This window comes from Saccharopolyspora sp. ID03-671 (assembly GCF_045278815.1).
GTDB classification, from domain to species: Bacteria; Actinomycetota; Actinomycetes; order Mycobacteriales; family Pseudonocardiaceae; genus Saccharopolyspora; species Saccharopolyspora ipomoeae.
Genome location: NZ_CP134054.1, coordinates 1,082,646 through 1,139,994, shown reverse-complemented (window position 1 = coordinate 1,139,994; position 57,349 = coordinate 1,082,646). Strand labels below are relative to the sequence as shown.

The 57,349-nt window shown below is 69.3% G+C and carries 54 protein-coding genes, 3 pseudogenes, 1 CRISPR repeat array and 1 riboswitch (2 of these 59 only partly in view); of the genes and pseudogenes, 37 read left to right on the top strand and 20 right to left on the bottom strand.

Features of this window, described 5'->3' with window-relative positions; genetic code table 11:
* From REH65_RS05375 to REH65_RS05340, 8 genes are all read left to right on the top strand, one after another.
* Positions 1-961: the 3' portion of a tryptophan dimethylallyltransferase family protein gene (locus REH65_RS05375; protein ID WP_406691522.1), read on the top strand. The gene continues 134 nt to the left of window position 1, outside the view; 961 of the gene's 1,095 nt are visible here — the last part of the coding sequence; its start codon lies off the left edge, out of view; the stop codon is at positions 959-961.
* A 67-nt stretch (positions 962-1,028) separates the two neighbouring features.
* On the top strand, positions 1,029-2,321 hold the full coding sequence (locus tag REH65_RS05370) for an aspartate aminotransferase family protein (RefSeq protein WP_406691521.1): 1,293 nt from the start codon (positions 1,029-1,031) through the stop codon (positions 2,319-2,321).
* Between the two features lie 103 nt (positions 2,322-2,424).
* On the top strand, positions 2,425-2,859 hold the full coding sequence (locus tag REH65_RS05365) for a lipopolysaccharide assembly LapA domain-containing protein (protein WP_406691520.1): 435 nt from the start codon (positions 2,425-2,427) through the stop codon (positions 2,857-2,859).
* 335 nt (positions 2,860-3,194) lie between these two features.
* Positions 3,195-4,706, top strand: coding sequence for a sodium:solute symporter family protein (locus REH65_RS05360; protein ID WP_406691519.1), 1,512 nt, complete (start codon positions 3,195-3,197; stop codon positions 4,704-4,706).
* Between the two features lie 314 nt (positions 4,707-5,020).
* Positions 5,021-7,456 (top strand): nitrate- and nitrite sensing domain-containing protein, encoded by a 2,436-nt coding sequence (locus tag REH65_RS05355; protein WP_406691518.1) that lies wholly within the window; start codon positions 5,021-5,023, stop codon positions 7,454-7,456.
* A gap of 37 nt (positions 7,457-7,493) precedes the next feature.
* Positions 7,494-7,910: a roadblock/LC7 domain-containing protein gene (locus tag REH65_RS05350; protein ID WP_093421907.1), complete on the top strand. Its 417-nt coding sequence runs from the start codon at positions 7,494-7,496 to the stop codon at positions 7,908-7,910.
* 2 nt (positions 7,911-7,912) lie between these two features.
* Complete coding sequence (locus REH65_RS05345; protein WP_406691517.1) at positions 7,913-8,278, top strand: DUF742 domain-containing protein; 366 nt, start codon at positions 7,913-7,915, stop codon at positions 8,276-8,278.
* Between the two features lie 88 nt (positions 8,279-8,366).
* Positions 8,367-8,915: a GTP-binding protein gene (locus tag REH65_RS05340; protein WP_406693091.1), complete on the top strand. Its 549-nt coding sequence runs from the start codon at positions 8,367-8,369 to the stop codon at positions 8,913-8,915.
* Positions 8,916-8,957: 42 nt separating this feature from the next.
* Here the strand turns inward: REH65_RS05340 and REH65_RS05335 are convergent, their stop codons facing one another.
* The 7 genes and pseudogenes from REH65_RS05335 to REH65_RS05305 all read right to left on the bottom strand — a co-directional run bounded on the left by REH65_RS05335 (position 8,958) and on the right by REH65_RS05305 (position 17,490).
* Positions 8,958-10,331: a tryptophanase gene (locus REH65_RS05335; protein ID WP_406691516.1), complete on the bottom strand. Its 1,374-nt coding sequence runs from the start codon at positions 10,329-10,331 to the stop codon at positions 8,958-8,960.
* A 19-nt stretch (positions 10,332-10,350) separates the two neighbouring features.
* Positions 10,351-11,307 (bottom strand): tryptophan dimethylallyltransferase family protein, encoded by a 957-nt coding sequence (locus REH65_RS05330; RefSeq protein ID WP_406691515.1) that lies wholly within the window; start codon positions 11,305-11,307, stop codon positions 10,351-10,353.
* 1,500 nt (positions 11,308-12,807) lie between these two features.
* Positions 12,808-13,953, bottom strand: a complete 1,146-nt coding sequence (locus tag REH65_RS05325; RefSeq protein WP_406691514.1) for an LLM class flavin-dependent oxidoreductase — start codon at positions 13,951-13,953, stop codon at positions 12,808-12,810.
* A 12-nt stretch (positions 13,954-13,965) separates the two neighbouring features.
* Positions 13,966-14,985, bottom strand: coding sequence for an aliphatic sulfonate ABC transporter substrate-binding protein (locus REH65_RS05320; protein ID WP_406691513.1), 1,020 nt, complete (start codon positions 14,983-14,985; stop codon positions 13,966-13,968).
* Positions 14,986-15,145: 160 nt separating this feature from the next.
* The gene (locus REH65_RS05315; RefSeq protein WP_406693090.1) at positions 15,146-15,226 is read right to left on the bottom strand and encodes a putative leader peptide; all 81 of its coding nucleotides are present in this window, start codon (positions 15,224-15,226) and stop codon (positions 15,146-15,148) included.
* A 152-nt stretch (positions 15,227-15,378) separates the two neighbouring features.
* Positions 15,379-16,694, bottom strand: a pseudogene (locus REH65_RS05310) (MFS transporter).
* Positions 16,695-16,839: 145 nt separating this feature from the next.
* Positions 16,840-17,490, bottom strand: a complete 651-nt coding sequence (locus REH65_RS05305) for a TetR/AcrR family transcriptional regulator (RefSeq protein ID WP_406691512.1) — start codon at positions 17,488-17,490, stop codon at positions 16,840-16,842.
* A gap of 118 nt (positions 17,491-17,608) precedes the next feature.
* On the opposite strand from REH65_RS05305, the gene REH65_RS05300 reads away from it, so the two are divergent.
* From REH65_RS05300 to REH65_RS05290, 3 genes are all read left to right on the top strand, one after another.
* Positions 17,609-18,451, top strand: a complete 843-nt coding sequence (locus REH65_RS05300) for a shikimate dehydrogenase (RefSeq protein WP_406691511.1) — start codon at positions 17,609-17,611, stop codon at positions 18,449-18,451.
* Entirely contained in the window at positions 18,444-20,276 is a 1,833-nt protein-coding gene (locus REH65_RS05295) for a TIM barrel protein (RefSeq protein WP_406691510.1), read from the top strand. Before REH65_RS05300 ends, REH65_RS05295 begins: the two co-directional genes overlap by 8 nt.
* 79 nt (positions 20,277-20,355) lie before the next feature.
* Positions 20,356-22,539: a beta-glucosidase family protein gene (locus REH65_RS05290; RefSeq protein WP_406691509.1), complete on the top strand. Its 2,184-nt coding sequence runs from the start codon at positions 20,356-20,358 to the stop codon at positions 22,537-22,539.
* A 1-nt stretch (position 22,540) separates the two neighbouring features.
* On the opposite strand, the gene REH65_RS05285 is transcribed toward REH65_RS05290, so the two are convergent.
* The 3 genes from REH65_RS05285 to REH65_RS05275 form a co-directional block, all read right to left on the bottom strand.
* Positions 22,541-23,422, bottom strand: coding sequence for an NAD(P)-dependent oxidoreductase (locus tag REH65_RS05285; RefSeq protein WP_406693089.1), 882 nt, complete (start codon positions 23,420-23,422; stop codon positions 22,541-22,543).
* Between the two features lie 155 nt (positions 23,423-23,577).
* Positions 23,578-23,844 (bottom strand): DUF3040 domain-containing protein, encoded by a 267-nt coding sequence (locus tag REH65_RS05280; RefSeq protein ID WP_281455526.1) that lies wholly within the window; start codon positions 23,842-23,844, stop codon positions 23,578-23,580.
* A gap of 187 nt (positions 23,845-24,031) precedes the next feature.
* Entirely contained in the window at positions 24,032-26,518 is a 2,487-nt protein-coding gene (locus tag REH65_RS05275; protein ID WP_406693088.1) for an ATP-dependent Clp protease ATP-binding subunit, read from the bottom strand.
* Between the two features lie 207 nt (positions 26,519-26,725).
* Here REH65_RS05275 and REH65_RS05270 point away from each other — a divergent pair, with 207 nt between their 5' ends.
* From REH65_RS05270 to REH65_RS05245, 6 genes and pseudogenes are all read left to right on the top strand, one after another.
* Complete coding sequence (locus REH65_RS05270) at positions 26,726-27,352, top strand: class I SAM-dependent methyltransferase (RefSeq protein ID WP_406691508.1); 627 nt, start codon at positions 26,726-26,728, stop codon at positions 27,350-27,352.
* A 33-nt stretch (positions 27,353-27,385) separates the two neighbouring features.
* Positions 27,386-27,874, top strand: coding sequence for an XdhC family protein (locus tag REH65_RS05265; RefSeq protein ID WP_406691507.1), 489 nt, complete (start codon positions 27,386-27,388; stop codon positions 27,872-27,874).
* A gap of 217 nt (positions 27,875-28,091) precedes the next feature.
* Positions 28,092-28,547, top strand: coding sequence for a (2Fe-2S)-binding protein (locus REH65_RS05260; protein WP_406691506.1), 456 nt, complete (start codon positions 28,092-28,094; stop codon positions 28,545-28,547).
* A 115-nt stretch (positions 28,548-28,662) separates the two neighbouring features.
* Complete coding sequence (locus REH65_RS05255) at positions 28,663-29,283, top strand: AMP-binding protein (protein WP_406691505.1); 621 nt, start codon at positions 28,663-28,665, stop codon at positions 29,281-29,283.
* A 255-nt stretch (positions 29,284-29,538) separates the two neighbouring features.
* Positions 29,539-29,817, top strand: a pseudogene (gene cas2e, locus REH65_RS05250) (type I-E CRISPR-associated endoribonuclease Cas2e); the annotation flags it as partial.
* 657 nt (positions 29,818-30,474) lie between these two features.
* Positions 30,475-30,867: a phosphohydrolase gene (locus REH65_RS05245; RefSeq protein WP_406691504.1), complete on the top strand. Its 393-nt coding sequence runs from the start codon at positions 30,475-30,477 to the stop codon at positions 30,865-30,867.
* 113 nt (positions 30,868-30,980) lie between these two features.
* Here the strand turns inward: REH65_RS05245 and REH65_RS05240 are convergent, their stop codons facing one another.
* Positions 30,981-31,277 carry a hypothetical protein gene (locus REH65_RS05240; RefSeq protein ID WP_406691503.1) on the bottom strand — a complete coding sequence of 99 codons (297 nt, stop codon included), beginning with the start codon at positions 31,275-31,277 and terminating at the stop codon, positions 30,981-30,983.
* A 138-nt stretch (positions 31,278-31,415) separates the two neighbouring features.
* Positions 31,416-31,871: a CRISPR direct-repeat array (repeat unit 29 nt; unit sequence CGGACCACCTCCACGTGCGTGGAGAGCAC).
* Positions 31,872-31,914: 43 nt separating this feature from the next.
* On the opposite strand from REH65_RS05240, the pseudogene REH65_RS05235 reads away from it, so the two are divergent.
* Positions 31,915-32,187: pseudogene (locus tag REH65_RS05235) on the top strand (hypothetical protein); the annotation flags it as partial.
* An 85-nt stretch (positions 32,188-32,272) separates the two neighbouring features.
* On the opposite strand, the gene REH65_RS05230 reads toward REH65_RS05235, so the two are convergent.
* The 8 genes from REH65_RS05230 to cas3 are packed head-to-tail and all read right to left on the bottom strand — an operon-like array spanning position 32,273 to position 40,520.
* Entirely contained in the window at positions 32,273-32,956 is a 684-nt protein-coding gene (locus REH65_RS05230; RefSeq protein WP_406691502.1) for a GNAT family N-acetyltransferase, read from the bottom strand.
* Between the two features lie 48 nt (positions 32,957-33,004).
* Positions 33,005-33,691 carry a type I-E CRISPR-associated protein Cas6/Cse3/CasE gene (cas6e, locus tag REH65_RS05225; RefSeq protein WP_406691501.1) on the bottom strand — a complete coding sequence of 229 codons (687 nt, stop codon included), beginning with the start codon at positions 33,689-33,691 and terminating at the stop codon, positions 33,005-33,007.
* Positions 33,682-34,434 carry a type I-E CRISPR-associated protein Cas5/CasD gene (gene cas5e / locus REH65_RS05220; RefSeq protein WP_406691500.1) on the bottom strand — a complete coding sequence of 251 codons (753 nt, stop codon included), beginning with the start codon at positions 34,432-34,434 and terminating at the stop codon, positions 33,682-33,684. Before cas5e ends, cas6e begins: the two co-directional genes overlap by 10 nt.
* Positions 34,431-35,609, bottom strand: a complete 1,179-nt coding sequence (gene cas7e, locus REH65_RS05215) for a type I-E CRISPR-associated protein Cas7/Cse4/CasC (protein ID WP_406693087.1) — start codon at positions 35,607-35,609, stop codon at positions 34,431-34,433. Before cas7e ends, cas5e begins: the two co-directional genes overlap by 4 nt.
* Positions 35,606-36,190, bottom strand: a complete 585-nt coding sequence (casB, locus tag REH65_RS05210; RefSeq protein ID WP_406691499.1) for a type I-E CRISPR-associated protein Cse2/CasB — start codon at positions 36,188-36,190, stop codon at positions 35,606-35,608. Before casB ends, cas7e begins: the two co-directional genes overlap by 4 nt.
* A gap of 12 nt (positions 36,191-36,202) precedes the next feature.
* Positions 36,203-37,795: a type I-E CRISPR-associated protein Cse1/CasA gene (gene casA, locus REH65_RS05205; protein ID WP_406691498.1), complete on the bottom strand. Its 1,593-nt coding sequence runs from the start codon at positions 37,793-37,795 to the stop codon at positions 36,203-36,205.
* Positions 37,792-38,142, bottom strand: coding sequence for a hypothetical protein (locus REH65_RS05200; RefSeq protein ID WP_406691497.1), 351 nt, complete (start codon positions 38,140-38,142; stop codon positions 37,792-37,794). The genes casA and REH65_RS05200 overlap by 4 nt, the downstream gene beginning before the upstream one ends.
* Complete coding sequence (cas3, locus tag REH65_RS05195) at positions 38,139-40,520, bottom strand: CRISPR-associated helicase Cas3' (RefSeq protein ID WP_406691496.1); 2,382 nt, start codon at positions 40,518-40,520, stop codon at positions 38,139-38,141. The genes REH65_RS05200 and cas3 overlap by 4 nt, the downstream gene beginning before the upstream one ends.
* Before the next feature lie 223 nt (positions 40,521-40,743).
* On the opposite strand from cas3, the gene REH65_RS05190 reads away from it, so the two are divergent.
* The 19 genes from REH65_RS05190 to REH65_RS05100 all read left to right on the top strand — a co-directional run bounded on the left by REH65_RS05190 (position 40,744) and on the right by REH65_RS05100 (position 56,412).
* Positions 40,744-40,914: a hypothetical protein gene (locus REH65_RS05190; RefSeq protein WP_406691495.1), complete on the top strand. Its 171-nt coding sequence runs from the start codon at positions 40,744-40,746 to the stop codon at positions 40,912-40,914.
* A gap of 4 nt (positions 40,915-40,918) precedes the next feature.
* Positions 40,919-41,245, top strand: a complete 327-nt coding sequence (cas2e, locus tag REH65_RS05185; protein ID WP_406691494.1) for a type I-E CRISPR-associated endoribonuclease Cas2e — start codon at positions 40,919-40,921, stop codon at positions 41,243-41,245.
* Between the two features lie 447 nt (positions 41,246-41,692).
* Positions 41,693-41,830: a hypothetical protein gene (locus tag REH65_RS05180; protein WP_406691493.1), complete on the top strand. Its 138-nt coding sequence runs from the start codon at positions 41,693-41,695 to the stop codon at positions 41,828-41,830.
* Positions 41,827-42,633: a Rossmann-like domain-containing protein gene (locus REH65_RS05175; protein ID WP_406691492.1), complete on the top strand. Its 807-nt coding sequence runs from the start codon at positions 41,827-41,829 to the stop codon at positions 42,631-42,633. The genes REH65_RS05180 and REH65_RS05175 overlap by 4 nt, the downstream gene beginning before the upstream one ends.
* On the top strand, positions 42,630-43,679 hold the full coding sequence (locus REH65_RS05170; RefSeq protein WP_406691491.1) for a PLP-dependent cysteine synthase family protein: 1,050 nt from the start codon (positions 42,630-42,632) through the stop codon (positions 43,677-43,679). The genes REH65_RS05175 and REH65_RS05170 overlap by 4 nt, the downstream gene beginning before the upstream one ends.
* Entirely contained in the window at positions 43,676-44,500 is an 825-nt protein-coding gene (locus REH65_RS05165) for an enolase C-terminal domain-like protein (protein WP_406691490.1), read from the top strand. The genes REH65_RS05170 and REH65_RS05165 overlap by 4 nt, the downstream gene beginning before the upstream one ends.
* Entirely contained in the window at positions 44,500-44,685 is a 186-nt protein-coding gene (locus REH65_RS05160) for a hypothetical protein (RefSeq protein WP_406691489.1), read from the top strand. Before REH65_RS05165 ends, REH65_RS05160 begins: the two co-directional genes overlap by 1 nt.
* Positions 44,682-45,959, top strand: coding sequence for an MFS transporter (locus REH65_RS05155; protein ID WP_406691488.1), 1,278 nt, complete (start codon positions 44,682-44,684; stop codon positions 45,957-45,959). The genes REH65_RS05160 and REH65_RS05155 overlap by 4 nt, the downstream gene beginning before the upstream one ends.
* A complete protein-coding gene (locus REH65_RS05150; protein WP_406691487.1) occupies positions 45,938-46,717 on the top strand; it encodes a class I SAM-dependent methyltransferase in 780 nt (259 codons plus the stop codon). Before REH65_RS05155 ends, REH65_RS05150 begins: the two co-directional genes overlap by 22 nt.
* 43 nt (positions 46,718-46,760) lie before the next feature.
* Positions 46,761-48,302: an ABC transporter substrate-binding protein gene (locus REH65_RS05145; RefSeq protein ID WP_406691486.1), complete on the top strand. Its 1,542-nt coding sequence runs from the start codon at positions 46,761-46,763 to the stop codon at positions 48,300-48,302.
* Positions 48,299-49,237 (top strand): ABC transporter permease, encoded by a 939-nt coding sequence (locus tag REH65_RS05140; protein ID WP_406691485.1) that lies wholly within the window; start codon positions 48,299-48,301, stop codon positions 49,235-49,237. Before REH65_RS05145 ends, REH65_RS05140 begins: the two co-directional genes overlap by 4 nt.
* Positions 49,234-50,031: an ABC transporter permease gene (locus REH65_RS05135; RefSeq protein WP_406691484.1), complete on the top strand. Its 798-nt coding sequence runs from the start codon at positions 49,234-49,236 to the stop codon at positions 50,029-50,031. The genes REH65_RS05140 and REH65_RS05135 overlap by 4 nt, the downstream gene beginning before the upstream one ends.
* A complete protein-coding gene (locus REH65_RS05130) occupies positions 50,028-51,512 on the top strand; it encodes an ABC transporter ATP-binding protein (protein ID WP_406691483.1) in 1,485 nt (494 codons plus the stop codon). Before REH65_RS05135 ends, REH65_RS05130 begins: the two co-directional genes overlap by 4 nt.
* 55 nt (positions 51,513-51,567) lie before the next feature.
* The gene (locus REH65_RS05125; RefSeq protein ID WP_406691482.1) at positions 51,568-52,122 is read left to right on the top strand and encodes a GNAT family N-acetyltransferase; all 555 of its coding nucleotides are present in this window, start codon (positions 51,568-51,570) and stop codon (positions 52,120-52,122) included.
* Positions 52,123-52,346: 224 nt separating this feature from the next.
* Positions 52,347-53,516, top strand: a complete 1,170-nt coding sequence (locus REH65_RS05120; protein WP_406691481.1) for an acyl-CoA dehydrogenase family protein — start codon at positions 52,347-52,349, stop codon at positions 53,514-53,516.
* The gene (locus REH65_RS05115; RefSeq protein WP_406691480.1) at positions 53,516-54,502 is read left to right on the top strand and encodes a s-methyl-5-thioribose-1-phosphate isomerase; all 987 of its coding nucleotides are present in this window, start codon (positions 53,516-53,518) and stop codon (positions 54,500-54,502) included. Before REH65_RS05120 ends, REH65_RS05115 begins: the two co-directional genes overlap by 1 nt.
* Positions 54,499-55,230 carry an acireductone synthase gene (mtnC, locus tag REH65_RS05110; RefSeq protein ID WP_406691479.1) on the top strand — a complete coding sequence of 244 codons (732 nt, stop codon included), beginning with the start codon at positions 54,499-54,501 and terminating at the stop codon, positions 55,228-55,230. Before REH65_RS05115 ends, mtnC begins: the two co-directional genes overlap by 4 nt.
* Entirely contained in the window at positions 55,223-55,840 is a 618-nt protein-coding gene (gene mtnB, locus REH65_RS05105; protein WP_406691478.1) for a methylthioribulose 1-phosphate dehydratase, read from the top strand. The genes mtnC and mtnB overlap by 8 nt, the downstream gene beginning before the upstream one ends.
* On the top strand, positions 55,840-56,412 hold the full coding sequence (locus tag REH65_RS05100; protein ID WP_093423241.1) for an acireductone dioxygenase: 573 nt from the start codon (positions 55,840-55,842) through the stop codon (positions 56,410-56,412). The genes mtnB and REH65_RS05100 overlap by 1 nt, the downstream gene beginning before the upstream one ends.
* A gap of 113 nt (positions 56,413-56,525) precedes the next feature.
* Here REH65_RS05100 and REH65_RS05095 read toward each other — a convergent pair whose 3' ends face one another.
* Complete coding sequence (locus REH65_RS05095; protein WP_245776153.1) at positions 56,526-57,092, bottom strand: GNAT family N-acetyltransferase; 567 nt, start codon at positions 57,090-57,092, stop codon at positions 56,526-56,528.
* A 98-nt stretch (positions 57,093-57,190) separates the two neighbouring features.
* A riboswitch (cobalamin riboswitch) is annotated at positions 57,191-57,349 on the top strand; it runs 17 nt beyond the window's last position.

Sequence of the window (57,349 nt, the reverse complement as noted above, 5' to 3'; positions counted from 1 at the left end):
GGGTGATCACCCGATCGGCCCTTGTCCGAAGGTTCCCTCTTTTGTTTCAGCGGACGGTTTTCCGGCCGAGATGTCGCTCAGCTGGCGAGAGCGCCGTCCCGAACTCCGCGTCCTGTTCGAATCGCTCGGGGACGAGCCGACTCCCGCGGGTTGCCAACGTGCGGGACGGTCTCTCACCGAGCAGCTGGCCGAGCGCCCGGGAGTGGATCTGCACCGCTACCACCTGGTGGAAGACCTCTTCGTCAGCGAGGACCCGCGGCTGAACCGTCCCACGATCTGGCATTCGCTCGCGTGGCGGCCCGGTGAGTCCACGCGGTACAAGACCTACTTCAACCCGCAGGCCGGAAGCACCGATCCGGCCGACGTCCTCGACCGCACCACCGAAGCGATGGGGCGACTCGGCTTGGCGAGTTCCTGGAGTTCGGTGCGAATGTGGATGCCGGAGATGATGGACCGGGGAAATGAGATCGAATTCGCCGCACTCGATTTGGCGGATTCGCCGAATGCGCGGGTGAAGGTCTATTTCCGCATCAACGCCCGCTCCCTGGAGGACCTCGACGCCGTGGCCTCCTTGGCGAGCGGTCACGATTCCGAGCGGGCCGCCCGGGTGTGGCGGTCCCTCTATCACGGCCAGGACAAGGCCGAAGGGGAGGAACCGATGGTGTGCCTGGCCTTCCGGGAGGGTTCGGCGCAGCCGGACGAGGCCAACCTGTACCTGCGATTACCCGGCAACGCCGAGTCCGATGAGGACGCCGCCGCGCGCACGGCGGACCTCATGCGGGCCGAGGGCCTGGACCCGACGGCGTACCTGGACATGATCGAGGCCCTCGCGCCCCGTCCGCCGTCGGCGATGACGGGGTTGCAGGACCTGCTGGCCTACCGGACCAAGGCCCCGGACAGTCCCGCCGACATCGGCGTGTACCTCCGGTTCTCGGTCTACGACCAGCCGGTGGAACCCTGACGATCGGCGACGAGGAAGGGGTGGTGGCGGGCTGCCGCCACCCCGTTCCCTCCCGTAGCTTCGGGGAATGGACGACCTCGCCACACGTGACCTGATCCGCTACTCCGGCCGCGGCTCCTTCAGCCCCGGCGTCATCGAGCGCGCCGAGGGCGCCTGGGTGTTCACCGAGGACGGGCGCGAGCTGCTGGACTTCACCTCCGGGCAGATGAGCGCGATCCTCGGGCACTCGCACCCCGAGATCGTCGCCACGGTCCGCGACCAGACCGCCCGGCTCGACCACCTCTACAGCGGCATGCTCAGCCGCCCGGTCATCGACCTGGCGCGCCGCCTCACCGAGACGCTGCCGGACCCGCTGGACAAGGCGATGTTCCTGACCACCGGCGCGGAGTCCAACGAGGCCGCGCTGCGGATGGCCAAGCTCGTCACCGGCAAGCACGAGATCGTCTCGTTCGCCCGCTCCTGGCACGGCATGACCCAGGCCGCGGCCAACGCCACCTACAGCGCAGGCCGCCACGGCTACGGCCCGGCGGCCCCCGGCAACTTCGCGCTGCCGGTGCCCGACGCCTTCCACCCGGACCTGACCGACGCCGACGGCGAACTGGACTGGCGCCGCCAGCTGGACCTGGGCTTCGACCTGATCGACGCGCAGTCGGTGGGCAGCCTCGCCGCCTGCATCGTCGAGCCGATCCTGAGCTCCGGCGGTGTCATCGACCTGCCACCCGGCTACCTGGCGGCGCTGCGCGACAAGTGCCACGAGCGCGGCATGCTGCTCATCCTCGACGAGGCCCAGACCGGCCTGTGCCGGACCGGCGACTGGTACGCCTTCGAGCGCGACGGCGTCGTCCCCGACATCCTCACGCTGTCCAAGACCCTCGGCGCCGGGCTGCCGCTGGCCGCGGTGATCACCAGCGCCGAGATCGAGCAGCAGGCCCACGACCGGGGATTCCTGTTCTTCACCACCCACGTCAACGATCCGCTGCCGGCCGCCGTCGGCAACACGGTCCTGGACGTGCTCACCCGCGACCGCCTCGACGTGCGCGCCCGCGAACTGGGCGAACGGCTCAGCGGCGGCCTCACCGAGCTGGCGGGGACGCACCCGGTCATCGGCGACGTCCGGGGCCGCGGACTGCTGGTCGGCCTGGAGCTGACCGCCGGACCCGATGGGGGAGACGTCGACAAGCTCGGCGCGGCGGTGACCCGTCGTTGCACCGAGCTCGGGCTGCACATGAACATCGTCCAGCTGCCCGGCCTGGGCGGTACCTTCCGCATCGCACCTCCGCTGACGGCCACCGAGGCCGAGATCGACCGGGGTCTGGCGATCCTCGACGAGGCGCTGAGCGACGTGACCGGCGGGCGCTGAGGGGGTCGGGCGCTGAAGGATCAAGCGCTGGGAGATATCGAACAGGTGACAGGGCGGTGTGTGGGGTGGGGTGCGGCCCCACGCGCGGTTGATGATGGTCGGTATGTCTGAGAACGGGTCGAAGGACGTGGGAGCCGGGACGGGGTCCGAGTCGGGCGCGTTGGAGCCGACGACGAAGGACGGCACCGGCACCCCGGGCATCACCTCGAACGACGACGGCTCGAAGCACGACACCGGGTCGGTGGAGAAGGCCGGGCCGACCTCCGGCAAGCACGAGCTGGAGTCGTCGCAGAGCCGCACCGGGCTGCTGTGGACGGCGCTGGCCGTGGCCGGTGTCGTGCTGGTCTTCCTGCTCATCTTCGTCGCGCAGAACTTCGTCTCGGTGACCGTGCACTTCCTGGGCCTGCAGTTCAGCCTGCCGCTGGGCCTGGCCCTGCTGTTCGCCGCCATCATCGGCGGCGTCCTGGTCTGGCTCGCGGGCACGGCCCGCATGATCCAGATGCGTCGCGCCGCGAAGAAGGCCCGCAAGCAGAGTTAGTTCGGCTTTCCCGAGGGTGCCGTGCGCCGGGTGTTGTCCGAGGTGCCCGCAGCACCCGGTAGCCCGGTCGCCTCGGTGTTTTCCTTCGCCTCCAAGGCGTTCCGGGCCGGTTGACACGTGATCGACGTGATCTAGCGTCCGGCTCCGGAACTTTTCGAAACAAATCGTTCAAGGCCGCGCGGAATTCCCGCGCGGCCCACCCGGCCCATTCGGCAAGCGCTTTCCCCTTGGTGGCCGGGCAGCACATCCGGCGCATGCGCCCGGGACGACGACGATCCCGCAGCGAGCTCAACAGCCGCGGATGGAAGAGCCATCGGATGTGGAGGGGTGGGCCCGTGCACGCGCTGGACTGGGTCATGGTCATCGGGTACTTCGGGCTGATGGTGGCCATCGGGTGGTGGTCGCACCGCAGGGTCAAGACCGACAGGGACTTCTTCATCGCGGGCGGTCGGATGCCCTGGTGGCTGGCCGGGATCTCGCACCACATGTCCGGGTACAGCGCCGTGCTGTTCGTCGCCTACGCCGGAGTCGCCTACAGCCAGGGCGTCACCGTCTACTTCTGGGGCTTCGCCTCCATCGGCATCGGCGTGGCCATCGGCGCCTGGCTGTTCGCCGCGCGCTGGAACCAGCTGCGCGCCGAGTTCGGCGTGGCCTCGCCGCTGGAGTTCCTGGCCCGCCGCTTCAACGTCCCCACCCAGCAGGCGCTGGCCTGGAGCGGGGCGTCGCTGAAGGTCTTCGACGTGGCCTCCAAGTGGTTCGCGGTGTCGATCCTGCTGGAGTCCTTCGCGGGCGTGCCGATCCTGGTGGGCATCCTCGTCACCGGGGGTGTGACCCTGCTGTACTGCACGGCGGGTGGGCTGTGGGCCGACGCCCTCACCGACTTCGGCCAGTTCGTGATCCAGGGCCTGGCCGGGATCGTGATGATCTGGGCGGTGCTGTCCTCGCTCGGCGGCATCTCCGGCCTGTGGACGATGTGGGACCGGTTGCCCGCCGGGCACCTCTCGCCGGTCACCGAGGACTACACGACCGTCTTCCTGCTGGTCTACGTGCTGGTCAAGACGCTGGAGTACAACGGCGGCATGTGGAACCTGGCGCAGCGCTACATGGCGGCGCCGGACAACCGCGCCGCGCGCCGGGGCGCGCTGCTGTCCTCGGCGCTGTACCTGGTCTGGCCGCTGGTGCTGATGTTCCCGATGTTCGCCGCCCCGCTGTTCGTGCCGGGGCTGGAGGACCCGACGACCTCCTACGCGGCGATGACCGAGAAGCTGCTGCCCGCGGGCATGGTGGGACTGGTGCTGGCGGGCATGTTCTCGCACACGATGGCCATGGTCGCCTCCGACGCCAACGCCATCTCGGCGGTGATCACCCGCGACATGCTGCCGGTGCTGTGGCGCCGGGCCCGCGAGTTCGGCGAGGTCCAGCGGCTGCGCGCCGGCCGGATCGCGACGTTCTCGTTCATCGCGCTGAGCATGCTGGTGGCCACGCAGGCCGAGAGCCTCGGCGGCGTGCTGTCGATCGTGGTCTCGTGGGTCGCCGCGCTGATGGGGCCGATCTCGGTGCCGCTGCTGCTGGGGATGCTGCCGCGGTTCCGGCGCTGCGGTTCGCGGGCGGCGCTGGTGTCCTGGGCGGGCGGCCTGATCACCTACGCGGTGCTCTACTACGGCGTCGACGCCAACGAGACCGCCACCGTGGCGACGCCGATCATGGTGTCGCTGGTGCTGTTCGCGGGTCTGGGCCTGGTGGCCTCCGAGCGCACCCGGGAGGTCGACGACATGCTCGACGAGCTCGACCGCGCCGCGAAGCGGACCGAGGCCCATCGGAGCGGAGTTGGTCCGATTCCGGGGTGATGAGGAGGAAATGCGGGGTCGATTGCCGACAGCCGTGCGGAAATGCGGCCATTCGAGTGATTCCTGCGACGCGGCGAATTCGCGTTCCCAGCCCTGCCCTCGTCCGTTCACACGTTTTGCCGGGTCGTGACGGTTCAGTGGGAAAAATCCCGGAGCAATTCCAGGCCGCTCAGCTGTGGTGGGGAATACCCGCCAACATCCACTATTGAGTGAAGATCATCCGATAGGGTCTCGAACGTGTCGAGGGCACCCGCTGTCGGGTCGCCGGGTGTGCCCCGGCGCGGGCGAAGAACACCGATGGAAAGAACGTGGAAGTGACGACCCAAGACGACTCCTCATCCTCGCCGAGCCCCGAGAGACGACGCACCGGAGGCGGATCCTCGATCCGGTCGCGGCTGACCTGGGCGGTGTTCGTCCCGTGGGTCGTCGTGGCGGTGCTGTGGTCGGTGGGGTGCTCGCTGTTCGCCTTCGACGCCTTCTTCGCCCGGCAGATCGCCTCCGGCGTGCAGCAGATGTCGCTGCCCGCGGTCAACGCGCTCGACCAGGTGCAGCGCGAACGGCTCCGCAGCCTGGAGGTCATCAGCCAACCCGGCGCGGCCACCGACGAGCTGCGCGGCCAGCAGCGCGCCACCGACAGCGCGCTCAAGGAGCTCGACGAGAAGGCCGTCCCGGTCCTGGAATCGGCCCCGGCCGACGTGATCGAGCCGATGAACGAGCTCAACGGCTACTTCAAGCGGCTGCCCGACCTGCGCCAGCGCATCGCGGGCGGGCAGGCCACGGTCGATGAGCTCAACGCCTTCTACAACGACATGTTCGACACCGCGACGCGGCTCTTCGACATCCAGTCGCGGATCACGCCGGACTCCGAGGCGCGCCAGGGCTCGCTGGCAGCGGTCGGGTTGTTCCGCGCCTCGGACATGCTCTCCCGCGAGTCGTCGATGGTGGGCACCGTGCTGGCCAGCGGCCAGCTGACCCCGGCCCAGCACCGCGAGCTCACCGGCTACGTCGTCGGGCACCACACCGCGGTCGAGGCGAACCTGACCACGATGCTGCCCGAGGTGCGCCAGCGCTACCAGGCGATGATCGACAACCCGGACTGGAAGCAGCTCACCGCCGCCGAGGACGAGCTCGTCGCGCACGGTTCCTTCGGCCCGGGCGAACGCCCGCAGCTGCGGGTCGAGGACTGGCGCCGGATCACCAACGACGTCGGCGCCGAGATGTCCAACCTGGTCCGCGCCCAGAGCGAGCAGGTCGCCAACGGTGCGGTCAACCGCGCGAGCAACACCCTGCTGACGGTGCTGATCGGCAGCCTCGTCGCGCTGGCGGTCTCGGTCGGCTCGTTCTTCTTCGCCCGCCGCGTCTACCGCACGGTCGTCGACGACGCGCTGCTCACCCGCCTGCAGGGGCTGCGCACCGAGTCGCTGGCGATGGCCGAGCGGCTGCCCGACGTGGTCCGCAGGCTCCGCGAGGGCGAGGCGGTCGACGTCGACGCGGAGATGGTCGGCCTGGGCCAGTACGGCACCGACGAGGTCGGCGAGGTCGCCCACGCCATCCAGCTGTTCCAGCAGGAAGCGGTGCAGGCCGCCGTCGGCGAGACCCGCGCCCGCCAGGGCGCCCGCGTGGTCTTCGTCGGCATGGCCCACCGCATCCAGCGGCTGCTGCGCGGCATGCACACCACGATCGACCAGCTGGAGCGCAACGAGGAGAGCTCCCAGCAGCTGTCCAAGCTGTTCGACCTGGACAACGCCACCACCCGCGCCCGCCGCACGGTGGAGAACCTGCTGGTGCTCGGCGACCAGCAGCCCGGCCGCCGGTGGAGCCGCCCGGTCGCGCTGATGGACGTGCTGCGCTCGGCGATCTCCGAGATCGACCAGTACTCGCGGGTGGTCATCGGCCACGTGCCGGACGTGATGATCCACGGGGCCGCGGTGGGCGACTCGATCCACCTGCTCTCCGAGCTCATCGACAACGCCACCGCGTTCTCCCCGCCGAACACGCAGGTGCACGTCGGGGCCACCGAGGTCGCGCGCGGCATCGCCATCGACATCGCCGACCAGGGGCTGGGCATGGATCCCGAGATCCGCAGCCGCGCCAACGAGATGATGCACGAGCCGCCGGAGTTCGACCGGCTCGTGCTGGAGAACAACAAGGCCGAGCAGCTGGGCCTGTTCACCGCCGCCCGGCTGGCCTCGCGCCGCGAGGTCTCCGTGGAGTTCGGCGTCTCGGCCTACGGCGGCACCCGCGCCACGGTGCTGCTGCCCAACCGGATCCTGGAGACCGGGCCCGGCAGCGGCGAGCACGACACCGTGCAGGTGCCGGTCAGCGCCGTGCAGCGGCGCCAGGAGATCGCCGGGAACCTCGAAGAGCGGGAGCGGCAGCGGCGTTCGGTCAACCGCGAGCAGGCCGAGCCGGCGCTGGTGCCGCAGCCGCGCGAACTCAGCTGGGACGGGACGATGAGCGAGCAGGCCACCTCACCCGGCTACGAGTGGCCGGACGCCGAAACGTCCGAGCCCGACGCGAATCCTGAAGGTGGCGCGAAACCCGAAGTCGGCAACGGGAAGCGCCCGGCCCTGCCCAAGCGGGTGCCGCAGACGCACCTGGCCGACGGGCTCAAGGACGATCCCGACGCCGAGGAGGAGCAGGTGATCGCCTCGCCGAGCAAGCTGGCGGGATTCCGCCGCGCGTTCCGGGGAGGCTTCGACCGGTCCGACGAACCGGACGGGGATCACCCCGGCAGAAGCGGCTCGTGAGCAGACCAGACGACAAGCAAGTGCAGGTGAGGTGGGCATGACCGAGACGGCTTCGAAACTGAGTTGGCTGCTGGACGATTTCGTGCAGGGCGTGCACGGTGCCGATCACGCGGTGGTGCTGTCCAACGACGGCCTGGTCATCGCCAAGTCCGCGGGGCTGGACCGGGACGCCGGTGACAAGCTCGCCGCGGCGGCGTCCAGCATGCGCAGCATCGGCAAGGGCGTGAGCAAGGACTTCGGCCGGGGCCAGGTCGCGCAGACGCACGTCGAGATGGAGCACGGGTTCCTCTTCGTCTCGGCGGCGGGCAGCGGCGCGTGCCTGGCCGTGCTGTCGGCGGCGGACACCGACATCGAGCTGGTGGCCTACGAGATGGGCCGCCTGATCACCCGCGTCGGTTCGTTCCTGTCGGCGGCGCCGCGAGAGCTGCACGGTTTGGCGGCGGAGAGGACCTGACAGTGGACGAGGCGTGGTACGACGATGAAGCCGGACCGATGGTCCGGCCGTACACGATCACGCGCGGCCGGACACCTGGGCAGCACAAGCACCACCGGCTCGACACCGCGACCCAGGTCGTCACCGTCGAGCCGCGGCCGGAAGCACCGAGGCTGGAGATCACGCCCGAGCACCGCGCGATCCTGGAGGCGTGCCACCGCCCCGTCTCGCTCGCGGAGCTCGCCGTCGCTCTGGGACAGCCGATGGGCGTGGTCCGGGTCCTGTGCGGCGACCTGCTCGATCACGGTGCCGTCTTCGTGCGCACGCCTCGGAGCGAAGTCAGCAGAGAGATCTTGGAGCAGGTGTACCGTGGGCTTTGCAGACTCTAGGGTGGCCGACGCGCGGGCCGGGGCCGATCAGGCCGTTCCGGCGCGGTCCGGCCGGAGCGAGGGGGACGAGGGTGCCAACCCCGCCCCGATACCCGTGAAACTGGTGGTGGCGGGCGGTTTCGGCGTCGGGAAGACGACGATGGTCGGCGCGGTCAGCGAGATCCCACCGCTGACCACCGAAGAGGAGATGACGGTCGCCAGCGAGGGCATCGACGATCTCAGCGGTGTCGAGCGCAAGGAGACCACCACCGTCGCGCTGGACTTCGGGCGCATCACCATCTCCGACGAGGTGGTGCTGTACCTGTTCGGCGCACCGGGCCAGAACCGGTTCTGGCCCCTGTGGAACGACCTGGCGCTGGGCGCGGTCGGCGCCGTGGTGCTGGTGGACACGCGCAAGCTGCAGGAGGCGTTCGCCTCCGTGGACTTCTTCGAGCGCCGCGGCATCCCGTTCGTGGTGGCGGTCAACATCTTCGACGACGGCTACCGGTACGAACCCGAGGAAGTGCGGGACGCGCTGGTGATCCCGCCCGAGGTGCCGATCGTCATCTGCGACGCGCGGGACCGCGCGCTGTGCAAGAACGCGCTGGTCACCCTCGTGCGGCACGCCATCGACCGGACGCCGTCCGACCTGGCGTGAGCGTTGCCCGGGTGCCCGGAAGAGGGCACCCGGGAACGGGTTTCAGCTCAGCGGCGCCGTCCGGCAGCGGAAGTGCCGCAGGATCGGCGGGTTCTCGGTGATCCGGTAGCCGGGCACCGATTCGGGGTTCTTGGCGATCTCGGCCAGGATCTCGCCCACGTACTCCAGGTGGCTGTGGTCGTAGACCCGCCGCGGCAGGGCCAGGCGCACCAGCTCGAACGGCGCGGGCGAGGTCAGCTCGGCGTTCTCGTCCAGCGTGCCGAGGTACAGCGACCCCAGCTCGGCGCAGCGGATGCCGCCCTCCCGGTACAGCGCGCAGGCCAGCGCGTGGCCCGGGAACTGCGCCGGGCCCAGGTGCGGCAGCAGCCGCCCGGCGTTGAGGTACACCCCGTGCAGGCCCGACGGGCGGATGGTGCCCACCCCCGCCTGGTGGGCGCGGTCGGCCAGGTAGGCGGCCTCGTGCTCGCGGTCGGCGAGGTAGGCGGGCGTGACGACCTCCCGCAGTCCCTGCGCCAGCTGCTCCAGCGTCGAGCCGGTGAGGCCGCCGTAGGTGCGGAAGCCCTCGGTGGCGATGATGTCGACCTCGCAGCGGTCGGCGAGCTCGGCGTCGTTGAGGCCGATGAACGCGCCCTCGGGCGACAGACCGTCCTTCTTCAGGCTGGCCACGGCTCCGTCGGCGAGTTCGAAGGCCTCCCGCGCGACCTCCAGCGGGGTCTTGTCCTGGTAGCCGGGTTCGCGGCGGATGACCAGCCAGGCGTTCTCGGCGAACCGCGCGGCGTCGAGGATCAGCGGCACGCCGCGCTCGCGCGCCAGCGCGCTGACCTCCTTGAGGTTGGCCATCGACACCGGTTGCCCGCCGCCGCCGTTGTTGGTGATGGTCATCAGGATCTGCCCGACCCGCTCGCCGTCGGGCCCGTCGAGGACCTGGCGGACGGCGGAGACGTCGATGTCGCCCTTGAACGGGTGCTCGGCGTCGAGGTCGAACAGCTCCGGGCTCGGCAGGTCGCGCGCCTCCGAGCCGAGCCGCTCCACGTTGGCGCGGGTGGTGTCGAAGTGCGTGTTGCTCAGGCTGATCCGGCCCTCGCCGAGCAGGGCGGTGAACAGCACGCGCTCGGCGGCGCGCCCCTGGTGCACCGGGAGCAGGTGCTCGTAGGGCACGACCTCCCGCAGCGCCTCGCGGTAGCGGTAGAACGACTCGGCGCCCGCGTAGCGCTCGTCGCCGCGCTGGGCCCACGCCTGCTGGTCGATCGAGACCGCACCGGTCCCGGAGTCCGACAGCAGGTCGATGCTCACCTTGTCCGCGGGCAGGTTGAACGGGTTGTGCCCGGCGCGATCCAGCTCCTCGACGCGCTGCTCCCGCGTGGTGATCGGGATCGGGCGCACGACGGCGGAGACGTACGGGCGTAAGTGCGGCATGCGGGATGTGCTCCTCGGGTCAGTTCTTCGTCCCGCCGTAGGCCTCCGACGAGGCGTAGACGGTGGTTCCGGTCCGGTCCGGGCTCAGGCGGAGGGAGACGTGGGCGAGCATTCCGGCCTGGGCGGCCAGGTCGCGGTCGGTGAGCGCGCCGATGACCTCGTCGAGCATCGCGGGGTCGACGCGGCGGGCGCGCAGGTGCCTGCGGACCCGCTCGCGGGCCACCGAGTCGTCCGGGACGTAGTCGCGCAGCGGCAGGTAGAGGCTGTAGTTGCTGGGCTTCTCGCGGTCGCCCTGCACGAACGAGTAGCTCGACACCAACGGCCTGCCCGCGAAGCGCTCGGTGCCCGGTGCCAGCAGTCGGCAAAAGTCGCCGACCTGGCCGTGGTCGATGCCGGGGACGGCGGAGGCGGCGTGCTGCACCTCGGCGATGCCCGCGTCGTGCTGCGAGACGTAGATCTTGACGCGCGACTCCGGGCTGCGGTCCAGGTCGAGCGCGAAGAACGTGAGCCGGTCGGCGGGACGTCGCAGTGCGTAGTCGGAGACGGTCAGGTGGGCGCCGTCGAGGCCGAGGCGGGTGAAGGCCTCCTCGACCAGCTCCTCGGCCCGGTCCCGCCCGCGCACGTCGGGGTTGAAGTAGATCTTGAACTTGGGGCGGCCCGCGGCGTCGAAGATGAAGGAGAACCACCAGGAGAACTTGCCCTGCGGTTCGTCCGGGCTGAACAGGTCCTCGACGGCGCGCAGCCGGTCGAGCGGCAGGTCGTAGCGGTCGGCGAGGGCGGCGACGAGGTCCTTCGCGGCCCGCAGGTTCGCGGCGGGCGAGGGGGCGGCGGGCAGGGTTTCGGCGAGGATCCGCAGGTGGCGGTCGCCGCCGTCGTTGACCTGGACGGAGAACTCGACGGGGGTGGCGTCGTCGGCGATGTCCGACGGCCACAGCGGAGGGCTGGTCAGGGGCCGGTCGCGGGCCGCTGCCAGCACTTCACCGAGTAATCGCGCGGGGTCGTCCTGGTCTATTCCGACTGCTCGGCAGAGGTTTTCCAACTGCCTTTTCGTCAGTTCGCCGAGTGTCTCGTCGGCTGTGCTCATCGCAGCCCCTGATCAATCTGACTTCGGACTCCGGCTTTGTGGCCACCGGAAAGTTACGGGCGATCACGATAGTATCCATGATCTTGCTGCTTCGGCGCCACCGGAGTGATCTTGGTGAGCGGTGTTCGGGCGCGAAACTCCTTGTTACATCGAGTAACTGGGCGAAGTGTCCAGGATGGCGACTTCGGGAACGTGTGATCAACAAGGTGTTCACAGAGTGGGTTCCATTTGGTAATGGATCCACAGTGGACTCGCGAATTATCCGTCCGAAACTCATCCGGAAGCACCCCTGCCGACAAAAGCGGACGCGCAATGCCTGGTCAGCCGCCGGTGTTCTCGGCGTCATCGCGTCCGGACACCGGTGTGAACAAAGGGAAACCGGTCCGTGAGTATGATCTTGACGCGGTCCGAGCGGCGGGCGGCGGCGACATCGGGCGAGCGTCCCGCGCCGCGTCCGGCCGGGGTGGGGTTCTGGGGTGTCCGGGTCCGCCTGGCCGGTCGGTGATGGCGTAGAAAAGGCGTGATCGGACCCGCATCGGCGGGTGACGGTCGCGGGTCCGGAAGTGACTCTCCGGTACACTTCCGCGGCCGGGCGCAGAGTTGAGTTGGAGAGTCTCGATGGCACGTGACGCGGACCACGACGATTCCGGTGGGATCTCAGCGATCCTGAACCGGATCGACCCGTTCGCGTGGGTACCGATCATCGCGATGTTGGTGCTCGCGCTGGTGACGGCGCTGGTCCTGGAAGTGCCGTTGCTGGGCCTGATGCTGCTGATCGGCGCTCTGGTGATCTTCGGCTTCGACCTGTGGATCAACAGCCGCAAGAACGCGGGCAAGGCCCCGCTGCGGATGCCCGGCCGCCGGCGTCGCGATGACGACGACTTCGACCTGGACTTCGACCGCGACGACCGCAGGCCCTCCCGCCCGGAGACCTCCCGCCCGGAGCGCGGAGCTCAGCCGCCCGCAGGACGCCCCGGCGCCCGGCCCGGTGCCGCCCAGGGCCGTCCCGGCGGCCCGCAGCAGGGACGACCGGGAGCGGGTCAGGGTCGCCCCGGTCAGCCGCAGCCCGGCGCGGCAGCAGGCAGGGAGCCCCCGGCCAGGGACGCCCGCAGGGGCCGCCGCCGAACCAGGGCGGCCGTCCCGCACCCCCCGGCCAGGGCCGTCCCGGAGCACCGCCGAACCAGGGCCGTCCGCAGGGCAACCCGCCGGCCGCACCGCCGCCCGGCGCTGGTCGCCCGGGTGCCCCGCCCCCGCAGCCCCCGGGCCCGGGTCGTCCCGGCGCTCCCGGTGGCCCCGGCGGTCGCCCGCCGCAGCGCCCTGCCCCCGGCGGCAACCGCTACTGACAGAACCCGGCCCCAGCCTCGAAGGCTGGGGCCGAGTTGTTCTCGCAGGTCAGTGTGGTGCCGGGGTCAGATCCCGCGCGGCGGCGGGGCCGGTCGCCGCGCGCAGACCGCGGCGGGCGAGCTCGGGGTGCACGCCCTCGCCGAACCAGTACGCCTCCTCCAGGTGCGGGTAGCCGGAGAGCACGAACTCCTCGATGCCCACCGCGTGGTACTCCTCGATGAGATCGGCCACCTCGGCGTGACTGCCCACCAGGGCCGTCCCGGCCCCGCCGCGCAGCAGTCCGACACCGGCCCACAGCCCCGGGTGCACCTCCAGGTCGCGGGCGCTGCTGGGCAGCACGCCGCCGTGCAGCTCGGCGATCTTGCGCTGGCCGACGGCCTCGGTCTTGGCGATCTTGGCCTGGGAGGCCGCGACGTCGGCCGGGTCCATCTGCTCCAGGAACCGCTGCGCGGTGCCCCACGCGTCCGCGCTGGTGTCGCGGGTGATGACGTGCGCGCGCAGCCCGAACCGCAGCTCACGGCCTTCCTCGGCGGCCAGCTCGCGCAACCGCTGCACCTTGCGGCCCACCGCCGCAGGCGGCTCGCCCCAGGTCAGGTGCACGTCGGCGCGGCGGGCGGCCACCGGCAGCGCCGCGTCCGAGGACCCGCCGAAGTACAGCGGCGGGGCGGGTTCTGGCGCTTCGAACGAGGTCGCGCCCCGCACGCTGTAGTGCTCGCCGTCGAAGTCGAAGGGCTCCCCGGCGAAGATGCCGCGCAGCACCGCCAGGAACTCGTCGGTGCGCGCGTAGCGCTCGTCGTGGTCGAGCCAGTCGCCGTAGCGCTGCTGCTCGATGGACTCACCACCGGTGACGATGTTGAGCAGCAAGCGGCCCTCGGAGACCTTCTGGTAGGTCGCGGCCAGCTGCGCCGCCAGCGTGGGCGACAGCGAGCCCGGCCGGAACGCGACCAGGAACTTGATCCGCTTGGTGCGCGCCAGCAGCGCGGAGGTGGTGATCCAGGCGTCCTGGCACCAGCTGCCGGTGGGGGTGAGCATGCCGGTGAAGCCGAGGTGCTCGACGGCCTGGGCGACCTGGGCGAGGTAGTCGATGTCGGGGCGGCGCGGTGTGTCGGCCCCGGTCGGCGTGGTGTGCGGGCGGTCCACGACGGACCGGCCGTCGCCGTGGGTCGGCAGGAACCAGTGGGTGGTGATGGGCATCAGGCGTTCCTCTTAGGCGCTGGCGAGCTGGGTGGCGAAGCGGGTGTCGACGAAGTCGGCGAAGGTGAACCTGCGCGGGATCTCCTTGGCGGCGACGAAGGCGTCGGCGAGTTCCTGCTCGGACCGGATGACGGTCTCGTCCAGCGGGACCGGCAGGTCGGGGCCGAGTTCGGTGGCCTTGCGGGTGACCTCGATCGGCAGCCCGGTGTCCTGCGACCAGGCTTGGGCGCGGACGTCCCTGTTGGCGTCGGAGAAGCGGTTGGCCCTGGCCAGCCGGGTCAGGTAGTCGGCGATCGCCGAGTTTCGCCGGGCGTCGGCCAGCGCGGCGGTGCTCGCGACCTGGAAGGTGTAGCCGTTGGCGCCGCCGGAATGCCCGTCGGCGATGACCCGTGCGCCGGATTCGAGCTGGATCTGGGCGAAGTAGGGGTCCCAGATCGCCCAGGCGTCGACCGCGCCCTGCTTGAACGCGCCCAGCGCGTCGGCGGGCTGCAGGAAGACGAGCTGGACGTCGTCGGGGGTGAGGCCGACGGCGGCGAGGGTCTGCAGGATCTGCCCGTGCGCGGAACTTCCCTTCGCGACCGCGATCTTCTTGCCGCGCAGCTGTTCCCGCGACTGCAGCGGTGAGTTCGGCAGCACCACGACGGCATCGCTGGCGACGTTGCCCTGCGAGGCGGCGACGATCTTGAAGTCGGCCTTGGCGGCCGCGGCGAACAGCGGGGGAGTGTTGCCGGTGCCGCCGATGTCGATGGCGTCGGCCGACAGCGCCTCCAGCAGCGGTGGTCCGGAGGTGAAGGTCGCCCACTCGACCTCGTAGGGGAAGTCGTCCAGGCCCGCCGAGCGGATCAGCGACTGCGAGGTGCCCTTCTGGTCGCCCGCTCTCAGCTTCACCCCCGCCAGCTGGTCCGGCGGGATCAGGGCCGGGGGCGGCGCGGAGGCGGCGTCACCGCCGCCGTCACCGCCGCGGGAGCACGCGGCGAGCAGTCCGGTGGCCGAGGCGGCCGCGAACAACGACAGGAAATCACGACGACGCAAGGTCTTTCACTCCATCAGCGAGGCGCGACGCATCAATCCGGGATGACGACGTCACCGGGCGAGCGCGAGGCAGAGGACGGTCTTTCCTCGAATTGACCGGACAAAAGGGATATTGATCATGGACAGTTCGAGGAAAAACCGTCCACGGTCCCGAAAAGCCCTAAGCGATCGGACAGATGGAGCTGGCCTGCCGTCGCAGATCGACGTGCAGGCGCCAGGAGAAGGCGTTCCGGATGAACACGCATCGGATGCTCGCAGCGCCTCATCGGGAGGTCAACGGTCGAGACGGACATCCCACATCACGGAACAGCGTGCCACTGTGTGCCGGAGTCCTGAAAGCAGAACGGCCCCGATCCCGGTGGGATCGGGGCCGTTCTGGTCCGTCGACCGAGGTCAGACGGTCGCCGGGGTCTTCGGTAGGCCGAGCTCGGCGGTCGGGACCTTGTGCGTTTCGCGGGCCGAAGCGACCGCGATGATGTTCAGCGCGCACAGGCCGGCCGTGAACAGCGCCACGTAGATCCACCCGTCGCGGCCACCGCCGATGGCCTCGGAGATGCTGGGGGAGAACCCGGCCAGCGCGAACCCGATCTGGGTTCCCACGGCCATGCCCGACAGCCGCACCTTCGCCGGGAACATCTCGCCGTAGAACGCGGGCCAGATCCCGTTGGTGGCGCTGTAGACCACGCCGAACAGGGCGATGCCGGAGGCGAAGATGAGCACCCAGTTCCCGGTCGACAGCGACCACAGGTAGGCGAACATCAGCACCGCGCAGCCGGCCGAACCGCCGATGAACACCGGCTTGCGGCCGATCCGGTCGGCCAGCCCCGCCCACAGCGGGATCGCCGCGAGCGCCACGACGTTGGCCAGCACGCCCACCCACAGGATCGGGGTCTTGGCCAGGCCCGCGGTGTTCACCGCGTAGCTGAGCGCGTAGACGGTGAAGATCGTGCTCACCGCGGCGATCACGGACGCGACGATCACGCGCAGCACGTCGGCCCAGTGGTCGCGGAACAGCGGCAGCAGCGGGGTCTTCTCCCGCTTGGTCTCGGCGACCTCCTCGACGAACACGGGCGTCTCGTCGAGCTTGCTGCGGATCACCAGGCCGACGATCACCACGATCCCGCTGAGCCAGAAGGGAACCCGCCAGCCCCAGGCGACCAGCTGGTCCTCCGGCAGCGCGGCCACCGGCAGGAACACCGCGGTGGCCAGGATCTGCCCGGCCTGGGTGCCGCTGAGGGTGAAGCTGGTGAAGTACGCCCGCCGGTGCGCGGGCGCGTGCTCCAGCGACATCGAGTTCGCCCCGGCCTGCTCGCCCGCGGCCGAGAAGCCCTGCAGCAGCCGGAGCGCGACCAGCAGGGCGGGCGCGGCCAGGCCGATCTGGTCGTAGGTGGGCAGGCAGCCGACGAGGACCGTGGAGATCCCCATCAGCAGCACGGTGAACACCAGCACCCGCTTGCGGCCGAAGGCGTCGCCGATGTGGCCGAGGATGAACGCCCCGATCGGCCGGGCAGGTAGCCGACCCCGAAGGAGGCCAGCGCCAGCAGCGTGCCGGTCGACGGGTCGGCGTCGGGGAAGAAGATCTTGTTGAACACCAGGGCCGCGGCGGTGCCGTAGATGAAGAAGTCGTAGTACTCAAGCGCGCTTCCGATCCACGCGGCGATCGCGGCTTTGCGCGGTTTGCCCTGGGTGGCTCTCGGGCCGTCGGTCACTGTCAGCTCCAGGAAGTCCGTGCACCGTTGCGCGGTGACTTATGAACCATCTAGTTAGTTCTCAAGACTGTGAAGCGCCCGCGAACCCGTGTCAAGGGGGTGTTTCGGGCTCGTTGCGCCCGGCTCGGCGCCGGGGGAGGCCGCGTCAGCTCCGGGACAGGAAGTCGAGCACCATGTCGCCGAGCATCCGGCGGTAGTGGTCGCGGCGCTTCGGGTCGAGCAGGTCGCGCTGGAAGATCGCCTGGAACGTGTAGCGGTTGGCGGTCCGGAACACGCAGAACGAGCTGATCATCATGTGCACGTCGAGCGCGTCGACGTCGTCGCGGAACACCCCGGACTCGCGCCCGCGCCGCAGCACGCCGTCGAGCACCTCCACCGCCGGGCCGGCCAGGCCCGGCAGCAGCTCGGACTTGGTGAGGTGCTCGGCGCGGTGGATGTTCTCGATGCTGACCAGCCGCAGGAAGTCCGGGTGCGACTCGTGGTGGTCGAAGGTGAGCTCGGCGAGCCTGCGGATCGCCTCGGCGGGCTCCAGCGCCTCGAGATCGACCTGGCTCTCCAGGCCGCGGATGACCGAGTAGGCGTTCTCCAGCGCGGCCAGGTACAGCTGCTCCTTGCCGGAGAAGTAGTAGTAGATCATCCGCTTGGTGGTGCTGGTGCGCGCGGCGATCTCGTCCACCCGGGCTCCGGCGTAGCCCTTGTCGGCGAACTCCTCGGTGGCCACCCGCAGGATCTCCGCGCGGGTCCGATCGGCGTCGCGCTGCTTGATCGCTGCGGTGTCGGACGACGGTGCGGCCACGATGCTCCTCTGCGGGTTGGTGCACTTCAGGGCCACTGTAGTGCACCGAGTCTTCCGGAAGGGCGGTTCGTGTGCCTACTATTAACTAGCTAGTTCGTTACTTAACGGGGAGTGCGGAGTGCAAGACGGCTACCTGGTGGGGCTCATCGGATCGGGCATCGGCCCGTCGCTGAGCCCGGCGTTGCACGAGCGGGAGGCCGCCGAGCTCGGCCTGGACTACCGCTACCGGCGGTGGGACCTCGACGAGCTGGGCGCGCCGCCGGACGCCGTCGGCGAGCTGCTCGCCCGCGCCCGGGCCGAAGGCTACCGCGGGCTCAACATCACCCACCCCTGCAAGCAGCTGGTCCTGGAGCACCTCGACGAGGTCCACCCCGACGCAGCCGCGCTGGGCGCGGTCAACACCGTCGTCTTCAACGGCGAGCGGGCCGTCGGCCACAACACCGACCACTCCGGGTTCGCCCGCAGCCTCCGGCGCGGCCTGCCCGGTGCCGCCCTGGACCGGGTGCTGCTGCTCGGCGCGGGTGGCGCCGGGGCGGCCGTCGCGCACGCGCTGCTGGGCCTGGGCGCCGGCGAGGTCCGGGTCGTCGACCTCGACGCCGACCGCGCCGCCGCGCTGGTCGCGTCCCTGCCGGACCGCGCGGTGCTCGGTGGCGAACTCGCCGACGAGCTGGCGGCGGCGGATGGTCTGGTGCACGCCACCCCGACCGGGATGGCCGCCCACCCCGGACTCCCGGTGCCCGCCGCGCTGCTGCGCCCCGAGCAGTGGGTGGCCGAGGTGGTCTACCGTCCGCTGGCCACCGAACTCGTCGTCACCGCGCGCGAACTCGGCTGCCGGGTGCTCGACGGCGGCGGCATGGCGGTGTTCCAGGCCGTGGACGCGTTCCGGCTGTTCACCGGCCTGGAACCGGACGCCGAGCGGATGCTGCGGCACTTCGCCGAACTGGAGGGAGCGCATGTCTGAGCCACGACGGTCCATCGCCACGGTCTGCCTGTCGGGCACCTTGGAGGACAAGCTCGCCGCCGCCGCGGCGGCCGGGTTCGACGGGGTGGAGATCTTCGAGAACGACCTGATCGCCTCGGCCGCCTCGCCCGCCGAGATCGGCGCCCGCTGCCGCGATCTGGGCCTGTCGATCGACCTCTACCAGCCGTTCCGCGACTTCGAAGCCGTTCCGCCTGCGCGGTTCCGGCAGAACCTGCGGCGCGCCGAGCGCAAGTTCGACGTCATGGAGCAGCTGGGCACCGACCTGGTCCTGGTCTGCTCGACGGTGTCCCCGGAGGCCGTCGACGACGACGAGCTGGCCGCCGAGCAGCTGCGAGCGCTGGCCGAACGCGCCCAGGAGCGCGGGATGCGGGTGGCCTACGAGGCGCTGGCGTGGGGACGCTTCGTCAACACCTACGAGCACTCGTGGCGGATCGTGCGCCGCGCCGACCACCCCGCTCTGGGCCTGTGCCTGGACTCCTTCCACGTGCTCTCGCGCGGCGGCGACCCCGCGCTGATCCGCACCATCCCCGGCGAGAAGCTCTTCTACCTGCAGCTGGCCGACGCGCCGCAGCTGGACATGGACGTGCTGCAGTGGAGCCGCCACCACCGGTTGTTCCCGGGCCAGGGCTCGTTCGACCTGAAGACCTTCGCGGGCAACGTCCTCGACGCCGGTTACGCCGGGCCGCTGTCGCTGGAGGTGTTCAACGACGTCTTCCGGCAGGCCGACCCGAAACCGGCCGCGGTGGACGCGATGCGCTCGCTGCGACTGCTGGAGGAGCAGCTCGGCGAGCCCGTCGCCGAGCCCGCCCCGGACCTGGACGGCTACGCCTTCGCCGAGCTCGTCGCCGATCCGGACACCGCCACCCGGCTGTCCGAGGGGCTGCGCGCGCTGGGTTTCGCCGAGACCGGCGAGCACCGCAGCAAACCCGTGCGGCGCTGGGAGCAGGGCGGCGCGCGAGTGCTGATCAACACCTCGGCGACGGCTCCCGACACCGCCGAGATCGGCGCGCTCGCGGTGGAGAGCGCCGATCCGATGCGCTCCGCCCGCCGAGCCGAGGCGATGAGCTCGCCGATCCTGCCCCGCGAACGCGGACCGCAGGAGGCGGGCCTGGTCTCGGTGGCCGCACCGGACGGCACCGGGGTGTTCTTCTGCGACACCGGTGCCACCGACGGCTGGCGCGGCGACTTCCGCGACACCAGCGCACCGGCGGCCGCCACACCGGCGGCGGGCCTGATCACGGGCATCGACCACGTGTCGCTGACCCAGCCCTTCGACCACTTCGACGAGGCCGCGCTGTTCTGCCGCTCGGTGCTCGGCCTGGAACCCGAGGAGGTCACCGAGTACGCGGCGCCGTTCGGCATGGTCCGCAACCGCGGCATGGTCGACGCGACGCGATCGGTGCGCATCGCGCTCAACGGCGCGCTGGTGCGGCGCGGGGAGTGGGCCCCGGCGGTGCGCGACCCGCAGCACATCGCCTTCACCTGCACCGACGTGCTCACCGCCGCCGAGCGGCTGCGCGAGTCGGGCGCTCCGGTGCTGCCGATCCCGGACAACTACTACGACGACCTCGACGCCCGCCTCGACCTCGACCCGGAGCTGCTGGCCTCGCTGCGTCGCGGGTCGGTGCTCTACGACCGCGACGCGGGCGGGGAGTTCCTGCACCTGTTCACCGAGCTGTTCGGCTCGCGGGTGTTCCTCGAACTCGTGCAGCGGGTCGGTGACTACGCGGGATACGGAGTCGTGAACGCCCCGGTGCGCATGGCGGCGCATCGGAGGCAGCGGATGACTGCATTCGGACGATGATCCACGTCCTGTTCTGGCGGAAACTGATCAAAACCGTACGTCGTACAGAGTGATCGGAGCCCTGCGCCAGATGCAGCACGTGAACCGTCGGACCCTGATGACCGCCGCAGGACTGGCCGGGATGGCCGCGGTCCTGCCCACCGGAGCGGCGGCCGCGGCCGTACCGGGACGCTGCGGCGACCACGCCTGGTGCGACCCCGGCCTCTCGCCCGACGAACGAGCGGCGCTGGTGCTGCGCGAGATGACCCTGGACGAGAAGATCTCGCTGCTCGGCGGCGACGACCTGGCGGGCGCCGCCGGGTTCGGGCACACCGGAACCGGGCACGGCGTCGAGCGGCTCGGGATCCCGCCCGTGTACTACGGCGACGGCCCCGTCGGATCGCGCCAGGGCAACGGCACCTCGATGCCCTCCGGCGTGTCGCTGGCGGCCTCGTTCGACCCGGAGCTGGCCGAGACCTACGGCGCCACCGTCGCCAACGAGGTGCGCTGCAAGGGCAACGACGTGGTGTTCGGCCCGACCGTCGACGTGCTGCGGATCCCCACCTCCGGCCGCGCCTTCGAGGGCTTCGGCGAGGACCCGCACCTGTCCTCGCGGATCGGCGTCGGCTGGGCCGCCGGGGCGCACTCCCAGGGCGTCATGGTGTGCGTCAAGCACTTCGCCGCCTACACCCAGGAAGGCCAGCTGGGCGTGGTCGGGTCGCGGATGCTCTACAACGCCGTCGTCGACGAGCGCACGCTGCGCGAGATCTACCTGCCGCCGTTCGAGGCCGCGGTCCGCGAAGCCGGGGTCGGCGCGGTGATGGGCTCCTACAACCGGGTCGGCGGCCAGTACGCCTGCGAGCACCAGTGGCTGCTCAACGACCTGCTCAAGCACGAGTGGGGCTTCACCGGCTACACCATCGCCGACTACGCCGCCATGCACTCCACCGGGAACTCGCTGGCCAACGGCATGGACTTCGAGCCGTGGCCCGCTCTGGTGTACTCGCCCGCGGCGATCCGCACCGCGCTGGCGATGGGGCAGGCGGCGACGTCCGACGTGGACGAACACGCCCGCCGCATCCTGCGAACCATGTTCTCGCACGGCATCTTCGACCGCCCCGAGTACCCGAACGACGACAGCCGGATCGACAAGCCGGCCAACCTCGCCACCGCCGGGCGCGTCGCCGAAGCGGGCATGACGCTGCTGCGCAACGACGGCCTGCTGCCGCTGGACCCGGGCGCGCTGCGCGGCAAGACGATCGCCGTCATCGGCGAGGCCGCCGAGAAGTTCGTGCAGGGCGGCGGTTCCTCCTCGACCACCCCGTACAGCTTCGTCTCACCGCTGCGGGGCATCCAGCAGCGCGGCGCCGAGGCCGGCATCACCGTCGTCCACGAACCGGGCAAGACCCCCGACGCCGCGGCCGAGGCCGCCCGCAACGCCGACGTCGCCGTGGTCGTCGTCTCCGACATGATGTCGGAGTTCCTGGACAAGCCGAACATGGACCTGGACTCGGGCATCGGCCAGTTCCCGCCGCCCGCGGTGGGCAACCCGTTCGCCGACCAGGACGCGATCATCGAGGCCGCGCTGGAGGCCAACGCCGACACCGTGGTCGTGCTGGAGACCGGCGGCCCGGTCAACACCCCGTGGCGCTACCGCACGCGCGCGCTGCTGGAGGCCTGGTACCCGGGCGCGAACGCGGGCACCGCGATCGCCAGGGTGCTCTTCGGCGACGTCGACCCGGGTGGCCGGCTGCCGCTGACCTTCCCCAACAGCGAGGACGACGTGCCCACCGCCGGTGACACCGCCCGCTACCCGGGCAAGGGCCTGGACGTGCACTTCACCGAAGGCGTGCTCGTCGGTTACCGGCACTACGACGCCCACGAGATCGAACCGGCCTTCCCGTTCGGGCACGGCCTGTCCTACACCACCTTCGCCTACTCCGACCCGCAGGTCTCGGCGGACCAGGTGAGCGTGGTGGTCACCAACACCGGTGCGCGCACCGGCCACGCGGTGCCGCAGCTGTACCTGGGCCTGCCCTCGCCGCGCGAGGACGTGCCGCAGCCGCCGCGCCAGCTCAAGGGTTTCGCCAAGCTCACCCTGGAACCGGGGCAGGCCGCGTCGGTGCAGTTCACCCTCACCGACCGCAGCCTGGCCTACTGGGACGAGCTGTCCGGCGGCTGGACCGTCGCCGCGGGCGACTACCGGGTCGAGGTCGGCGAGTCCTCCCGCGACATCCGCGCCGAAGGAGCCTTCACCGTCGCCGCGGAACGCCGCGCGGAATGAGTCAGCGCTTGGAGGCGTAGTAGACGGCTGCCATGTCCTCGTCGGCGTGGCCTGCGGTCAGGGCTCGGGCGAACCGGGCCCTGACCGCTTCGGCCAGGTCCAACCGGACCGCGTCGCTGGCCGCCTGCGAGACCAGGCCGGCGTCCTTGGCGGCGGCGCTGAGGGTGAACGCGGGTGGGAACTCGCCGCTGATGATCGCCGCGCCCTTCATGTGCGCGTAAGGCGAGTCGGTGGCGGTTCCCTCGATGGCGGCCAGGAAGTCCTCGGGATTCACGCCCAGGTCCTCGGCGAGGGCGATGGACTCGCCGACCGCGTTGGTCAGCGTCAGCACCCAGTTGTTGGCCACCAGCTTCAGCCGGGAACCGGCCGCCTTCGACGGGTCCTCGCCGACCCACTGGGTGCGGGTGCCCACGGCGTCGAACAGCGGCTGCACGCGCTCGCGCACCTCGGGCGCACCGGCGGCCAGCACCACCAGCTCGCCCTTCTCGGCCGGGAGCTTCGTGCCCAGCACCGGCGCGTCGACCACGGTGACCCCGCCGACCTCGGCTGCCGCCGCGCACACCGACTCGGTACCCGGCAGGCCGATGGTGCCCATCTGCACCCACACCCCGCCGGAGTTCAGCGCCGCGGCGGCCTCGCGACCTGCGGTGATGGTCGAATCGGCGTCGAGCAGCATGGTGATCAGCACGTCGGCGCCCCGCGCGGCCTCGGCGGGGGAGTCCACGACGGTCACCCCGGCCTCGGCCAGCGGCTCGGCCCGGCTGCGCGTGCGGTTCCACACCCGCAGGTCCACTCCGGCGGCGGCGAGGTTGCGCGCCATCGGAGCCCCCATCGTTCCGGTGCCCAGGAATGCGACGGTCGTCATCACGAACTCCCCTTGCAGATACGTCGAGATCCGCCGCCGATTCTCCCCGCGAGCGAGGCGGCGCACCAAACCAGCACACCACCGGTGTGTTGGGCGGGAACCGCTTTCGGGCACGCGGGACCCACGGGCCGGAACGGGAGGAACCGGCCACAGTGGACGAAATCAGCGGAGGATCAGAGGAACTCGAACCGCCAGGTGCGCGACAGCAGCAGGGCGCCCGCCAGAGCCGCCGACGTCAGCGCCGCCGCGCCCTCGTTGAGGAACAGGCACATGACGGCGAGCACGCCCGCGCAGGCGGCCGCGAACATCCGCACCGAGACGCGGGCCCGCAGATAACCGAGCGTGGTCGTCTGGCTCAGCCTGCGCGCGAGTCGCGGGTCCTCATCGACGAGCCGCTGCTCGATCTCTTGCAGGCGGCGCCGCTCGTCCCTGGGAAGCATGGCCCACCTCCACCGGGTAGTACCGCCTGGTTGAACAAGTATCGCAACGTTGGAACCTGCTGTGAAGGGTCAATCCAGGCGATCCCTTCGGCAACTCGCAACCCGCTGACCAGCGCACACGAAACGGGGCGGGCACGAAACGGGGCGGGCACCCCGGAGGATGCCCGCCCCGTCCTCACTCGCGGTCTCACGCGGCGACCGGCGCCTCCACCTGGAAGTCCAGCGCGCCGTCGCGGGCACCGACCCGCAGCCGGGTGCCCTCGGTCAGCTCACCGTCCAGCAGCAGGTCGCTGATCCGGTCGTCGACCTCCCGCTCGATGGCCCGGCGCAACGGCCGAGCACCGAACTCGGGCTGGTAGCCGCGGTCGGCGACCCAGGCCACCGCGTCGTCGTCGAAGACGACCTCGACGCCCATGTCGGCCAGCCGCTTCGTGGTGGTCGCCAGCAGCGCCCGCGTGATGGTGTGCAGCTGCTCGCCGTCGAGGCGCTTGAACACCACGATCTCGTTGATGCGGTTGAGGAACTCCGGCCGGAAGGCGTCCTTGAGCTTGGGCATGACCCGCTCCTCCAGGTCCTGGGTCGGGCTGCCGGCCGTGAAGCCGATCTTGCCGCCCGCGCTGGAGACGACCTCCGAGGCCAGGTTGCTGGTCATGATCAGCACGGTGTTGCTGAAGTCCACCGTGCGGCCCTGACCGTCGGTCAGGCGCCCGTCGTCGAGGACCTGCAGCAGCGTGTTGAACACGTCCGGGTGCGCCTTCTCGACCTCGTCGAGCAGCACCACCGAGTACGGGTTGCGCCGCACGGCCTCGGTCAGCTCACCGGCCTCGCCGTGCCCGACGTAGCCGGGCGGGGCGCCGACCAGGCGGCTGGCCGTGTGCCGCTCCTGGAACTCGCTCATGTCCAGCCGGATCATCCGCTGCTCGTCGCCGAACAGCGACTCCGCCAGGGCCTTGGCCAGCTCGGTCTTGCCGACGCCGGTCGGGCCCAGGAACAGGAAGCTGCCCACCGGACGGGTCGGGTCGCCCAGTCCGCTGCGCGAGCGGCGGACCGCGCGGGCCAGCGCCCGCACCGCGTCGTCCTGGCCGACGACCCGCTTGTGCAGCTCCGATTCCAGGCCGCGCAGCCGCACCTTCTCCTCGGCCGTCAGCCGCGACACCGGCACCCCGGTGGCTCGGGAGATGACCTCGGCGATGTCAGCCGGGCCGATCTCCAGCACGCCCGTGCCGCCCTCGTCGAGCCGGGCCTGCGCGGCGGTGATCTCGTCGCGCAGCGCCGAGGCCCGCTCGTAGTCCTCGGAGGCCACCGCCTCGCTCTTGAGCTGCTCCAGCCGCTCGACCTTGGCCCGCAGCTCACCGTCGTCGGCGACGCCGGAGTTCAGGCGCTTGCGGGCACCCGCCTGGTCGATCAGGTCGATCGCCTTGTCCGGCAGGAACCGGTCGTTGATGTACTGGTCGGACAGCTTCGCGGCGGCCTCGACGGCCTCCTCGGTGTAGGTCACCTTGTGGTGCTTCTCGTACTGCTCCTGCAGGCCCCGCAGGATCGTGATCGTGTCGGCCACGCTCGGCTCGGGCACCTGGACCGGCTGGAAGCGGCGCTCCAGGGCCGGGTCCTTCTCGATGTTCTTGCGGTACTCGTCGAGCGTGGTGGCACCGACGACGTGCAGCTCACCGCGAGCCAGCCGCGGCTTGAGCATGTTGCCCGCGTCCATCGCGCCCTCGGCGCCACCGGCGCCGACGACGGTGTGCAGCTCGTCGATGAACACGATCAGCTCGCCGCTGTGCTCCGAGATCTCGTCGATGACCTTGGTCATCCGCTCCTCGAAGTCACCGCGGTAGCGGGTGCCCGACAGCATCGCCGACAGGTCCAGCTGCACGACCCGCTTGCCGGTGAGCACCTCGGGCACGTCACCGGAGGCGATGCGCTGGGCCAGGCCCTCGACGATCGCGGTCTTGCCGACACCGGCCTCGCCGACCAGCACGGGGTTGTTCTTGGTGCGGCGGGACAGGATCTCGATGGTCTGCTCGATCTCGTCGGCGCGGCCGATCACCGGGTCCAGCCCGCCTTCGCGGGCGGTCTCGGTGAGGTCGCGGCCGTACTCGTCCAGCGTCGGGGTCTCGCCCCCGCTGGGGCCGGACTTCGGCGCCTGCTGCGGTGCGGGGCGCTGGCTCGCGTCGCGCAGGGCCTCCGGTCCCGCGCCGGCGCCGCTCAGCAGGCGGCCGGCCTCGGTCTCGGGGTTGGCCGACAGCGCCAGCAGCACGTGCTGCGGGCCGATGTAGGTCGAACCCAGCGCGCGGGCAACGCGGTGGGCGTCGGCCAGCGCGGTGCGCGCGGCCAGGGTCAGCGAGACGGATTCGTCGTCGACCGGAGCTCCCGAGGCGGGCAGGTGTCCCTCGACCTCCTTGGCGAAGGCCTCGGTGTCCACGCCCAGCTGGCTCAGCTGCGCCCGGGTCGGGTCCTGCTTGGCGGCCGACCACAGCAGGTGCAGCGCGTCGAGGCTGCCCTGCCCGCGGTCGCGGGCGAACTTCGCGGCCTCGCCGACCAGCTGTTGCGCCTGCTCGGTCATCAGCTCGGTGATGTCGACTCGGCGCGAGCCGGCCGTGGAGTCGTCGGCCCCGAAGAAGCGAGCGAAGTACTCGTCGAACGGGCCGCCGACCGGTCCGAAGAACGTCGCCATGTCCAACCTCCTCGTGGCGGTCTTGCTCAGCATCGCCGCCATCTAATTGAGTCTGTCGCTATCAACCAACGTAAGCGAGTGCGCTGTAATTCCAAGTTGATCGCGGTGTGGTTCGCGTCACCCGGCGAATGCGGTCCGGATCCGTTGACCTCCAGCTAACTGGAGGTTCCAGGCTGGGGTGACCAGCTCGAACGAAGGGGACACATCATGGGAACGTCTGTGGATCGCGCAGTATTCGACGAGGCGTATGTGGCGGGCACCGCACCCTGGGTGATCGGTGAGCCGCAGCAGGCGATCGTCGAACTCGAACGCGGCGGGGAGATCTCCGGCGCGGTGCTCGACCCGGGCTGCGGAGCCGGTGAGCACACCATCCTGCTCGCCGGGCTCGGCTACGACGTGCTGGGCGTGGACGCCGCCCCGCACGCGATCGAGCTCGCTCAGGCCAACGCCGCCGCCCGCGACGTGCCGGCCCGCTTCGCGGTCGCCGACGCCCTGGCCCTGACCGGCGGCCCCTACGACACGGTCGTCGACAGCGCCCTGTTCCACGTCTTCGGCGAGCAGGACCAGCACCGGTACGCCCGCAGCCTGCACGCGGTGTGCAAGCCGGGTGCGACGGTGCACGTGCTGGCGCTGGCCGACGTCGAACCCGCCCTCGGCCCGGTCGTGGCCGAGTCGGTGTTCCCGCGCGTGTTCACCGGCGGTTGGCGGCTGGAGCGGGTCCGCCCGAGCACCTACCGGGGCATCGCGCGCGGCGAGCACGCGCAGCTCTTCGGCGTCGCCGACGGCGGGCGGGTCGACGTCCCCGCGTGGCTGGCCACGGCGACGCGGTTGTAGAGCGAGGAGGTCCCGGCCTGGCATGCTGGCGGCATGACGACCGAGGATGCCGCGTGCGCGGTGGCGCACGGTGAAGTACCGACCGAATCCGGGCAGCGAGTGCTGGTGGCGGTCTTCGCCTCGCCGGTCGCCGAACACCTGCTGCGCTACGGCCGGGACCTCGGCTACACCGCGGTCCTCGTCGATCCCGCGGGCGCCGACGGCGCGCTGACCGAGGTGCCGGAGCTGGGGCCCGACACCGACGTGGTCGTCACCGACCACCACCGCGAGGAGCTCGGCCCGGTCCTGCGCGACGCGTTGCGGCACGACGCCCGCTGGATCGGGATCATGGGCAACCCCCGCCACGAGGGGCCGCACGTCCAGGCGCTGCGCGACCTCGGCGTCGACGAGGACCGGATCAAGCGCGTGCACCGCCCCATCGGGCTCAACATCGGCTCCCGCACGCCACCGGAGATCGCCATCGCCACCCTGGCGGGACTCATCGCCGACCGCAACGACAAACCCGGCGGCTTCGAGTTCTGACGGCCTCGGGCAGTTGTTGTCATAACGAGACCAACCCCGAAGAGACATTCGCAGCAAGCGGGATGGTTCGTTCAGCGCAGCATTCCGGGCGTCCGGTTGGGCCGATCAGCCCAACCGGACGCTTTTTCGTGCCTGGCGGGACCGCTGCGAGGGGTGTGCGGCGGTCGGGTTAGCTTTCGCTGCCCGTCCGCACGTTCAGCTGGGAGTTCGCAGTCCGATGCCGAAGTTCGAGTTCACCGTCAACGGCGACGAGGTCGCGGTCGACGCCCCGTCCGAAGCGCCGCTGCTGTGGGTGCTGCGGGAGCAGCTGGGGATCACCGGCCCGAAGTACGGCTGCGGCATCGGGGTCTGCCGGGCCTGCACCTCGTTGATGAACGACGAGGCGGTCCAGCTCTGCACGATCCCCGTCGAGCAGGCGGCGGGCACGAGCATCACCACGATCGAGGGCCTCGCCGACGGGGACGAGCTGCACCCGGTCCAGCAGGCCTGGCTCGACCAGGACGTCGCGCAGTGCGGCTTCTGCCAGCCCGGCCAGATCATGGCCGCCGTCGCGCTGCTCAACGACACGGCCGACCCCTCCGACGACGACATCGACGCGATCGAGAACGTCTGCCGGTGCGGCACCTACTGCCGCATCCGCTCCGCGATCAAGGAAGCCGCCCAGAACATGTGAGCCGCCGCGACCCCTCGCCCGGAGCGTTTCGGGTGGTTATGCTCCGCGCGCCCGACGTCGGGTGTGAGAGGGAGGCTTCGCGTTGTCCGGGATCGCTTTTCGGGAACTGAGTCCGGTGTCCTTCCTGGAGCGCGCCGCGGCGGTGTTCGCCGACCGCCCCGCGGTCGTCGACGGCGCCCGCCGCGACACCTACGCGCAGCTCTGGGACCGGGCGCAGCGGCTGGCCGGGCTGCTCGCGGAGCGCGGGATCCGGCCCGGTGATCGGGTAGCGGTGCTCTCGCCCAACACCCACCTGCTGCTGGAGGCCCACTACGGCGTCCCGCTGGCCGGGGGTGTGCTGGTCGCGCTCAACACCCGCCTCGCGCCGTCGGAGATCGCGTACATCCTGGAGCACAGCGGAGCGAGCCTCGTCCTGGTCGACGCCGACCACCGGGAGGTGCTGGGCGAACCGTCGGTCCCGGTGATCGACTCCGGCGACTACGACGCCCTGGTCGACGCAGCCGAACCGCACCGCGTCGAGGTCGCCGACGAGCGATCGCTGCTGTCGATCAACTACACCAGCGGCACCACCGGACGCCCCAAGGGCGTCATGTACCACCACCGCGGCGCCTACCTGCAGGCCCTCGCGATGGCCTACCACGCCAAGCTCGACACCTCGTCCCAGTACCTGTGGACGCTCCCCATGTTCCACACCAAGCAATACTGCCGCGAACTACCAAGCCTGGTTGCGGTGTAGGGAGGGTTTGGCCTGGGGTTTGTTTGAAGCCTTGACCTGCCCCAGGTCTTTGTTGCGTGGGCTGGTGTGAAGGTCAGCGTGTCAGCCGTACCCCAATGGGCGGTTGCCCGGGTCTGTATTCCGGATCAGGAGGAGGGTTGGGCACCCATACACTCAGAATTTAGAACCTTGGGGCGCCGACGGGCGTGTCCTCGTGTTTCTTGAAACCGAACCCGGCCTCGGGCTAGTCGAGGCTAGTATCAACCACGCCGACGAGCTCGAGACATGACTACGTGGCCCACCGAACCAGCACCGGGCCTCTACGTTGGCTCGATCTCGGCCCGCGTCCGAGACCACCTCTGGCAGTACGTGACCAACGCCGTCGGGGCCGGGGCGGCTGTCTGTGTCCACCCCGACGACAACGAACAGCGTTACACCGTCAAAACCGCCGGTCAACGACGCCGACACCCCATCGACTTCGACGGACTCCAACTCATGGCCCTCACCAATCCAGAACAGCACCAAGATCACGAAAACGTGCAAGCCCCCTTCTAAAACACCAGGTCACGAAGTGTGCTCTCCACGTACGTGGAGGTGGTCCGCGGGTGGGCGAGGCGGTGTTAGCGCGCGATGGGTGTTCTCCACGCACGTGGAGGTGGAACGCTGTTCCGGATACCGGGCGATCAGCTGCGCTTGTGCTCTCCATACACGTGGAGGTGATCCGTTGATGTTGATGATGCGGCGGTCCATCCACGCGTGCTCTCCACGCACGTGGAGGTGGTCCGTCGTCCATCTGGTTGGTGCTGTACGGGCCGATGTGCTCTCCCCGCACGTGGAGGTGGTCCGGCGAACCGGTGGGCGATCACTACGAACGTCTGGTGCTCTCCACCGCTCGTGGAGGTGATCCGACCCCGTAAACGGCGGACGACCTCGACAGCGTGTGCTCTCCGCGCACGTGGAGGTGGTCCGTACACGGCGCTGTTCGTCGAGGACGCCTGGATGTGCTCTCCACGCATGTGGAGGTGGTCCGCGCGAGGATGTTGAGCGAGTCGCCCGGATTGTGTGCTCTCAACGCACGTGGAGGTGGTCCGACGAAGGTGACGCAGCTGCTCAAGGCGCTGCCGTGCTCTCCACGCACGTGGAGGTGGTCCGCTCTACGAGTCCATCGGCCCCTGGCTAGAGAACGTGTTCTCCACGCACGTGGAGGCTTGGTTGCACGACATCGGTTACGCTCCGGAGATCGGGCACACTAAGTTCCACCCTCTTGACGGTGCCCGCTACCTACGGAACCGGGGATGGTCCGAGGTGATCGTGAACCTCGTCGCGCACCACTCCGGGGCACGCTTCGAGGCGGCCGAGCGCGGCATGTCCGATGAGCTGGCCGAGTTCCCGTTCGAGGATTCTGTCCTGCTGGATGCCCTGGTCACGGCCGACCTCACCACGGGGCCGACAGGGCAACGCTTGACTTACGACGAGCGGATCGAGGAGATCTTCAGCCGCTACGCGCCCGAGGACCCGGTTCACCGAACGTGGGTGAAGGCGCGTCCGGTGTTGGCTGAAGCTGTCCAGCGCACCGAGCAGCGCCGCGCCGGTCAGGCCAGATAGGGCTGGTGTGGGTGTCGTCCAGCGCGTGATCGATGCGTAGACGCATCGATCGTGTGGACGTTGAGGTGATCGATGTCCGTGTTCCACGCCACATCTGAAACGGGAGACCCATCTCAGTGCGGTGTGCGCTCGGCCTCGGCACGGAGCCCGTCACAAACTGCCATGACTGCTCGGCGTACGTCGCGGGGTAGGTCACCGCGGCCGGCCGCGAGCGCGAGTTCGTCGAGTAGGCGCACGACCTTGTACCGGTCGAGTGGAAACGCCGAGAGTGTCACGTCGCCGGTGTCACGGCGGGCCTCTTGGTCGGCTTCCGCTTGCTGCTGGCGTGCACGGCATCGCAGCAGCTCGGCCGTTTCCGTGATCAACCGTTGTTCAGCCCACCACTGCTCGCGCTGCCGGGTACTTGCCATGCTGGCCACGGTAAACCGTGGGCACGACGAAACGCCCCGCATCTCCACGAACGGGACCTGCAGGGCGCGACTCCGCTATCAAGCTAGGTCTGCAGTTAGGCCGCCGTCATGACGGTCGACGGTGCGGGTGCGATCGGACGGGTCACCTCCACGTGTGTGGAGAGCACCGCCTGGCCTCGCTGCTGGAAGGCGCAGATGCCGGACCACCTCCACGTGCGTGGAGAGCACCTGCTCAGCTCGCCTGAGTGCCCGTTCAAGCACGGACCACCCCCACGTACGTGGAGAGCACTCGCTGCCACGGTCTGTGGCAGTCAGGCCCACCGGACCACCTCCACGTGCGTGGAGAGCACGGCCTGACCATCTCGATCCGCGCGGAGGCCGCCGGACCACCTCCACGTGCGTGGAGAACACGCTTCCCGCACCGGCAAGCCGCTGGGTGTGTACGGACCACCTCCACGTGCGTGGAGAGCACTACACCGGCGACATCCGCAAGATCCGGTGGATCGGACCACCTCCACGTGCGTGGAGAGCACGGCGTTGCCGGTCGCGTAGACGTGCATCCGGCCGGACCACCTCCACGTGCGTGGAGAGCACATGACCAGCAAGCGACGCGGACAGCGCCGATGACGGGAATTCGGTCGCGCACCAGCGGGCTTCGGCGTGGTGTGTCCCCGGCTTGATGGAGTCCCAAGGCTATTCGAGTGCGAAGACGGGTTGGGCGCGGTTGGCTGCCCAGGTTCTGGGCGGCCATCACGGGCGGTTCGAGGAGTTGAAGCCGAGGCTGCAGCTGGTCGATCAGCATCTGCCCTTTCACGGGCTGGGGGCCGCTCAGTGGCAGGAGGAACGTGCCCGGGTTGTAACGGGGTTGCGGGACCTGTTGGCGCCTTGTGTTCACCGACGGCGTTCGTGAGGGCTCTTACCCTTCCTAAGCCAATGCCGCGGGTTCCGCGGTTGACCTTCGCGTGTATGGAAGCATCTTCGTGAGCTGGGACGGACTATTCTTGGCACGCCTTGAGAAAGGCGGATCCGTCTGTGGTGTAGGGCCTCTCGATGTTGGTGATCGGAAACCGGCTTGTTGCCTCGGTGAGCAGACGGCGTGCGATTCCGCGTCGTTGCCATGCGGTCGCGGTCCAGATGTGGCCGATTGCTTCGTAGGTGCCGTCGTTGTCGCGGTCGTAGATCACGACGAAGCCGGCGAGGCGGCCGCTGTATCCCCAGGGTCCGTTCTCGCCGCCGCTGGCGGAGAGCGGGGCGAGCATGACGAGCCAGATGCCGGCGTTTCCTGGGGTGAAGTCCCAGCCGCAGGCTCGTTTGTAGACCAGTCCGGCGCGGTCGAGCGCGCTCCCGTGCCAGGTTCCCTTCGGGCCGGTGAAGGCGTCAGCACCGAGCTCGATGTCGCCGAAGTCGTGTGCGTCGGCATCGAGGTCGATTCCCGTGACGACGAGATCCCAGTCGCCGTCCCTTCGCGGTGCTTGCCATGAGATGGGCGGGCCGAGTTGACCGGTGGTGATCAAATCCGCCTGGTTGACCAGGAATTGGAACTGGGAAAGCACCTCAGGGAACGAGGCTTCGGCTTCCGGAACTACATCGCGTTGAGGGAGGAGTGAAGCCAGTGCGGTGTGCGCCGTTCGGTATGCCCTCTCAAGGTCGGGTGCCGAAGGGAACTCGTAGTCGGCCATGTGGGCGCTCCTGAACTTGCGGATACCGGTCGTGTGTTGGGCAGGTGCTCATCGTTGTGCTGGGGCAAGGGTGAGCAGGCCGCAGCCGTAGGCCTTGCTGGGGCCGATTCCGGTGGTGAGTGCCGTGGTGAAGGCGGTGTGGTCGGTGATGACGAGGTGGCCGTCGTAGCGGACTTGATCGACGGTGATGGTGTTGCTGCGGTCGTGTTGTTTGCCGGTTTGGCGGGGTGTGCTTGTGGTGGCGACGTCGGGCCGGTTGTCGCTGCCGGTGGGGATGACGAAGCCGTGACGGGTGGCTTGGTTGATCAGCCAACTGATCTGGTCTTCGGGCTTGACGATGGGGTAGCGGTTGTCACGTCGTCCGCCAGTGCGGTTGGGGTCGCGTTGGTCGGTGAGACGGAGGCGTTTGGTGGGGTTGGCGCTGAGCCGGAACGCGAGGGTTCGCCCGGGCTGCAGAGTTTCGAGGACATCGGTGAGGTCACGGGTGTCGGCGGGACGGGCGAGGTAGTGGTCGAGGTGGCTCCAGTCGGGACGGGTGTGGCTTTGGACGTAGAGGGTGTGGCCGTGGCGGGTGCGGTCGAACCGCCAGAGCACGCCGTGGTGTGCGCGGGCGGGGGTGTCTCCGGTGACGTCGGGGAATCCGGACATGACGGTGCGGTGCATGTTGTGCAGATCGGCGTGGTCGCGCCGGTAGTCGTGGGCGGTCGTGTCGGGGAACAGGCGGCTCAGGTACACGGGTGTGCTCCGGAGTGGATCAGGGATTCGGTGAGCTGGACGTGTCCGGTGCGGACAGGCCGCGTGGCGAACAGGTGGTTGCCCGGTGCGAAGGAGACGGGCACGTCGCGTCGGGGTTCGGCGAGCTCATCGGTGGGTTCAGCGTCGCTGAGGGTGCGCAGCGGGACTTCGCGCCCCTGTTGAAGAGCCTCGGTGGCCCGATGCAGGGACGTGGGCTGGTTTTCCAGCCAGGGATGCGCGTCAAGTGTCTCGTCGAGCGTGGAGGATGAGACGCCGAGGAAGGTGCTGGTGTGGTCGGGATGGACCAGTGGACGTGCGGGGACGAAGGCCTTTCGGCCGAGGTAGAGCGGCCAGTGCGGGTGGTGCAGCGCGGCGTGCCAACGCAGTAGCTTGTCCCGGTCGGGGTGTTCGAGGACGACGAGGAAGACGGCGTCGGCGAGGTAGTAGCGGTCGCTGATGACGGTCTTGTGGTCCTTCTCGGCGGTGTTGGGGACGTTGTTGACGGTGTGGAAGTCGCGCTCGACGAGCCCTTCCCGGTCGACGCGAACTCCCATGCGAACCTGCGCAAGTCGCTGAATGTCGCTGGTGTTCTCACGGGGGATCCCCAGCGCTGCGGCGAGAAGACCAACGACTCCGGATTTCGTGGGTTCGTGGGCGGTGTCGCGGTTCTGAAACCGGGAACGCAACCCCCACGACTGCATGGGGGCGTCCAGGCATACCGCGAGTGTGTGCGGGGTGCTCATGCGGTCGTGTCCAGCGCGGTGCTCAGAAGTCGGGAGGTGAACGTGTCGAGGGAATCGACGCGTTCCTCGGCGGGCAGGGGTGCTGTGTCGCTGGTGAGAGCGGCGCCGGCCACGGTGCGCAGGGCGCGGGAGCCGTAGAAGCCACGCAGCGTCTGGAAGTGTTCGAAAAGCCGCTGGGTGGAGGTGGTCATGAGGTCGTGGCCGGTGACGGGCTTGAGGAAGGCATTGGCCAGGTTCCACGCGCCCCGATCCCGAACGGTGCCGAGCAGTGTTTCGGGCATCGTTCGGGCGGCGGTGGTGCTTTGCTTACCGGTGGGGGTCGAGTCGATGAACGCGCCGAGCCAGGCCTGGGCTGCTTTGGCGACGAGTGCGTCGTCGGCGGCGAGATTTTCGCGAAGCTGGGTGAGGTCGAGGTTGGCGTAGCGGTAGTAGCAGGCGGTGTTGAAGTCGATGGTGCCGATCATGTCGGCGCCGGGTTCGTCGTTCTTCTTGAGATCGTCGACGGCGGTGTAGTAGTCGAACTCGGTCGTGACCGCGTGCGTCGACAGCGCGTGCGCGACTTGTGAGGCGGCGGCGATGTTGAATTCGGTGTTGTCGGCGATCATCCGTCCGAACAGGCCGATGTCGGCCGCATAGCTGGCGTCGAGCAACTTCCTTGTAGCCGCAGCGTCCTTCGACTTTTTGCTCTTGGTGAAGGCGGCCACCGGATCCTTGTCCGGGTTGGCCTTCTTCTTGCTTGTCGCCTTCTTGGCTTCCTTCTCCGCGGCTTCGACGACCTGGGTGAGGTCGTCCCAGTTCTGCTCGCAGTACTCCGCCAATGCGTGAGCGGCCTTGTTGCCGATGAATAGCAGGTATTGCGAGCGTCGGGTGTCGACGACACCGAAGCCGAGCCCTGCGAGGCCCGCGGCGAGGATGTCGGTGGCGCGGGGGTCGGCCTGGTGGTCTTCGGAGAGGAGGTCGGAGGCGGCGAAGATGATTCGCTTGGTGCGGTCACCGAGGTCGGTCTTGTCCAGGCCGTGCTTGATGAACTCGTCCCTCGCGGCGCGCTTGAGCGCTTGGCTCGACACCCGGGCACGGGGCACGCCACCGAAGGTCGCGCTCTTGGGGGCGCCGAGGTCGTCGCGGTTGAGGTTGCTGACGGGGAAGGACTGGAGCAGGTGTAGTTCGAGGATCACTGGTCGGTCTCCTGGGAGGCGGGGGTGTTGTTGGTGCTTGTCTTGCGGTGAAAGTCTCGGGCCCAGCGCCACTGGACGTCGCGGGTCTTGTTCTCGTCGTGCACGGGGTGCAGAAGGATGACGAGGTCGTCGAGCAGGGCGTGGAAGTTGACGGTGATGCCGTCGTTAGCCAGCAGGCGCAGTGCTGAACGCAGGTGTTGGGGCAGGCTGTGTGCGTCGGCGGCCAGTAGCTGCCGCAGCCGTTTCTGCGCGGTGCCGCTGGCGCGCTGCCGGTCGAGCTGCTGGAGGGCAGCACCCAGCGGCAGGCGGCTGCCACCGGTTTGGGGTGCGAGTGCGAAGAGCCCGGCGATGGTGAGCCAGGCCTGTTCTTCAGCCCGGGGCGGCTGATGCTCGAAGACGAGCGCGAGGGCGTCGTGTTCGTGACGGTGTTCGGTGATGGACCGGCGTAGTTGCGCGAGGGTCCGGCGCGCTTCGGAGACCAAGTGTGGGCGGCCTGATGTCAGGTTCCAGGCGAGGAGTTGGAGATGGTCGATGAATTCCCGGCGGCGTTGGGCCACCGGGGCAAGATCGCTGATGGTCATGGGCTTTGCGTCCTAGGGAAGGTGGCGGGCGAGCTGGCCGTCGAAAGTCTTGAGATGCTTGGCCACGGCAATTTGGAAGTGTTCGTAGGCTGCCGAAATCTCAAACAGGTGCCGGCTCTGACGTTCGCGCAGCTGGGATACCAAGCGGTCCGCGGCGTGGTTGGCCTGATGGCGAACGAATCCTCTCCAGTCGAGCACGGGCGGCTTGGGCGGGGAATCGTCGGCGACGGCCCGCCCGAGGTGCAGCAGGAGCTCGGCGAACTCGGCCGGGAGCTTAGGCCAGTAGTCCTGGGCTAGTCCGACGTTGCGTCGTGCGTTCCTGCGAACCTTGGCCGGTGGTTCGGCCTGAAACGCCAGTCGGCATTCTTTGTCCAGCGTGGCCAGCGCCTGTCCGAGGCTGTCGGCGAGACCGACGCAGCTGCCGATTACCTCGCCCAGCCACGGCTCGCGTGCGTTGAGCAACGCGGCGGGCGCTGGAAGTTGTTCTTGCAGCCAGGAGCGGACGGAACCGCCACCGCTGTCGTCGAGTTTTTGCCCGAACACGCGCAGGGTGAAAACGGTGTGCGGGGAGAGCGTGTCCCATTCGACTTGTTCGGCCACGTGCTCCAGCACACGAGGACGGCCGTTTTCTTCGGCCTCCACGAGCAGCATGTCCCGCGCGTGTCGCCAGACACCCTGAAGCTCTTCCAGGCCGACCGCGTTCCACTGCGGCCTGTCGTTGGCCTTTCCCTTCTTTTGCTGAAAGCTGGCCATGAGCTCTGCGCGGTAGAGATCGCCCTTGAAACTCGTGCCGGGCGCGATTACGGCACCCTCGATCAATTCACCGTCACCAGCCGGCCGCAGCAGAACTCTGCGAGCGGGCCAGGTCAGCAGATCCAGCCACCCGTAGGGCTCGCGTGCGTCCGGCGTGGACGGCGGGGGCTCCGCATCCCATGCCGGTCGATCGTCGAAGGCTGAAGACCAGGGCTTTTTGACGGGCGGATCGTATTCACAGGTGTTGAGGAGCAACGTCTCTTTCAGCGTGGCCCCCTCCACCAGGACTACGCCGAACCGATTGCACAGACTCTTGTCGGAGTTCTTCGTGGTGACTGGTGTTTTGGTGCCACCCGGGTCGTAGGCCTGAACCGTCACCAGCCAGCGCGCCGCCTCGGCAGGCGAGAGCTCGATCTGATCGTCGGCCCGGGTGTGGTCGAACAAGGTTCTGTTGCTGCCAGACGCACGGAAATGCACCAGCTTTGCCGCAGGGCCCATCTCGATGTTGTGCAGCTGCGGGCATTGCAGAAACGGGTGCTCGGCGTCGAAGAGATCGAAGCTTCGACTGTGCTTGTCGAGGTACTCGCCGATATCGGTGGCGGGAAGCGTGGTGTCGTTCCAGAGCGTGGCCCACTCGTGCCGGGTTTTCGGTCCGTCGAGGGCGTGATGTAAAACGGCGATGAGCAGACGGTGCAGGGCGGCGGTAACCGGCGGTGCCTCGGCATCCAGCCACCGCAACCGGTGCGCCTCCTGGAAGACCTCCCGCAGGCTCAGCACCCGCGGTTGGCCGTCGAGATCGAGGACCGGGATCCACGGCTGGCAGGTCAGGTCGAACGCGGGGGGTGTCGTCACTGCTCCTCCTCGATCCGCAAGCCCAGAACCTCGTCAAGATGGAACTGCACCGGCCCGCTCTGGGCGGCGTCGTCGAGGACGAGCGCATGGTGGTCGTACAGCCACCCGGAACGTCCGAAACAGTCCGGGACCGGCAGCGCCGAAACGACCGCGAACGAGGCCGCGGTGAGGTCGTCGAGGAAGATCTGCACCGTCGAGTCCAGCAGCGCCTGCACCTGTGTGTCGTCCAGTTGTCCAGGGGCCTCGAGATCGACCGGAGTGCCATCGATAGCTGTGGGATGCGGCGTGCCGGGGAGCAGGAGCACCACGTCGAACCGCTCGAGTCCGTCGAGAGGGTCTGTGGTCACCCGTCTTCCTTCCAAGGGGTGTCTTTGCGGGTGCGACTGGCGAGCGTGGGGTAGCGGGTCAGCTCACGGATCGAGTCGTTGCTGCCCAGGGGCGGGAGGTAGAAGCGACTCACCCGCGACTGCTCGGCCGCGTCCTGGCTGAGCAACCGTTCGGTCGCGGTGTCGAAGCGCCGCGCCAACCGTCCCTGCAGCTTGACTGGTGCGGTGTAGATCGTGTGCACGAGCTCGGGGGCTTCCGCGGGGAGCTTGAGTTCGGAACGGTTCTGTAGCGCCAGCCAGGTGCGCAGCAACAACGCGGTGGGATACACGGTGTGCAGGCCCCGAGCGAACTGCGGCCCGTTTCTTCCTTCGGGAGGCTGCAGCAACCCCAGCTCTGGCACAGGACAGGCTCGTGACTGCGGGTCGCGTTCGTGGCGGTGCACCCGGCCCACGCGCTGGATCAACTCATTGATGGGCGCGACATCGCTGGCGAGCAGGTCAAAATCCAGATCCAGGCTGTGCTGAAGAACCTGGGTGCCGACGACGAGGATGTGCGGCCGATCCGATGCTTTCGGCCCGAGAGCGTTGCGCAGGCGCGTTTCAACCTCACGCCGCTGCCGCGACGGAGTATGGCCGGTGAGCAGCACCAACTCCGGCTTTACAGGCCAGTCCTTGAACGCTTCCTTGAGTAGATCGTGGGTGTGCTGGGCATCGCGGACGAGATTGCGGATCACCAGACCGCACCCGCGCTCCCGGAGACGATCCTGCAACCACCTGGTCATCTCCTTCTCGTCTTCCAGGTGATGCACCGTCACCGGCGGACGCCGGGCGTTGACCTCCGACAGCCCGATTGGAACAGGCTCAGATTCGTCCTCGGCACCTGCCCACATGACCTGCTGGCCACCAGCCCCGACCACCCGGGCGGCGATCTCACCTGGCTTGCGGCGCAATCGTCCGGTGCGCCAGTGCGCGACGAACTCTTCCCGAGAACCTGAGGGCAACGTGGCCGACATCAGCACGACCGGGATGCCCAGACGACCACACCACCACATCAACTGGCACATCAACGTGCGCATGTGCGCATCGAGATCATGCGCTTCATCGATCACCAGGACCTTGCCCGACAAGCCCGTGAGCCGCACGAACACGTGCCGCGACGTGATCGCCGCTTGCAGCGCCTGATCGATCGTCCCGACCCCGACCGGAAACAACAGGCCTCGCTTCCGGGTGAACCACTCATGCCCGTCCCGGGCACCATCGCCATCCTCATCGACCGCACTCGGCTCAAGACCACGAAGGGACTGCACCAGGTTCGGCGGCTCATCGAGGCCCAACCGCTGCGCTACTGCTTCCAGCTCGGAGTGGACCTGAGCCGCGGTCGCGCGGGTCGGCAACGCGAAGTACATCCCCGACAAACCCAACCGACGCACCAACGTCGCAGCGGCCTGAAACCCCGCCCGGGTCTTTCCCTCACCGGTCGGCGCCTCGATCACCAGCACGCCCGGCTCGTCGCGCCCCGCCACAACCGCCTCGACGATCTGCTGCAACGGACGCGGGTCCTCGCCGAACAGGCCCGAATACGAGGTGTCGGCCGGCGGTGCCCACCGCCGCCAGCGCAGCTTGCTTTCGACAGCTGCTGCCGCGCTCCGGCGCGCCCCGTCGCGGTACGGGCGAAGGTCTTCAGGCAGGGGGAGGTCGGCGTAGCCGAAATTCCTGGTATCGGAGGCGATCCAGTCCGACACCGACGTCAGCCCAGCCAAGCCGACGAGCGCGGGAACCGACACCGACACCGCGTCCCAGGCGGCTTCAGCGGGATCACCGAGGCCCCACAGCTGCGCGACCTCGCACATGATCCTCGTCCGTAGGTCGTCCCAGGAAGCAGCGCCGCGATGGGCACGACGTCCGCGAGCTCTCTGGACCTCAAAAGCCGAAGGCATCGAACCGTGATGCCCGCCGAGCCCGAAAGCCAGCGCATCACCCACCTCGACGCTGGCGCCCCACCGCTTCAAACACTGACTCAGGTGCACGGTCGTGAGAACGCCATGCGTAGTCCGGGAAGCAGGATCCTTCGAGAACCCGTGCAGACGCTCCACCAGATCACGGACTCCGCGGCTGAGGTAGCGCACGGCGAGATCAGTGCGCATAGCCTGGAAAATCGGGCTGGCCTTGCCGATGTCGTGCCACCCGCACAGCACTGCGACCCACGAGCGGACATCGCCCAACGGCGCCAGCCCACGCTCCAGCTCCCGCCGAACCTCCGGGCCCAACACCACGTCGTAGAGCAGCTCGGCAACCGCCGTCGTATCGATCGCATGACACACAAGCGGATGCGGCTGAACGGCAGAACCCGCCTTCCCCCACGCCCCCGATACCGGTGCATCGACACCGACCTCGAACATCCACCACCCCAGAGCACACAGCCAACGCCCACGCGTTGATCAACCGTGCGCCACATGGTGCCGACGACCCCTGACAGCCCGAGGCCAAATCCGAAAACCGGCATCGAAATCGCCCGGACGGAGTAGCGCACGTTGGAGAGGCGGGGCGGCCGTGCCCCCGGAAGAACACCCCGCACCCGGTCGGCGGCGCTTAAACTCGAAGGCCCACGGTGTGAACACGCACGTGCTGCTTGACAACTCAATCCTCGGACAGCCGTACTCCAGCCCAGACGTTGAAGACTCGGCGACGTACCCGGGAGGTGAGCACGAAGCCACCGAACTCGTGCACCTCTGGGACCCCGACCTCGGGCCAGTCGAGGCTGGCATCAACCACGCCGACGAACTCGAGACGTGACCACATGCCCAACCTCGTCGTCATCCACACCACCGCCATCCCCGACTACCTCCGCGGCGCCCTGTCACGGTGGCTCACCGAACCAGCACCAGGCCTCTACGTCGGCTCGATCTCAGCCCGCGTCCGAGACCACCTCTGGCAGCAGGTGACCAACGCCGTCGGCGACGGCGCGGCAGTCTGTGTCCACCCCGACGACAACGAACAGCGCTACACCGTCAAAACCGCCGGCCAACGACGCCGACACCCCATCGACTTCGATGGCCTCCAACTCATCGCCTTCACCAACCCAGAACAGCACCAAGATCACGAAAACGTGCAAGTCCCCTTCTAAAACACCAGGTCACGAAGTGTGCTCTCCACGCACGTGGAGGTGGGCCGTCGCCCAGCGCGCCGTCCCCCCAGCTCATGCTGTGCTCTCCACGCACGTGGAGTGGAGGTGGGCCGCCCGGCGACACGATCCCGTTCGAGGACGAGCTGTGCTCTCCACGAACGTGGAGGTGGGCCGGCCTGGGCAGCGCGCGACGACTCCAACGCCCGGTGCTCTCCACGCACGTGGAGGTGGGCCGTCGTGAACCCGGCAGCCTTCCGGACGGTGGGTGTGCTCTCCACGCACGTGGAGGTGGGCCGCTGATGGAGCGCTACGGCACGACCCGGGCGGTGTGCTCTCCACGCACGTGGAGGTGGGCCGCTCAGCCGCTGGGAAAATGGGCACAACGTTCCGTGCTCTCCACACACGTGGAGGTGATCCGGACGTCTGGCTGCGCCGCTGTGCGGTCGGATGGTGTTCGCGCCGACCAGCAACAACAACTACCTGGGTCACGTGATGGTGACCAGTGCGGAGCCCGGTGCGGCGCGCCCGCATGCCGAGCGGCTCATCTCCGGGCTGCAGGTGCGCTACGCCGAGGAGGCCGGGTGAGTCCGCTGCGGTCCTTGGCCGAGCTGACCGAGGAGATCCGCGATGGGTGGCACGGCGAGCAGATCGCCGATGCCGCGGTGAGCCTGGGATTCCTGACCCAGCAAGGCGTGCGGCACGCCTCGCGCAGTACCTCCTACCGCAACCACGTGCTGAGCCTGCGGGTCGCCGACGCCGTCGGCTCGTGCGCGGTCGAACCCGGTGAACTCACCGAGGACGTGGTGCTCGACTGCGTCGGCGCCCCGGTGGCCGAGCTGCTGGATCACCCCACGACGGCGGTGCGCATCGCCGCAATGGACGCCTACCTGCAGTCGGTGCGGCCGCACCACCGGCACGCCGAGGAGGTGGTGATCGGGCGCGGCAGTTCGCTGCAGAAGTCCTTGCACCGGGCCAAATCGGTCGTAGACCTGCTGCCGTCCGTCCGGCGGGTGCTGGTAGTCGGCGTGGTCAACTCGCTGCTGCACCACCTGCGTGAACGCGGCACCGACTACCTGGCGTGCGACTACAAGGGCGGGCAGACCGAGTGGGGCGAATCGGTGCACACCGACGCCCTGTCCGTCCTGGCCGACTGCGACGCGATTCTGGCTTCCGGGATGGTGCTGAGCAACGGAACTTTTCAGCCGTTGCTGGATCACGCCCGCGCCACCGGCAAGCCGCTGGTGTTCTTCGCCCAGACCGGCAGCGGGATCCTGCCCTGCTTCCTGGGCTCCGGAGTCACGGCCGTCTCGGCCGAGCCGTACCCGTTCTTCTGGCTCGGCGGCGGCCCGAGTTCGCTCTACCGCTACCCCGGAGAGGATGCTGCATGAACCCGGACCTGCTCGACCTGGTCCGCGACACCCCACTCGCCCGAGTATCGACACCACTGCCGCAGCCCCATCCCGGTTTCTGGGCGAAGCTGGAATGCCTCAGTGCCGGCGGGATGAAGGCCCGCGCGGCGCTGTCGATGCTGCGCGGAGCACGCCGACGCGGTGAGCTGCTGCCCGGTGCGCCGGTCGTGGAGTCCACCAGCGGAACGCTGGGCGTTGGGCTGGCCTTCGCCGGCAACGCGCTGGGCCACCCCATCGTCCTGGTCGTCGACAAGGAACTCGAACCCGGCATGCGGGCACTGCTGCGCGCCCACGGCGCGCGGCTGGAGATCGTCGACAAGCCGCATCCCGAAGGCGGCTGGCAGCAAGCTCGGCTGGACCGGGTGCGAGAGATCTGCCGCTCGCTGCCGGGCGCCTACTGGCCGGACCAGTACAACAACCCGGACAACCCCGCCGGATACGCCGAGATGGGCGCGGAGATCTGCCGCCAGCTCGACCGCGTGGACGTGCTGGTTTGCAGCGTCGGTTCCGGCGGGCACAGCGCTGGGATGATCCGCACCGTGCGCAAGCGCTGGCCGAAGGTGCGCCTAATCGGGGTGGACACCGTGGGATCGAGAATCTTCGGCCAACCCGCCCGACCCCGGGTGATGCGCGGATTGGGCAGCAGCATCCACCCGCGAAACGTCGACTACCCGCAGTTCGACGAAGTGCACTGGATCGGCCCGGGCGAGGCGGTAGCCACCTGCCGGGCGCTGGCTCGAAACGCGTTCGTCACCGGCGGTTGGAGCACAGGTGCGGTGGCGCTGGTCGCTGCCTGGGCGGCACGCGTCGATCCCGGCTCCAACGTGGTGACCGTCTTCCCCGACGGTCCGCACCGCTACCTGGGCACGGTCTTCGACGACGAGTACTGCCAGGCCCGCGGACTGCTGGACACCCCGATCGCCACTCGCCCGGTGGAAGTCGCGGACCCGGAGGTCGAGGCCACCGGGTGGACGCGCTGCCGGACGGTCATCGACCCCCTGGAGAACATGGAGGTGCCCGCGTGAAGCTCGACTGGCGGGCGAGCGGCTTGGTGTTGCGCGAGCCGCTGCGGATCTCGCGGTCGGTGATGGCCGAGCGCGACGCGGTGACCCTGACTCTCGACGACAACGGCGACCTCGGCCACGGCGAGGTCGTCACCAGCGTCCACTACGAGCTCGACGTGCCGCGCATTGAAGCCGAACTGACCGAGGCGCAGGCGAAGCTGGTCGACCTCGCCCCGGAGGAGGCGCTGCGCACCGACCTGCCGCAGGCCTCTCCAGGTGTGCGCGCGGCACTGGACGCGGCGCTGCACGACCTCCTCGCGCGCAAGCGCGGCATCGCCGTCCACGAGCTCATCGGGGCAGTACCACCGGGTTCGGTACCGACCGCGCGCACGATCGGCATCACCTCGACCGAGCAGGCGGTGGCCGAGGCCATCGGGCTGGTCGGGCAGGGATTCCAGGTGCTCAAGGTCAAGCTCGGCTCCGGCGCCGATGAGCTCTCCCGGGTGGCCGCCATCCGCGAAGCCGCCCCGCACGCCAGGATCCTGCTGGATCCCAACGGCGCCTGGGATCCTGATGTGGCCAGGAGGATGCTCTGCGCAGCAACGGAGTTCGACGTCGATGCGGTGGAACAGCCCATCGCACCGGGTACTCCGGACGCGCTCGCGGAGGTCGCCGAGGCATCGCCGATCCCGGTTATCGCCGATGAGGACGCACGTACCCCGGAGGACGTGCGTCGGCTGGGCTCGCAGGTGCACGGGATCAACATCAAGCTTCCCGAATGCGGCGGCCTCCGCGCCGCTCGCGAGATCATCGACACCGCTGACGGCCTCGGTGCGACGTAATGCTGGGCTGCCAGGTCGCCAGTTCGCTGGGCATCGCACCAGCCGTGCACCTGTGCGGGATGGCGCGCTGGGTGGACCTCGACGGCCACCTGCTGCTGGCACGGGACCCGTGGACCGGGCTCAGCGGGGAGAACGGTCTGCTGCGCATCGCCGGACTCATCGGACTCGGGGTGCGCCCCGCGTGAACACCATACGGCTCTTCCGCAGCTACCCGCTGGCCGTGCAGGTGCTACTGGTCAACCAGCTCGGCGTGAACACGGCCTTCTACTTGCTGATCCCCTACCTCGCCGGATACCTAGGGCACGACCTGGGGATGTCGGCCGCTGTGGTCGGCATCGTGCTCGGGGTGCGCAACCTCAGCCAGCAGGGCCTGTTCCTGCTGGGCGGCTCGGCCTCCGACCGGCTCGGCGCACGCGGAGTGATCATCGCCGGTTGTGCGCTGCGCTCGGTAGGGTTCGGGCTCTTCGCCTTCGGCACCTCGCTGCCAGTGCTGCTGACCGCATCGGTGCTGTCCGGACTGGCGGGGGCGTTGTTCAACCCGGCGGTGCGCTCCTACCTCAGCCACGAGGCTGCTGAGCGACGAGCGGAGATGTTCTCGCTGTTCAACGTCTTCGCCAACGCCGGCATGCTGATCGGCCCGCTGTTGGGCAGCGCGTTGCTGCTGGTGGACTTCCAGGCTTCGGCGATCGGTGCCGCGCTGATCTTCACCGTGTTGACGGTCGCGCAGGTGCTTGTGCTGCCGGCCCGGGAGGTGCGGCGGCCGCAGAACTCGGTGCTCACCGACTGGCGGGAAGTGCTCACCGATCGGCGTTTCGTCCTGTTCACCGCTGCGTTGACCGGGATGTTCGCGTTGCAGAACCAGCTGTACCTGGTGCTGCCCATGCATGCGCAGAACTTCACCGGAACGGCGGTCTCGGTGTCAGTGATCTTCCTGGTGACGACGGTCGCCAGTCTGGCGCTGCAGGTGCGGATCACCCGCTGGTGCGACGGGCGCTGGAGCCGGGGGCGCGCGATCGCCACCGGCCTGGCCGTGATGGGCGGCGGTTTCGCGGTCACCGCGATCGCCGCCACCGTGATGCCGGGCCAGGCGGCGAGCTCTCCGGCCGAGACCGCGGTGCGACTGGCACCGGTGCTGGTCACCGCATTCACGCTGTCGGTCGGTGTGATGCTGATCCAGCCCTTCGTCTACGAGCTCATCCCCGCGTTCGGTCGCGACGACCTCTCCGGCACCTACTTCGGCGTGTTCTACCTGGCTTCCGGTGTGACCGCCGCCGGCGGAAATGCACTGATCGGGTGGGCGGTCGATCTGGCCGGAACCGATCTGCCCTGGCTGCCTTCGGTGTTGTGCGTGGCCATCGGCGTGTTCTCGGCCCTGGCCGTGCTGGCGATCCACCGGCGCAGCGGGATCGGCCCACGACCCACCGAGGAGGAGCCTTCGTGGCCCACACCAACTTCCTGACCGACAACCCTGCCGTCTACGAAGCGTGGTTTCCCGACCCTGAACACGTGGCAGCCCGGTTCACCGACGACGTGGTGCGCCGTTTCGACGGCGGCAAAGACCTCTTGGACGTGGGCTGCGGCACCGGGCGCGACGCGCGGTGGTGGTGCGAACACGGCTACCAGGTCACCGGGCTGGACAGCTCACTGGCGATGATCTCGCACGCCACCGAGCAGTGCCAGGAGGCCGAGTTCGTCGTGGGCGACATGCGCTCGTTCGACCTGCGACGCGAGTTCGACGTCATCACCTGCTTGGACAGCGCGCTGCTCTACTGCCATGACAACGCCGACCTCGAGCGCTTTCTGACGCGCTGCCACGACCACTTGCGGCCCGGCGGACTGCTCATCGCCGAAGCCCGCAACGGGGCGTTCTTCCTGGGCAACACCGAGCTGCTCGACGGCATCGCCGAGCGCACGCTGACCTACGACGGCCAGCAGTACAGCTCGCGCACCCGGCTGTGGATCGACCACGCCGGTCAGCTGTTGCGGAGAGAGCGCCGCTGGCGGCTGCCCGATGACGACGAACTCGTGCAGCGCTCGGCCTGGAGACTGCTGTTCCCGCAGGAACTGCGCTACTTCGCCGCGCACACAGGTTTCGAGGTCCTCGCGCTCTTCGACGAGCCGGGCCCGCGCACCGACACCCCGTGGACGGCCGACGCCGAGTTGTCCGAGCGCATGTCCGGTGACCGGCTTCATCTCATCGCCCGACGCATCGACTGACCCGACCTCGACTGACCCGACCCCGACAAAGTAGGAGATCGCCATGTTCGACCTCGACAGACGACGCTTCCTCGGCCTGACCGCCGCCGGGGCGGTCACGGCCGGTGCCGTGCTGGCCGGCTGCGCTCCGGCCGGTGCGCCGCAGGTGGGCGCGCCCAAGCCCGGTGGCCGGTTACGCGCGGCCTTCGCCGGGGGTGGTTCGGCCGAGGTTCTCGACCCGCACGACTGCGACCTCTACGTCGAGATCGCCCGGGCCAAGGCGCTGTTCGACAAGCTCGCCGACAGCGGTAACGACATGTCGCCGCAGCCGCGACTTGCCGAACGGTGGGAGCCCTCGGCCGACCTGATGACCTGGCGGGTCACGTTGCGGCAAGCCAACTTCCACGACGGGCGTCCGGTGCGGGCCGCCGACGTGCTCTACAGCTACGCGCGCATCACCGACCCCGGCAGCAAGCGCCGGGCCAAGGCCAGCCTGTCGGTGATCGACTTGCCGAACAGCCGCGCGATCGACGACCGCACCCTCGAGTTCCGGCTCAAGTGGCCCTACGCCGAGTTCCCGAACGCGCTGGCCACTCTCGGCGCCTACATCATCCCGGAGGGCACCGCGGACTTCAGCCGGCCGGTCGGGTCGGGGCCGTTCAAGTTCAAGTCCTTCGAGCCCGGACGTGCCTTCCTCGGTGAGCGCAACCCCGACTACTTCGACGGCGCACCGCTGCTCGACGAGTTGGAGATCGTGGTCACCAACGACGAGGCGGCGCGGGTCAACGCGCTGCTGGGCAAGCAGGTCGAGTACGCCAACGACCTCACCCTCACCAGCGCCCGCACCTACGAGGCGAGCGGCCAGCTACGGGTGCTGCGGCTGCCGCTGAGCAACTTCCAAGGGTTGGCGATGAAGGTCGACCGCCCGCCGTTCGACAAGCCCGAGCTGCGGCAGGCGATGTACCACCTCATCGACCGCGAGGAGCTGGTCCGGTCGGTGCTGCAGGGCTCCGGCCAGGTCGGCAACGACGTCTACGGCCAGGGCTACCGCTACTACGCCGGTTTCCCGCAGCGCAAGCAGGACCTGAACCTGGCCCGGGATCTGGTGCGCAAGGCAGGTGCCGAAGGCATGACCATCGACTTCGACACGTCCGATGCCTCCACCGGGCTCAAGGAGGCCGCGCTGGCCATCGGCGATCAGGCACGCAAGATCGGGCTCAACCTCAATGTGAAGCTGGGCAACAAGGACACCTACTGGTCCGACATCGCCAAGAACAGCGTTCTGGCCAGCTACCGCTCGGGCGGGTTGCCGCTGGACTCGCACTTCTCGCAGCGGTTGCTGACCACTTCCACGACCAACAACACGGCGTGGCGGCGACCGGAGTTCGACGAGCTCTACAACTCCGCCCAGTCCACTTTGGACGAGCGCGAGCGTACCGAGCTCTACGGCCGGATGCAGCGGCAGCTGTTCGAGGAAGGCGGCTTCATCTGGTGGGGCGTGTCGGACTGGATCGTCGGCTCGGTGCCGAACGTGGGCGGCATCGACGATAAGTCCCCGGCCAACACGCTCAACTGGGCCCGTTTCGACAAGGTGTGGTTGGCGTGATCGGTTATGTGGCGCGCCGACTCTCGCTCGGCGTGTTGCAGGTGCTGCTGGTCGCGGTCGGGGTGTTCGCGCTCACCGAGGCGCTGCCGGGTGACGCGGCGGTGACCATCGCGGGCGACAACCCTGACCCGGCCATCATCGCCGGCCTGCGCGAGGAGCTTGGCCTGGACCGGCCTGCGTGGGAGCGCTTCGCCGAGTGGCTGGCCACTGCGGTGCAAGGTGATTTCGGGACGTCGCTGGTGGGTCCGAGGGCGGTGGCTGAGGTGATCGGATCCGCGATCGGGCCGAGCTTGCTGCTGGCCGGTCTGGCGCTGGCGCTGCTGGTGCCGCTGTCGACCGGCATGGGCATGCTGGCCGCGAACCGCGAGGGCGGCCGGGTGGACCGGGCGATCACCAGCACCACGTTGGGGCTCTACGCCGCACCGGAGTTCGCGATGGCGATCTTGCTGGTCACCGTGTTCGCGGTGCAGCTGGGCTGGTTCCCGCCGACGGCCATCGGCAGCTCGCTGGTCGCCAACCCGGCGCTGCTGGTGCTGCCGGTGCTGGTGCTGCTGCTGCGTCCGATCTGCTCGCTGAGCAGGCTCATCCGGGCCGGCGTGATCGAAGCCCAGCGCTCGCCGTACGTCCAGCACGTCCGCAGGCTCGGGCTCTCCCCGGTGCGCATCCGCTTCTTTCACGTGCTGCCCAACGCGGCCGCTCCGGCGGTGCAGCAGCTGGCGCGCACCGCCGACTGGCTGCTGGGCGGGGTGATCGTGGTCGAGGCGATCTTCGTGGTGCCCGGGCTGGGCACCGCGTTGCTGGATGCGGTCTCGGCCCGCGACCTTCCGGTCGTGCAGGGCCTGGCCCTGGTGTTCGCCTGCACCACGGTGCTGGTCAACCTCGGCGCGGACATCACCGCCCGCGTCCTGTCTCCCACGTCGGAGGTGGGCCGATGACCAAGTACCTGCTCCCGGGCGTGCTGGTGGCTGTGCCCGTCGTGCTGGCGCTGCTCGGGCCGATGTTCGCCTCCGAGGACACCACCAAGGACGTGGCCTTCCTGCTCGGCGGCGGCCACCTGTTCGGCACCGACTTCCTCGGCCGCGACGTGGCCAACGAGGTCCTTCTGGGCGGGCGATCGCTTGTCGTCACGGCTCTCACGGCCACGGCCTGTACGTACCTGCTGGCCGTGCCGATGGGTCTGGTGGCGGGAATGACCCGCAGCCGGCTGCTCGATGAGGTGCTGATGCGCCCGCTGGACGTGCTGCTGGCGATGCCCTCGATGCTGATGTTGCTGCTGCTGGCCGCCCTGGCGCCCGGCAACATGTGGGTTCTGGTCGGGGTCGTGGCGCTGATCAACCTGCCGGACGTGGTGCGCATCAGCCGCGCCGCCGCGCTGTCGCTCTCGACCAGGCCCGCGGTCGAGGCGATGCGCCTGCAAGGCGAGCACCGCGCGCGGATCGCGGTGAGCTACGTAGCGCGAGCGATGCGCCGCACCCTCGCCGCCGATCTGGGAACCAGGCTCACCGGCGCGGTCTACCTGGCCGCCTCGGCGAGCTTCCTCGGCGTCGGCGTGGCCCCCGGCGCCAGCGACTGGGCAGCCATGGTCGACCGCAACCGCACCGGGCTGTTCCTGCAGCCGTGGGCCGTGGTCGTTCCCGCTGTGCTGATCGTGGTGCTGTCGGTCGGCGTGAACTTGTTGTTCGACCGCTGGTTGCGCAATCGCGACGTGAACTTCTTGGAGGCTCGGTGACCGCAGTCGCCGCACATGACGTGACCATCACAGCAGGGGATTGCACGCTGCTCTCGGCAGCGTCGTTCACCCTGCGCGCCGGGCAGATCACCGCGCTGGTCGGTGAATCCGGCAGCGGGAAGACCACGCTGGCGCGGGTTCTGCTCGGCGAGACCGCACCCGGGGTGACTGTCACGGGCACCGTCGAGATCGAAGGTGCCGCGGTCGATTCCGGCTTCGCGCCCGGCACCGTCGGCTACATCCCGCAACAACCCTCGGCGGCGCTGAACCCGGTGCGCCGCGTGGGCTCGGTGCTCGCCGAGATCGCGCGCCTGCACGTGCCGAAAGCACAGGTGCGCGAGCGGGTGCTGGAAGCGTTGCGGCAGGCCCAAATGCCCGACGGTCAACGATACCTGCGGCGCTACCCGCACCAGCTCTCCGGCGGCCAGCAACAGCGAGTGGTGCTCGCTCAGGCGCTGATCGGGCGTCCCCGCGTGCTCATCGCCGATGAACCGACCACCGGCCAGGACCCGGTGATCCGCTCCCAGCTGGGGGCCGAGCTACGCGCGGTGGCGGAGCAGGGCATCGCGATCCTGCTGCTCACCCACGACCTTGACCTGGTGCGCGAGATCGCCGACCGAGTGCTGTCCATCGAAGGAAGCGTCCTGGAGGAGTCCGATGTGGACTCACTGGACCGTCCGGATCCCGTCGTTCCGCAGGCGCAGGCGGGGGCCGATCCGGTGCTGCGGGTGCGGGGGCTCCGCGCGGGGCACCGCGACGGCGACACCCTGCACCACATCGAGCTCGACATCGCGCCGGGGGAGCGGGTGGCCGTGCTGGGGCGCTCCGGAAGCGGCAAGACTACCCTGGCGCGCTGCATCGCCGGGCTGCACCGCTTCCGCAGCGGAGAGATCCTGCTCGACGATCATCGGCTGTCCCCGGTGCTGCGGCGGCGATCGCGCGAGCAGCTGGCGCGGGTGCAGTACGTCTTCCAGGACGCCCGGGCTTCGTTCGGCGAGTTCACCCCGGTGCTGCACCAGGTCGCGCGCACGGCCGAGCGGCTGCGCGGGCTCGACCCGACCGAAGCGCGCGCTCGCGCGATCGAGGAGCTCGAGGCACTGGGGCTGCCCGAGTCCAGCGTCGGCCGGCTGCCTTCGGCGCTGTCCGGTGGTGAGCTGCAGCGGGCCGCGCTGGTGCGGGCCTTGCTGGCGGAGCCGGACGTGCTGATCTGCGACGAGATCACCTCCGGCCTGGACGCGCGCCGCCGCGAGGACCTGCTGGGCATCCTCGCCAAGCTGCAGACCAACACCCGCTGCGCGCTGCTGATGATCACCCACGACCTGCACGCGGTGGCCGCCCTGTCGCACCGAGTGCTCATCGTCGACGACGGCCGGGTGGTCGAACACGGCCGCACCAGCGCGGTGCTCGACTCCCCGCAACACGCGGCCACCCGAGCGCTGGTGCATGCCGCAACCCCGGAAACCGCAGGTCGCGACACATAGCGAGACACTAATCGCATATATTTTGCAACAACGATAGTCGATGAGGGAGGTAACCGTGGCGAAACTGGAAGAGCGCCGAGTCGGCCAGTACGTGATCCGCGAAGCCGGACCAGCCGACGCTGACGGCGCACGGTCGGTCATTCTCGACACCTTCTACCGTGTCTTCGGCCACGGTTACCGACCCCAATGGCATGCCGACGTCATCGACATGGACAGCGCCTACTTCTCACACCCGCGACAAGCCTTGTTCGTGGCGGCGTTCGACGACGAGATCGTGGGCACCGCCGCGGTGCGGGAGGACGGGCCGAAAAGCCCACCGCACGCGCCCTGGCTGGCCGAGCGCTACCCCTCGGGCACGACGGCACAGATCTTCCGCGTCTACGTCCGCGCTGAACACCGCCGCAACGGCCTCGCCCGCGAGCTGGTGGACATGGCCTGCCGATTCATCGCGATCACCCCGGGTTACGACACGATCTACCTGCACGCCAACCCCGACATCGACGGCGCTGAACCGTTCTGGAGCAGCGTCGCGAAACAAGTCCACGACGGCCGAACCGACCCCCGCCACAGCCCGGCGGTCTACTACGAGATCTCCATCCCCGTGGTGTGAGCACCGTCCAAGGCATCACCCCGGTGTGGTCAACCGGCGAAGGGCGGGTTGCGCGGTCGGGTCTGCTGGCTCGCAATTCCGTTTCGGCCGCACCGGGTTTTCGAGCCAACAGCCGCAGCATCTCAGCACGCGGAACCATTTCGACAATGATTTTCAACAACCGATGACCGTCGCTAGCATCGAAGGAACTGGCTGCGGTGGTGCTGCCGAGTGAGGGAGTCGTGGTGAGCGAGGACTGGAAGGTCGTTGCCGAGAAGCTGGCGGCGGATTTGCGGGCCGACGCGGTGGAGCGGGAGCGCATCGGTGCCGAGCCGTTCAACGAGGTCGACCGGCTCCGCAAGTCAGGTCTGCTGACGCTGCTCGTTCCGAGCGAACGCGGCGGTTGGGGAGCCGGCTGGTCGGCGGTCAACGAGGTGACGCGGATCGTGGCCGCCGCTGACGCTTCGGTCGGGCACCTGCTCGGGTACCACTTCCTGCAGCTGTGGCGAACGAGGTTGTTCGACCGGCCCGACGAGCTCGAGCGCCTGGAGCGCGCCACGACGACGGAGAACTGGTTCTGGGCCGGAGTGAGCAACCCCCTGGACGCGGCGCTGCAGCTCACGCCTGTGCCGGGCGGGTTGCGCGTGGACGGGACCAAGACCTTCGCGACCGGAACGAGCGTCGCCGACCGGCTCGTGGTCAGCGGCGTGCGGACCGACACCGAGGCGAAGGTGACGTTCACGATCGACGCCCGCGCCGACGGGATCTCCTACCCGGACGGCTGGGACAACCTCGGCCAGCGGCTCACCGCCAGCGGTGCCATCACCTTCAACGAGGCGTACATCTCCGACGGCGAGGTGCTGGGCGCCACCGATGACGAGGCCCCGGGAGCGGTGCTGAGGTCGTTGGCGGCCTTGGGCTTTCAGCTGATGCTCACCCAGGTCGCGGTCGGCATCGCCGAGGGCGCCTTGGCCGAGGCCGCCGACTACACCCGCACCCGCAGCCGCGGCTGGACTCCGTCCGGTGTCGCCGCCGCGGTCGAGGATCCCTACGCGCTGGCCGGGTACGGCGAGTGGGCGGCACGAACCCGGGCGGCACGTGCCCTGGCCGACGAGGCGGCCGCGCAGCTGTGGTCGGCGTTCGAAGCGGGTGTGGATCTGGGTGCCGAGCAGCGCGGTGAGGCCGCGGTCGCGATCGCCTCGGCGAAGATCGTCGCCAGCCGGCTTGCGACCGAGGTCGCCTCGGGGGTCTTCGAGTTCACCGGTGCGCGTTCGACGTCGAACGCGGTGGGACTGGACCGCTTCTGGCGCAACGCCCGCACTTTGACGCTTCACGACCCGGTGTCGCACAAGGCGCGGGAGGTGGGCGATCACGTCCTCACCGGTGCCTACCCGACTCCCTCGGGGTACAGCTGATGGACCTGCCGGTGCTGGCCGACAGCGTGCGGATCGCCGACGACGGAGTGTACGTCCTGGACCGTCGCGTGTTCCCACAGCGCCGCGAGTGGGTGCGGTGCGCGACGGTGGAGGACGTCGCGCAGGCGATCGAGGACATGGTCACCCAGTCCTCCGGGCCTTACTTCGCCGCGCTGTGGGGCATGGTGCTCGCCGCGCGCGAGGCCGAGGGCGATGCGAATCCCCGTGCTCTGATGGACAAGGCGGGCGCGCGCCTGGTGTCGACCCGGCCGACCAACAACCACTTGCGCAAGGCGGTCGACCGGGTGCTGTCGCGGGTCGACGAGAACGACCTGGTGGCCTCGGCGACCGAGGGCGCGCGGTGGGGCGAGCAGGTCTACCGCGACAGCAGTCGCGTCCTCGGCGAGCACACCGCCGCGCTGCTGCCCGACGAGGGCTGCGTGCTGACGCACTGCTGGGCGGACCTGTACCTGGTGGAGCTGGTGCGCGCGGCGCACGAGCGGGGGAAGCGGGTGCGGTTCGCCTGCACCGAAACCCGCCCGTACACGCAGGGCGCGCGGCTGACCGCGGCGACGCTGGCCGAGATGGGAGTCGACACGACGCTGATCACCGACTCGATGGGGGCCGCACTGCTGGCCTCCGGCGAGGTGGACGCGCTGGTGACCGCTGCCGATCGGGTCACGATGGACGGTCACGTGATCAACAAGATCGGTACGCTCGGGCTGGCGGTCGCCGCGCACGCCTTCGACGTGCCGTTCCACGCGATGGTGCAGGCGCCGGACGCCTCGGCGCCGAGTGCCGGGGACGTGCCGATCGAGCACCGCGACGGCACCGAGGTGCTGGCCGCCGCTGGGGTGTCCGAACCGGGAATCCGCGGCTGGTACCCGGCTTTCGACGTGACACCACTGCGATTCGTGACCACCGTGGTCACCGACCGAGGCCCGTTCGGGCCGCACGAGCTGGACAGGTACGAGGAGGAGTTGTGACGAAGCCCGGCGAGCAGATCGCCGTCGAGTGGGTGGTCCTCGACATCGAGGGCACGCTCACCGCGACCAGCCAGGTGCACGTGGTGCTCTACGACTACGCGCGGCCGAGGCTGGGGCCGTGGATCGATGAGCACCCCGACGACCCGGTGGTGATCGGAGCGGTCGAGGACATCCGCGCCCGCGCGGAGCTCGCGGAGACCGCCTCCACCGACGAGATCGTGTCGGTGCTGCACGGCTGGATGGACGCCGACGAGAAGGTCCCGCCGCTCAAGACGTTGCAGGGCCTGATCTGGGAGCACGGTTACGCGGTCGGCGATCTGACGACGACGCTGTTCAGTGACGTGGCGCCGACGCTGCGGTCGTGGCGGGAGGCGGGTTTGCGGCTCGCGGTGTTCTCGTCGGGTTCGGCGGCCGGGCAGGTCGCGTCGTTCTCGCGCACCACCGACGGCGACCTGACCGGTCTGTTCGAGGGTCGGCACTTCGACACGACCAACGCGGGCCCGAAGCGCGAGGAGCCGTCGTACCGGGCGATCGCGGAGGCGCTGGGGGCCGAGCCGGGGCGGATCGTGTTCTTCTCCGACGTGCCCGCCGAACTCGACGCGGCCGCCGCGGCCGGCTGGCGCACGGTCGGCCTGGCCCGTCCCGGTGAGCCGTTCGCCGACGCCGACTTCGGCCCGCACCGCGCGGTGAAGGAGCTGCCGGAGGTCGAGGTGGTGCCCGGTGGGTGACGAGGTGATCGAGATCGGGGCGCGCTTGGCGACCGAGTCCGCGCGCTACGCCGCGATGGGCTGGATGCGCGGCACGTCGGGAAACCTCTCGGAGGTGCTGTCCCGGGATCCGCTGCGCCTGGTGGTGACCGCCAGCGGCGGCGACAAGGGCGAGCTGACCGAGCACGACGCGGTGGTCGTGGACGAGCACGGCATCGCCGTCGACGGCGGCAAGCCCTCGGCCGAGGCGGGCCTGCACGCCCGGATCGCGTCGGTGTCGGGCGCGGGTGCGGTGGTCCACGTGCACGCGCCGGCCCCGGTGCTGGCCGCCGAGCGCTGGCCGGACGGTGTCGTCCTGCGGGACCTGGAGATGCTCAAGGGCTTCGGCCGCGCCGCCCACGACGACGTCGTGACGATCCCGGTGATCGGCAACGGCCAGGACATGACGGTGCTGGGGGATGCGTTCGAACGCGGCTTCCGCGCGGACACGCCTGCGCTGCTGGTCGCGCGGCACGGGGTCTACGTCTGGGGCGAGGACCTGCTCGAGGCTCGCCACCGGCTCGAATGCCTGGAGTGGTTGCTCCGGTTCGCCACGGCCACCAGCATGAACGTTGTTGAAGGGAGTGCGTGATGACGCTGTTGACGGTGTGGGCCGACGACGCCCCCGACGAGGTGCTGCTGCGGTCCACCGACGGCGAGGAGATCGCCGCCGAGCTCAAGGAGCTGGGCGTCCGGTTCGAGCGCTGGCCGCTGGTGGACCTGCCGGCCGAGCCGACATGTGACGAGGTGCTCGAGGCGTACTCGGACCAGGTGCAGCGCGTCGTGGACACCGAGGGCTACGTGCTCGTGGACGCGATGAGCATGATCCCGGAGGGCACGCCGGAGTGGGCGGAGAAGGCGGCCGTGGCTCGCGAGAAGTTCCTCTCCGAGCACACCCACGACGACGATGAGGATCGCTTCTTCGCCCGCGGCGCAGGCGTGTTCTACCTCCACGTCGGCGACCGCGTGTACGCGGTGCTGTGCGAAGCGGGCGACCTGATCAGCGTCCCCGCCCACACGACCCACTGGTTCGACATGGGCACTCGCCCGGACTACGTCTCGGTCCGCTTCTTCCACGACGAGGACGGCTGGGTCGGCAACTTCACCGGCAGCCGCCTCGCCGACTCCTTCCCTGACTTCGACACCTTGATCGCCTCGAAGTAGTCCACAGGATCGGAGCTGCGCGCGGCGACCACGGCAAGGATGTGAACGGTGTGGTGGGCGCCGGGGAACCCCGATCCGTTGATGCCGGGGGGTACCAGTAGCGAGAGCGCAGGTCACGTGCCGGTCGTGGCTGGTGGTACCGGGATCTCGAAGTGGATGGTCGGGCTGTACTGGCTGTGGTTCCGCGCGTCGTAGATCTCCTTGGCCACGCTGCGCCAGAAGGGTTCTGCGCCTTCGATCGCCGGATTGGTGTGCAGGTAGATCGTGTCATAACGCCCGGTTTCGGCGATGAACTCGCATGACTGCTCCACCAGGGCACGGGCGAGCCCGTTCCTTCGGTGTTCGGGATTGACGTAGGTGCGGAACAGCTGGGCGGTACCGGGTGTGCCGTAGCGGTCGGCGATCCACTTCGGGTGTGGTGGATTCTTCGGCCCACTGGCGCGGACAGCGGCCGTCCCGACGACTTCGTCACCAAGCGTGGCGACGAACAGTGCTTGGCCTGGTGTGTGGAAGTAGGTTCGTTCGAGGTCGATCACGTCGGCGTGCCACTCGGCAACGTATCCGTGGCCCATGACCCAGTAGAAGGTGTTCAACATCAGCGTCCGAGCATTGTCGATGTCTTCTCTGCGGGCGCGTCGCACCTCGTAATCCCCGAGCACGCGGACTTTCTCCTGCAGCATTTCCACCTCCACATGTTCAAATGAACAGATCATCATTGTTGCTAGATCTGTGCAATAGATATCACTTGGCGATTGACTGCGCGCGGTTCCTGCTGCGATGTTGGTTCGAACATCCATGTGACGGCGTGGAGGAAGCCGGTGTGAATCCGGCACGGTCCCGCCACTGTGAGTGAGGAGTCGTCTTCGTTCGAGCCACTGCCGAGTGTCCGGTGGGAAGGCTGAAGGCGACGTCGATCCACGAGTCAGGAGACTCGCGT

What these genes read in the sequence shown, in the direction of transcription:
- cas5e (WP_406691500.1), bottom strand. Translation starts at nt 34,434, where the DNA reads ATGAGCACCCCGCACACACTCGCGGTATGCCTGGACGCCCCCATGCAG.
- REH65_RS05370 (WP_406691521.1), top strand. Translation starts at nt 1,029, where the DNA reads ATGGACGACCTCGCCACACGTGACCTGATCCGCTACTCCGGCCGCGGC.
- REH65_RS05260 (WP_406691506.1), top strand. Translation starts at nt 28,092, where the DNA reads ATGCCGAAGTTCGAGTTCACCGTCAACGGCGACGAGGTCGCGGTCGAC.
- REH65_RS05265 (WP_406691507.1), top strand. Translation starts at nt 27,386, where the DNA reads ATGACGACCGAGGATGCCGCGTGCGCGGTGGCGCACGGTGAAGTACCG.
- REH65_RS05275 (WP_406693088.1), bottom strand. Translation starts at nt 26,518, where the DNA reads ATGGCGACGTTCTTCGGACCGGTCGGCGGCCCGTTCGACGAGTACTTC.
- REH65_RS05350 (WP_093421907.1), top strand. Translation starts at nt 7,494, where the DNA reads ATGACCGAGACGGCTTCGAAACTGAGTTGGCTGCTGGACGATTTCGTG.
- REH65_RS05145 (WP_406691486.1), top strand. Translation starts at nt 46,761, where the DNA reads ATGTTCGACCTCGACAGACGACGCTTCCTCGGCCTGACCGCCGCCGGG.
- REH65_RS05115 (WP_406691480.1), top strand. Translation starts at nt 53,516, where the DNA reads ATGGACCTGCCGGTGCTGGCCGACAGCGTGCGGATCGCCGACGACGGA.
- REH65_RS05270 (WP_406691508.1), top strand. Translation starts at nt 26,726, where the DNA reads ATGGGAACGTCTGTGGATCGCGCAGTATTCGACGAGGCGTATGTGGCG.
- REH65_RS05095 (WP_245776153.1), bottom strand. Translation starts at nt 57,092, where the DNA reads ATGCTGCAGGAGAAAGTCCGCGTGCTCGGGGATTACGAGGTGCGACGC.
- REH65_RS05230 (WP_406691502.1), bottom strand. Translation starts at nt 32,956, where the DNA reads ATGGCCGACTACGAGTTCCCTTCGGCACCCGACCTTGAGAGGGCATAC.
- cas3 (WP_406691496.1), bottom strand. Translation starts at nt 40,520, where the DNA reads ATGTTCGAGGTCGGTGTCGATGCACCGGTATCGGGGGCGTGGGGGAAG.
- REH65_RS05180 (WP_406691493.1), top strand. Translation starts at nt 41,693, where the DNA reads ATGGTGTTCGCGCCGACCAGCAACAACAACTACCTGGGTCACGTGATG.
- REH65_RS05335 (WP_406691516.1), bottom strand. Translation starts at nt 10,331, where the DNA reads ATGCCGCACTTACGCCCGTACGTCTCCGCCGTCGTGCGCCCGATCCCG.
- REH65_RS05365 (WP_406691520.1), top strand. Translation starts at nt 2,425, where the DNA reads ATGTCTGAGAACGGGTCGAAGGACGTGGGAGCCGGGACGGGGTCCGAG.
- REH65_RS05240 (WP_406691503.1), bottom strand. Translation starts at nt 31,277, where the DNA reads ATGGCAAGTACCCGGCAGCGCGAGCAGTGGTGGGCTGAACAACGGTTG.
- casB (WP_406691499.1), bottom strand. Translation starts at nt 36,190, where the DNA reads ATGACCATCAGCGATCTTGCCCCGGTGGCCCAACGCCGCCGGGAATTC.
- REH65_RS05100 (WP_093423241.1), top strand. Translation starts at nt 55,840, where the DNA reads ATGACGCTGTTGACGGTGTGGGCCGACGACGCCCCCGACGAGGTGCTG.
- REH65_RS05325 (WP_406691514.1), bottom strand. Translation starts at nt 13,953, where the DNA reads ATGCCCATCACCACCCACTGGTTCCTGCCGACCCACGGCGACGGCCGG.
- REH65_RS05160 (WP_406691489.1), top strand. Translation starts at nt 44,500, where the DNA reads ATGCTGGGCTGCCAGGTCGCCAGTTCGCTGGGCATCGCACCAGCCGTG.
- cas2e (WP_406691494.1), top strand. Translation starts at nt 40,919, where the DNA reads ATGCCCAACCTCGTCGTCATCCACACCACCGCCATCCCCGACTACCTC.
- REH65_RS05170 (WP_406691491.1), top strand. Translation starts at nt 42,630, where the DNA reads ATGAACCCGGACCTGCTCGACCTGGTCCGCGACACCCCACTCGCCCGA.
- REH65_RS05135 (WP_406691484.1), top strand. Translation starts at nt 49,234, where the DNA reads ATGACCAAGTACCTGCTCCCGGGCGTGCTGGTGGCTGTGCCCGTCGTG.
- REH65_RS05280 (WP_281455526.1), bottom strand. Translation starts at nt 23,844, where the DNA reads ATGCTTCCCAGGGACGAGCGGCGCCGCCTGCAAGAGATCGAGCAGCGG.
- REH65_RS05295 (WP_406691510.1), top strand. Translation starts at nt 18,444, where the DNA reads ATGTCTGAGCCACGACGGTCCATCGCCACGGTCTGCCTGTCGGGCACC.